Annotated in this window: 45 protein-coding genes, 1 tRNA gene and 1 pseudogene (1 of these 47 cut by a window edge); 23 read left to right on the top strand and 24 right to left on the bottom strand. The window is 63.8% G+C overall.

Annotated features, from left to right (window positions below):
- Positions 1-137: 137 nt before the first annotated feature.
- Positions 138-293: pseudogene (locus NCCP691_RS19405) on the top strand (glycoside hydrolase family protein); the annotation flags it as partial.
- Positions 294-371: 78 nt separating this feature from the next.
- Here the strand turns inward: NCCP691_RS19405 and NCCP691_RS19400 are convergent.
- The 3 genes from NCCP691_RS19400 to NCCP691_RS19390 all read right to left on the bottom strand — a co-directional run bounded on the left by NCCP691_RS19400 (position 372) and on the right by NCCP691_RS19390 (position 2222).
- Positions 372-1499, bottom strand: a complete 1128-nt coding sequence (locus tag NCCP691_RS19400) for an acyltransferase family protein (RefSeq protein ID WP_220810218.1) — start codon at positions 1497-1499, stop codon at positions 372-374.
- Positions 1500-1683: 184 nt separating this feature from the next.
- A complete protein-coding gene (locus NCCP691_RS19395) occupies positions 1684-2016 on the bottom strand; it encodes a hypothetical protein (protein ID WP_220810217.1) in 333 nt (110 codons plus the stop codon).
- 116 nt (positions 2017-2132) lie between these two features.
- A complete protein-coding gene (locus NCCP691_RS19390; protein ID WP_220810216.1) occupies positions 2133-2222 on the bottom strand; it encodes an SOS response-associated peptidase in 90 nt (29 codons plus the stop codon).
- 357 nt (positions 2223-2579) lie between these two features.
- Between NCCP691_RS19390 and NCCP691_RS19385 the strand changes: the two genes are divergently transcribed.
- Positions 2580-4490, top strand: a complete 1911-nt coding sequence (locus tag NCCP691_RS19385; protein ID WP_220810215.1) for an ATP-binding cassette domain-containing protein — start codon at positions 2580-2582, stop codon at positions 4488-4490.
- A 3-nt stretch (positions 4491-4493) separates the two neighbouring features.
- On the opposite strand, the gene NCCP691_RS19380 is transcribed toward NCCP691_RS19385, so the two are convergent.
- Positions 4494-5333: a SirB1 family protein gene (locus NCCP691_RS19380; RefSeq protein ID WP_220810214.1), complete on the bottom strand. Its 840-nt coding sequence runs from the start codon at positions 5331-5333 to the stop codon at positions 4494-4496.
- A gap of 64 nt (positions 5334-5397) precedes the next feature.
- A complete protein-coding gene (gene murJ / locus NCCP691_RS19375) occupies positions 5398-6951 on the bottom strand; it encodes a murein biosynthesis integral membrane protein MurJ (protein ID WP_220810213.1) in 1554 nt (517 codons plus the stop codon).
- Positions 6952-7118: 167 nt separating this feature from the next.
- Here murJ and rpsT point away from each other — a divergent pair, with 167 nt between their 5' ends.
- The gene (gene rpsT, locus NCCP691_RS19370; protein WP_220810212.1) at positions 7119-7382 is read left to right on the top strand and encodes a 30S ribosomal protein S20; all 264 of its coding nucleotides are present in this window, start codon (positions 7119-7121) and stop codon (positions 7380-7382) included.
- 132 nt (positions 7383-7514) lie between these two features.
- On the opposite strand, the gene NCCP691_RS19365 is transcribed toward rpsT, so the two are convergent.
- Both NCCP691_RS19365 and NCCP691_RS19360 read right to left on the bottom strand, forming a co-directional pair.
- On the bottom strand, positions 7515-7958 hold the full coding sequence (locus NCCP691_RS19365; RefSeq protein WP_220810211.1) for a DUF192 domain-containing protein: 444 nt from the start codon (positions 7956-7958) through the stop codon (positions 7515-7517).
- 57 nt (positions 7959-8015) lie between these two features.
- Positions 8016-8594 (bottom strand): pseudouridine synthase, encoded by a 579-nt coding sequence (locus NCCP691_RS19360; RefSeq protein WP_220810210.1) that lies wholly within the window; start codon positions 8592-8594, stop codon positions 8016-8018.
- Between the two features lie 280 nt (positions 8595-8874).
- On the opposite strand from NCCP691_RS19360, the gene icd reads away from it, so the two are divergent.
- Entirely contained in the window at positions 8875-10128 is a 1254-nt protein-coding gene (gene icd / locus NCCP691_RS19355) for an NADP-dependent isocitrate dehydrogenase (RefSeq protein ID WP_220810209.1), read from the top strand.
- A gap of 64 nt (positions 10129-10192) precedes the next feature.
- Here icd and NCCP691_RS19350 read toward each other — a convergent pair whose 3' ends face one another.
- From NCCP691_RS19350 to NCCP691_RS19340, 3 genes are all read right to left on the bottom strand, one after another.
- On the bottom strand, positions 10193-10822 hold the full coding sequence (locus NCCP691_RS19350; RefSeq protein ID WP_220810208.1) for a response regulator: 630 nt from the start codon (positions 10820-10822) through the stop codon (positions 10193-10195).
- A gap of 3 nt (positions 10823-10825) precedes the next feature.
- Positions 10826-12181 carry a cache domain-containing protein gene (locus NCCP691_RS19345; protein ID WP_220810207.1) on the bottom strand — a complete coding sequence of 452 codons (1356 nt, stop codon included), beginning with the start codon at positions 12179-12181 and terminating at the stop codon, positions 10826-10828.
- A gap of 168 nt (positions 12182-12349) precedes the next feature.
- Positions 12350-12553, bottom strand: coding sequence for a cold-shock protein (locus tag NCCP691_RS19340; protein WP_220810224.1), 204 nt, complete (start codon positions 12551-12553; stop codon positions 12350-12352).
- A 330-nt stretch (positions 12554-12883) separates the two neighbouring features.
- On the opposite strand from NCCP691_RS19340, the gene clpS reads away from it, so the two are divergent.
- Positions 12884-13192 (top strand): ATP-dependent Clp protease adapter ClpS, encoded by a 309-nt coding sequence (clpS, locus tag NCCP691_RS19335; RefSeq protein ID WP_220810206.1) that lies wholly within the window; start codon positions 12884-12886, stop codon positions 13190-13192.
- Complete coding sequence (clpA, locus tag NCCP691_RS19330) at positions 13189-15486, top strand: ATP-dependent Clp protease ATP-binding subunit ClpA (RefSeq protein WP_220810205.1); 2298 nt, start codon at positions 13189-13191, stop codon at positions 15484-15486. Before clpS ends, clpA begins: the two co-directional genes overlap by 4 nt.
- A gap of 67 nt (positions 15487-15553) precedes the next feature.
- Here clpA and NCCP691_RS19325 read toward each other — a convergent pair whose 3' ends face one another.
- From NCCP691_RS19325 to aat, 4 genes are all read right to left on the bottom strand, one after another.
- Positions 15554-16597, bottom strand: a complete 1044-nt coding sequence (locus NCCP691_RS19325) for an aldo/keto reductase (protein ID WP_220810204.1) — start codon at positions 16595-16597, stop codon at positions 15554-15556.
- 32 nt (positions 16598-16629) lie between these two features.
- A complete protein-coding gene (locus NCCP691_RS19320; protein WP_220810203.1) occupies positions 16630-17670 on the bottom strand; it encodes a quinone-dependent dihydroorotate dehydrogenase in 1041 nt (346 codons plus the stop codon).
- Between the two features lie 84 nt (positions 17671-17754).
- Positions 17755-18489 (bottom strand): arginyltransferase, encoded by a 735-nt coding sequence (locus tag NCCP691_RS19315; RefSeq protein ID WP_220810202.1) that lies wholly within the window; start codon positions 18487-18489, stop codon positions 17755-17757.
- A 78-nt stretch (positions 18490-18567) separates the two neighbouring features.
- Positions 18568-19290 carry a leucyl/phenylalanyl-tRNA--protein transferase gene (gene aat / locus NCCP691_RS19310; RefSeq protein WP_220810201.1) on the bottom strand — a complete coding sequence of 241 codons (723 nt, stop codon included), beginning with the start codon at positions 19288-19290 and terminating at the stop codon, positions 18568-18570.
- Positions 19291-19474: 184 nt separating this feature from the next.
- Between aat and NCCP691_RS19305 the strand changes: the two genes are divergently transcribed.
- Positions 19475-20677 (top strand): ammonium transporter, encoded by a 1203-nt coding sequence (locus tag NCCP691_RS19305; protein WP_220810200.1) that lies wholly within the window; start codon positions 19475-19477, stop codon positions 20675-20677.
- Positions 20678-20680: 3 nt separating this feature from the next.
- Here NCCP691_RS19305 and NCCP691_RS19300 read toward each other — a convergent pair whose 3' ends face one another.
- Positions 20681-21256, bottom strand: a complete 576-nt coding sequence (locus NCCP691_RS19300) for an NUDIX hydrolase (protein WP_220810199.1) — start codon at positions 21254-21256, stop codon at positions 20681-20683.
- A 116-nt stretch (positions 21257-21372) separates the two neighbouring features.
- On the opposite strand from NCCP691_RS19300, the gene NCCP691_RS19295 reads away from it, so the two are divergent.
- From NCCP691_RS19295 to NCCP691_RS19250, 10 genes are all read left to right on the top strand, one after another.
- Positions 21373-21449 (top strand) — tRNA-Met (locus NCCP691_RS19295).
- Between the two features lie 150 nt (positions 21450-21599).
- Positions 21600-22442 (top strand): SMC-Scp complex subunit ScpB, encoded by an 843-nt coding sequence (gene scpB, locus NCCP691_RS19290; RefSeq protein WP_220810198.1) that lies wholly within the window; start codon positions 21600-21602, stop codon positions 22440-22442.
- Complete coding sequence (rluB, locus tag NCCP691_RS19285; RefSeq protein WP_220810197.1) at positions 22408-23895, top strand: 23S rRNA pseudouridine(2605) synthase RluB; 1488 nt, start codon at positions 22408-22410, stop codon at positions 23893-23895. Before scpB ends, rluB begins: the two co-directional genes overlap by 35 nt.
- A gap of 238 nt (positions 23896-24133) precedes the next feature.
- Positions 24134-24625 (top strand): ribosome maturation factor RimP, encoded by a 492-nt coding sequence (rimP, locus tag NCCP691_RS19280; protein WP_220810196.1) that lies wholly within the window; start codon positions 24134-24136, stop codon positions 24623-24625.
- Complete coding sequence (gene nusA / locus NCCP691_RS19275; RefSeq protein WP_220810195.1) at positions 24622-26181, top strand: transcription termination factor NusA; 1560 nt, start codon at positions 24622-24624, stop codon at positions 26179-26181. The genes rimP and nusA overlap by 4 nt, the downstream gene beginning before the upstream one ends.
- Before the next feature lie 44 nt (positions 26182-26225).
- The gene (gene infB / locus NCCP691_RS19270) at positions 26226-29039 is read left to right on the top strand and encodes a translation initiation factor IF-2 (RefSeq protein ID WP_220810194.1); all 2814 of its coding nucleotides are present in this window, start codon (positions 26226-26228) and stop codon (positions 29037-29039) included.
- Between the two features lie 69 nt (positions 29040-29108).
- Positions 29109-29498 (top strand): 30S ribosome-binding factor RbfA, encoded by a 390-nt coding sequence (rbfA, locus tag NCCP691_RS19265; protein WP_220810193.1) that lies wholly within the window; start codon positions 29109-29111, stop codon positions 29496-29498.
- 37 nt (positions 29499-29535) lie between these two features.
- Positions 29536-30474, top strand: coding sequence for a tRNA pseudouridine(55) synthase TruB (truB, locus tag NCCP691_RS19260; RefSeq protein WP_220810192.1), 939 nt, complete (start codon positions 29536-29538; stop codon positions 30472-30474).
- A gap of 96 nt (positions 30475-30570) precedes the next feature.
- A complete protein-coding gene (typA, locus tag NCCP691_RS19255) occupies positions 30571-32406 on the top strand; it encodes a translational GTPase TypA (protein ID WP_220810191.1) in 1836 nt (611 codons plus the stop codon).
- Positions 32407-32495: 89 nt separating this feature from the next.
- Positions 32496-33401 (top strand): DMT family transporter, encoded by a 906-nt coding sequence (locus tag NCCP691_RS19250; RefSeq protein WP_220810190.1) that lies wholly within the window; start codon positions 32496-32498, stop codon positions 33399-33401.
- Positions 33402-33452: 51 nt separating this feature from the next.
- Here the strand turns inward: NCCP691_RS19250 and aptA are convergent, their stop codons facing one another.
- Positions 33453-34805 carry an omega-aminotransferase AptA gene (aptA, locus tag NCCP691_RS19245; protein WP_220810223.1) on the bottom strand — a complete coding sequence of 451 codons (1353 nt, stop codon included), beginning with the start codon at positions 34803-34805 and terminating at the stop codon, positions 33453-33455.
- A 167-nt stretch (positions 34806-34972) separates the two neighbouring features.
- Between aptA and dusA the strand changes: the two genes are divergently transcribed.
- Together dusA and NCCP691_RS19235 are read left to right on the top strand one after the other, a co-directional pair.
- A complete protein-coding gene (gene dusA, locus NCCP691_RS19240) occupies positions 34973-35929 on the top strand; it encodes a tRNA dihydrouridine(20/20a) synthase DusA (protein ID WP_444980942.1) in 957 nt (318 codons plus the stop codon).
- A 108-nt stretch (positions 35930-36037) separates the two neighbouring features.
- Positions 36038-36904 carry an SDR family oxidoreductase gene (locus NCCP691_RS19235; protein ID WP_220810188.1) on the top strand — a complete coding sequence of 289 codons (867 nt, stop codon included), beginning with the start codon at positions 36038-36040 and terminating at the stop codon, positions 36902-36904.
- 9 nt (positions 36905-36913) lie between these two features.
- On the opposite strand, the gene NCCP691_RS19230 is transcribed toward NCCP691_RS19235, so the two are convergent.
- Entirely contained in the window at positions 36914-37861 is a 948-nt protein-coding gene (locus tag NCCP691_RS19230) for a sigma-54 interaction domain-containing protein (protein WP_238482509.1), read from the bottom strand.
- 292 nt (positions 37862-38153) lie between these two features.
- The gene (locus tag NCCP691_RS19225; protein WP_220810186.1) at positions 38154-38627 is read right to left on the bottom strand and encodes a hypothetical protein; all 474 of its coding nucleotides are present in this window, start codon (positions 38625-38627) and stop codon (positions 38154-38156) included.
- Between the two features lie 376 nt (positions 38628-39003).
- Here NCCP691_RS19225 and NCCP691_RS19220 point away from each other — a divergent pair, with 376 nt between their 5' ends.
- On the top strand, positions 39004-40401 hold the full coding sequence (locus NCCP691_RS19220) for a sigma-54-dependent transcriptional regulator (RefSeq protein ID WP_220810185.1): 1398 nt from the start codon (positions 39004-39006) through the stop codon (positions 40399-40401).
- A gap of 63 nt (positions 40402-40464) precedes the next feature.
- On the opposite strand, the gene NCCP691_RS19215 is transcribed toward NCCP691_RS19220, so the two are convergent.
- On the bottom strand, positions 40465-42474 hold the full coding sequence (locus tag NCCP691_RS19215) for a hybrid sensor histidine kinase/response regulator (protein ID WP_220810184.1): 2010 nt from the start codon (positions 42472-42474) through the stop codon (positions 40465-40467).
- Positions 42475-43181: 707 nt separating this feature from the next.
- Between NCCP691_RS19215 and NCCP691_RS19210 the strand changes: the two genes are divergently transcribed.
- The 3 genes from NCCP691_RS19210 to NCCP691_RS19200 all read left to right on the top strand — a co-directional run bounded on the left by NCCP691_RS19210 (position 43182) and on the right by NCCP691_RS19200 (position 46903).
- Positions 43182-45740, top strand: a complete 2559-nt coding sequence (locus tag NCCP691_RS19210) for an FAD-dependent oxidoreductase (protein WP_220810183.1) — start codon at positions 43182-43184, stop codon at positions 45738-45740.
- A 42-nt stretch (positions 45741-45782) separates the two neighbouring features.
- Positions 45783-46328 carry a PRC-barrel domain-containing protein gene (locus tag NCCP691_RS19205; protein ID WP_220810182.1) on the top strand — a complete coding sequence of 182 codons (546 nt, stop codon included), beginning with the start codon at positions 45783-45785 and terminating at the stop codon, positions 46326-46328.
- Between the two features lie 83 nt (positions 46329-46411).
- Positions 46412-46903, top strand: a complete 492-nt coding sequence (locus NCCP691_RS19200; RefSeq protein WP_220810222.1) for a DUF421 domain-containing protein — start codon at positions 46412-46414, stop codon at positions 46901-46903.
- 6 nt (positions 46904-46909) lie between these two features.
- On the opposite strand, the gene NCCP691_RS19195 is transcribed toward NCCP691_RS19200, so the two are convergent.
- From NCCP691_RS19195 to waaF, 5 genes are all read right to left on the bottom strand, one after another.
- Positions 46910-47371, bottom strand: coding sequence for an ankyrin repeat domain-containing protein (locus NCCP691_RS19195; protein WP_373870373.1), 462 nt, complete (start codon positions 47369-47371; stop codon positions 46910-46912).
- A gap of 111 nt (positions 47372-47482) precedes the next feature.
- Positions 47483-49087 carry a catalase gene (locus NCCP691_RS19190; protein WP_220810180.1) on the bottom strand — a complete coding sequence of 535 codons (1605 nt, stop codon included), beginning with the start codon at positions 49085-49087 and terminating at the stop codon, positions 47483-47485.
- A gap of 178 nt (positions 49088-49265) precedes the next feature.
- Entirely contained in the window at positions 49266-49901 is a 636-nt protein-coding gene (locus NCCP691_RS19185; RefSeq protein ID WP_220810179.1) for a Ku protein, read from the bottom strand.
- A 116-nt stretch (positions 49902-50017) separates the two neighbouring features.
- Entirely contained in the window at positions 50018-50611 is a 594-nt protein-coding gene (locus tag NCCP691_RS19180) for a hemerythrin domain-containing protein (RefSeq protein WP_220810178.1), read from the bottom strand.
- A 214-nt stretch (positions 50612-50825) separates the two neighbouring features.
- Positions 50826-51890, bottom strand: partial view of a lipopolysaccharide heptosyltransferase II gene (waaF, locus tag NCCP691_RS19175; RefSeq protein WP_220810177.1) — the 3' portion only. Its footprint extends 60 nt past the window's final position; only the last 1065 of its 1125 coding nucleotides appear in the window; its start codon lies beyond the right edge, outside the window — the gene reads right to left on this strand; the stop codon is at positions 50826-50828.

The raw sequence follows: 51890 nt of genomic DNA, 5'->3' as shown, positions 1-51890 counted from the left end.
CCTTCGCGCCTGCCTCGGCTTCCTTCAGGATGCCTATGATTTGTTCTTCTGTGAAACGCTTCTTCATGCTACCTCCCACGGAGGCAGACTCTACATCATTGCCGTACTAATCTCGGGGAGCAGGTCACAACCTCGGTACCGGGCGGCTGAAGTCGTCGACGCTGCGCAAGCGGGTGAACGCCGGGGACTGGGGCGCGGCGGCGGTCGAGATCATGAAGTGGGTGAGGGGAGGTGGCCGGGTGCTCAAGGGGCTGGTGCAACGTCGGGAGGCTGAGAGGGCGCTGCTTAAGTGATTCAGTGCTGGCACCCCAACTGCTGTAACTTCGTTCGTGCCAAGCCAAGCTAGAAGTCCGCAAGCTTGACCCTGTTCGTCAGGCTGTTGACTTTGTTTTCGTCCAGATAAGTACGGCGGACGGCTTCACAAAATGGGCTGCTCGAATTAGAGCGCGCCCAATCCGCATAGCCGGCAACTCGATACAGTGATAAAGCGCCCAGCTCAGAATAAGCGTAGTGCCAAGCATTGCTAAGAGCTTTTCTAATCCAACAAGCTCAATCGCAAGATGCTGCTCTCCGGCTCGTGGGGTAAATAGTTCCCATACGAAAGAGTGGCTGAGATAGATTGAGTAGGACAAGTCGCCTAGCTTGATCAGGGGCTGGGGCACGTAGAAGCTCTTTGACGATTTCTCGAACAGCGTTAGGCTCAGCAGTATAAAGAAGCATGGCAGCCCAGCACCAAGGACACCGTGCCCGCCCACACTTTTGTGGATCCATAGGTTCACAAAATAGACTAGTGCCGTAGCGGCGAACAGCCCTAATAGGTAGGATTTGCTCGATCGGAAGCGTAGATAGGCCTCAGCACAAAGCATCCCGAAAACGAACTCCAGGAGCATTGGATTTGCTGTCAGGCTTACCAGTTGTGCAGTCCAGTGATCCCAGGGAGCAAGGGGAGAGCGGTAGGGATTAAGGGTGAAATCCCCAAGAAGTGCCTGGCCCCCAAGAACCATCGTTAGGATTACGCCCGCAGCAATCGCGACTCGGTACTTATGGGAGATCGCCAGGGCGAGGCCAAAGATGCAATAGAAAATTAGCTCGTATGTTAGGGTCCATTCCGGTTGCAATACGCTGTACCCGAAGAATGGCGGATCATTATTTTTAAGCGGGATAAATGCTAGGCTTTTCCACAGGTAGTTGAGGCTATCGGTCCCGGGCAGGAGGAAGAAGGCTGCGACAGTGCCAATGGCCGCTAGGGGGACAACTCTGAACAGGCGCTTAGCCAGGAAAGAGAGGGTGCCATCCCCGGTACGAGCTGCGGTAACGTAGACGATGATGAAGCCACTGATCATGAAAAACAGGTCAACGCCGAAATAGCCGGCGCCGAAGAGCGTGTCACCCAACGCAGGATCTTCGTAATGTTTGTTCAAACTGGATCGGTAGTGGTAAAGCACTACGAAAAGGGCGGCAATGCCTCGCATTGCTTGGATCGACTGGACGACTTTCATCTTGAGCTGACATTACCTGAGAGGCGGTAGTGTAACCCAAGGGAAAGATATAGTGCTTACCGGAAAGTATTGCGAAGCTGATGTGGGATGTCAAACTGCCGCATGCGGTCTTCGTAGGCTGGGAATGGGGAGAGCTCCGGCCCAGGGGCAATTTTACGGCCGTGCTCCTCTCTTAAGCAATCCGTTAGCTTTCCTTCGCGAACGCGGTCAGCTGGTAATCAATCATCCGCCTGATTGCTTCTAATACGTCTTCGTCGGTAGGCGCAGCATGTCCACGCTCTCCTGCTACCTGATCGATGTAGTCCGTCTTGTTCATCGGGTCGAAGAGAAACCCGTCAAGATCAGCGGCTGCTAGCAGAAGTCGGGAAGTATCTTTGCGGGCCTCTTGTAGTTGCATGTGGAGCTCTTCAATCTCCGCGGCTGCCTTATGCAGCAGCATATGCTCAGGGCCTTGCCCGGCCTGGGCCGATAAACGAAGACGGTGAGCAAATTCCAAGGTGGCGTGCAGAGTAGTCATAGATGCGGACCGGTTCAATGGCGACAGATCTAAGTGTACGTCCATTAGGCTTACAAACGTTTACACTCGTCATATCTTGAGCGCAACGTCGAAGCGGCCTGGAGGCCGCGAACAGGTCAGAGCGGGCGGATGAAATAGTCCTCGCTCTTGGCGACCTTGTTCACCTCCGGGGTGACGCGGTACCACTCGAAGTCGTCTGCAGGCATTCTGCCAGCATTCCTTTCGGCATTCGAAATCCCCGGTCCACTCGCCCGGGGCATCCCCTTTGTATATAGAGGCACGACGCCAACAGGCAGCCTGGAAAGCCCACTTCTTCAGTGAAAGGCGAGGCCTTCATTTCGTCGCTTCGGGAAATTGGTGATACGGAAGTGATACGAGGTCGGCGATAAGCCAGCACTGATGCGGCTGTTCTCCCCTTGAACTACGGCGAGACACGGACGGGCGCTCGATGCGCCACGCCCGGCATTATAGCCGAGACCTCGCGGAAATATCGCCTCTCCACCCACAATCGGTACAATGCCTGCTTCATTCCGCGCTACACCCTATTCCACAGGTTCCCTTCAATGGCAGTCATTTCTCTCACCGACGCGCAGCTTGCATTCGGTCACGTCGCATTGCTCGATCACGCCGAGTTCTCTCTCGAAGCCTCGGAACGCGTCGGTCTCATCGGCCGCAACGGTACAGGCAAGTCTTCCCTGCTGAAGATCATCGCGGGACAGTCGAAGCTCGACGACGGGCTGATGGTGATGCAGCAAGGGATCAAGATCGCCTATGTGGAGCAGGAGCCGCAGTTCGCGCCGGAGATGAGCGTGTTCGACGCGGTCGCATCAGGGCTGGCGTCGATGCAGCGCATGCTCGCCGAGTACAACGATCTGGCGGCGCGCCTCGGCGGCAGCGAGGACGAGGCGATCATGGACCGCATGCACCAGTTGCAGACCCTGCTCGACGCCGCCGATGCCTGGAGCCTGGGCAACCGGGTCGAAGCCATCCTGGCCCGCCTGGCGCTCGACAAGCAGGCGGCGATGGGCACGCTGTCGGGCGGCACCCAGAAGCGCGTGGCGCTGGCCCGCGCCCTGGTCTCGGCGCCCGACGTCCTGTTGCTCGACGAGCCGACCAACCACCTCGATTTCAACGCGATTCTCTGGCTGGAGTCGCTGCTGCGCGAGTTCAAGGGAAGCATCCTGTTCATCACGCACGACCGCTCCTTCCTCGACAACGTCGCCACCCGCATCATCGAACTCGACCGCGGCCGCCTGCTGTCCTATCCGGGCAATTTCAGCGCTTACCAGAAGCGCAAGGCGGAACAGCTGGAAGTCGAGGCGATCGAGAACGCGAAGTTCGACAAGTTTCTCGCGCAGGAAGAGGTCTGGATCCGCAAGGGCGTGGAAGCGCGCCGCACGCGAAACGAGGGCAGGGTCAGGCGGCTTGAAGAGCTGCGCCGGGTGCGGGCATCCCGCCGCGACCAGCAGGGGCAGGTCAAGCTCGATGCCTCGGCCAGCGAACGCTCGGGCAAGATCGTCGCCGAACTGGTCGACGTCGAGAAGCGCTACGGCGAGAAAGTCATCGTACGGCGCTTCAACAGCATCATCATGCGCGGGGACAAGATCGGCCTGATCGGCCCGAACGGCGCGGGCAAGACCACGATGCTCAAGCTCATCCTCGGCGAAGAGCAGCCGGACGCCGGCACGGTCAGGCAGGGCGCCCGCCTGCAGGTGGCATACTTCGACCAGATGCGGGCGCAGCTCAATGACGAGGCAAGCCTGGCCGATACCATCTCGCCCGGCAGCGAATGGGTCGAGATCAACGGCCAGCGCAAGCATGTGATGACCTATCTCGGCGACTTCCTGTTCGCGCCGGAGCGCGCGCGATCGCCGGTCAAGTCCCTGTCCGGCGGCGAGCGCAACCGCCTGCTGCTCGCACGCCTGTTCGCCAAGCCCTCCAACGTGCTCGTCCTCGATGAGCCGACCAACGACCTCGATATCGATACCCTGGAACTGCTCGAGGAGTTGCTGCAGGAGTACAGCGGCACGGTGTTCCTGGTCAGCCACGACCGCAGGTTCCTCGACAATGTCGTCACCCAGGTCATCGTGGCCGAGGGCGATGGCGTCTGGCGCGAGTATGTCGGCGGTTATTCCGACTGGGAGCGCGTCAGGGCCGAAACGGCCCCGCAGAAGCCGGCGGCCCGGCCCGAACAGAAAACCGAACCCAAGCCGGCTCCAAGGGAAACCGCGCCGGCCAAGGCCAGGAAGCTCAGCTACAAGGAGCAGCGCGAACTCGACGCGCTGCCCGCCCTGATCGCGGCGCTGGAGTCGGAACAGAAGACCATCTCGGAAAAGCTCGCCGATCCCGAACTCTACCGCCAGCGCCCGGATGAAGTGCAGAAGCTCAATGAGCGTTTTGCGGAGATCGACGCGCAGCTCCTCGAAAGCCTCGAAAAATGGGAGGCGATCGAGGCGCGCGCCAGGGGCGAGTAAGCCCTAGTTGAGGCGACGGCTCGCATCGCGCAGGCCGGGGAGCTTGGACCGCAGCATCTCCGCGTCGGGCGCTTCCGGCCGTTCCTCGAGGTAGGCTTCCAGGTCGTCCAGCGCCGCCTGCGGGCATTCGAGATTCGCGTACGCCAGGCCGCGGTCGCGTCGCTCCGCGATGTCGTCCGGCAGCAGGATGAGCAGGCGCTGCTGCACGCCTAGCAGGCGCTCCCAGTGCATGCGCTCGACGAACAGCGCTTTCAGATTGCGCAGCATGCGCACCAGTATCTCCCGGGGATGCGCGGCATGCAGGTAGTAGGCGAGCGGAATGGCTCCCGGGTAACTCTGTTGCTCGAAGTAGGGCTCCAGGCGCTCCTCGAGTTCTTCACGCGACAGACTGGCCCCGTTGAACGGATCGAGCACGATTTCGCCGGACTGCACCGACAGTTTCATCAGGAAGTGGCCGGGGAAGGACACGCCCTTGACGTTCAGCCCGATCTGCTGCGCCAGTTCCATGTACAGCACGGCAAGCGAGATGGGGATGCCGCGGCGGGTGGCGAGGACCCGATGCAGATAGCTGTTGTCCGGGTCGTAATAGTCGTTCACGTTGCCCGCGAAACCCAGCTCCCGGTAGAAATAATGATTGAGCAGCCTCAGTTTCTGGACGCTGGACGCGTCCGGCGCGAGCCGCTTGAGCAGGCGCGCCGCGATCATGTCGACCTGGGCCTGTATCGCGCCGATGTCCAGTTGCGGTTCCACATCGTGCGCAATCAGCAGGGCGGCTTCGAACAGGGGAATGGAGTCGTCCTGCTGAACCAGGGACGCAAAGTAATCGAGGTTGTTGATGACCATACAACAGTCATCATAAACCATCGCGGCGCAGATGAAAGGTCGGCATGGCAAGCCGACCCCGCGATCAGCGCGAGCTGCGCCTGAAATCCCCGAAGCGGAAGCCCATCACCAGCAGGGCGCCGAAATAGACCGCGCCCGAGGCCGCCAGCACCAGGGCCAGCGCCCCGATGCGCATCAGCGGCGCGCTCTTGAGCGCCAGCCAGTCGAACTGGGCCGCTGTCCACATCGCGACGCCCGCCAGCAGGAAGAGGGCGGCGACCAGGCGCACCATGAAAAGACCCCAGCCCGGCCTTGCCGTGTAGAGCTTCCGGCGGCGCAGGCCGAGAAACAGAAACCCGGCATTGATGCAGGCGCCAAGGCCGATCGACAGGGCCAGCCCGGCGTGGGCGATCAGCGGGACCAGGGCGATGTTGAGCAATTGCGTGACGATCAGCACGCCGACCGCGATCTTTACCGGCGTTCGGATGTCCTGCTTCGCATAGAACGCCGGGGCGAGAATCTTGACCAGGATGAAACCGATCAGGCCGACACCATAGGCCACCAGCGCTCGGGCGGTCATCGCGACGTCCTGAGCGTCGAACTTGTCGCCGTAATGGAACAGTGCGGTGGTGAGCGGCTCCGACAGGACGCCCAGGCCGACGGCGGCCGGCAGCGCCAGCAGGAAGGTCAGCCGCAGGCCCCAGTCGAGCAGGCCGGAATACTCTTCGCTGTCGCCCGCGGAGTGGGCCCTGGACAGGCTCGGCAGCAGGATGGTCCCGAGCGCCACGCCGAGCAGCGCCGTCGGAAACTCCATCAGGCGGTCCGCATAGCCGAGCCAGGAAACGCTGCCGGTCTGCAGGTGCGAGGCGATGTTGGTGTTGATGATCAGGCTGATCTGGGCGACGGAAACGCCGAAAAGCGCCGGGGCCATCTGCTTGAGCACCCTCTGCACGCCGGGGTCGCGCATCGCCTGCCGCGGACGCAGGCCGATCCGGGGCAGCATGCCTATCCGGCGCAATGCCGGCACCTGTATGGCCACCTGCAGGATACCGCCGACCACGACGGCGATCGCCAGCGCGTAGATCGGCTCGTCCATGTGCGGCGCGACGAACAGCGATGCGCCGATAAAGGCCAGGTTCAGCAGCACCGGCGTGAAGGCCGGTACCTTGAATGAGCGCCAGGTATTGAGGATGCCGCCGGCGAGCGCGACAAACGCCATGAAGGCGATATAGGGGAACATGATGCGCGTCATCACACTCGCCATTGCGAAGGTCTCGGGCTGATCCTGGAGTCCGGATGCCATCAGGTAGACCACGACCGGCGCCGCCAGGACGCCGACGAGTGCGGTGAGCAGGACGGCCCAGACCAGGACCGTCGCGACATGGTCGATCAGTTCCTTGGTCGCGGCCTCGCCCTTCTGTGTCTTGTATTCGGCCAGGATCGGCACGAAGGCCTGGGAAAACGCGCCCTCGGCGAACAGGCGCCGCAGCAGGTTGGGGATGCGGAAGGCGATGATGAAGGCGTCGGTGTAGGCGGAGGCCCCGAATGCGCGGGCGATCAGGACTTCCCTGAGCAGTCCCGTCACGCGCGACAGCATCGTCATGCCGGAGACGGTGGCAAGGGTTTTGTGCAGATTCATGGGCGGCAATTATAGCCGCGCCCTCGGACGCCCCTGCCGGCCATTCCCGGCCCGGACACGGACAAGGCCAGGCTCCGATTGATCGTTTCCCAAAAAAACGTTATAATCCTCGGCTTTACTGAATTCGTCTCTTCGCAGACCGTCCGATTTTCGACTAGGAACCACACATGGCAAATACCGCACAGGCACGCAAGCGCGCCCGCCAAGCAGTCCAGCTCAACGCTCACAACTCCAGCCAGCGTTCCACGCTGCGCACCGCGATCAAGGCCGTTCGCAAGGCCATCGAGGCAGGCGACAAGGCGGCTGCCGCCCAGGTGTTCCAGGCTTCGGTCTCGACCATCGACCGCATCGCTGACAAGAAGATCATCCACAAGAACAAGGCAGCTCGTCACAAGAGCCGCCTGGCTGCTGCCCTGAAGGCACTGGCCTAATACCTGCTGCAACCGGTGGCATCGCCATCGGACGTCTGCGATAGCAAAACCCGCATGATTTCGTCATGCGGGTTTTGTCGTTTCTGAATCGCCTGACCAGGCTTGCATTGGCGGCAAGCCCTCGATCCGCCCCTACTGCGGAAGACCGCCGATGGCCATGCCCGGCTTGATGTTCTTCTGCCTGAACCAGCCCTGATTCATCTCCAGCGCATACCGGATCGGCTTGCGCGCGCAATGCGAATCCGTCGTCTGCGGCTGCATGTCCTCGATGTTGACAATCGTGCCACGCTCGTCGATGAACGCGACCGACAGCGGAATCAGTGTGTTCTTCATCCACATGCACACCTGCGCCGGGCCGTCGAACACGAAGACCATCCCTTCATTGGCGCCCATCTTTTCCCGATACATCAGACCCTGCTGACGGTCCGCATCCCGCGCCGCGACTTCCGCGCGGATCAGGTTCATGCCCGCAGTCAGCGTGACAACCGGCAGCCGGGATTGCTGGGCTTGCAGTGAGCCTGCGGCCGCGGCCAGGCAGCAGGCGACAAGGGCTGAATGGACGGAAGAGCGCTTCATGTGGGGAGAAAGGTAAAAAGACGGACGCCAGAGCTTACCGCATGGCCATGGATAAAGTCACGAGCGGGCGCTTTCTTCGGCATCGAAATCGGCCGCATCGACGTACCGCCATTCCCCCGGCAGCAGCGGATGCGAGGCAAGCGAAAACCCGCCGATCGCGATACGCACCAGCCGCAGGGTAGGCAGACCGACCGCCGCGGTCATGCGCCTGACTTGCCGGTTCTTCCCTTCCGATAGCGTCAGCGCAAGCCATGTCACGGGTATCGAAGCACGATGACGGATCGGCGGGTCGCGCGGCCAAAGCCATTCGGGCGCTTCGATCTCGCTCGCCTCGCAGGGGCGGGTGATGAAATCGCCGAGATCGAGCGGTCCGCGCAGCCGGGCCAGCGCGTCCGGCGCCGGCCTGCCGTCCACCTGCGCGATGTAGGTCTTGCGCTTCTTGCTGTCCGGGTGGCTGATACGTTTCTGCAGCGCGCCGTCATCGGTCAGCAGCAGCAGGCCCTCGCTGTCCGCGTCCAGCCTCCCGGCGGGATAGACGCCGGGTGTGCGGATGAACTCGCTGAGCGTCGCGCGCGACGGATGGGGGGAGAACTGGCACATCACGCCAAAAGGTTTATTGAACAGAATTAGCGTCATGTACTCAAAACTGCGCTGGCCGCCTCGGGGTCGTGGCGGCCATGCCGGGTTTTCGGAAAGCCGTATTCTACGCGTTGAATCAAACCTCTCGGGACGTTAAGCTTCCGCCATCGGGATCGGCTGAAAAAGTTGCCCCCGGTAAAAAGAATGGTATCTCGTAAAATACTGGTGCATAATCCGAAATTAGGTCTTGTGTCTTATATAAGACCGGCGTTGCGCTTTAGAACAAAAATTTAGAGCAGAGCGGTCTTTCCTTTTCTCCTTAACCCCGGAGCCTACGATGTATCAACATATCAAAGTCCCCACCGAAGGCAAGAAAATCACCGTCAACAGCGACTTCTCGCTGAACGTCCCGGACAACCCCATCATTCCCTATCTCGAAGGCGACGGTACCGGCGTGGATATCACCCCGGTGATGGTCAAGGTGGTTGATGCGGCGGTTGCCAAGGCCTACGGCGGCAAGCGCAAGATCAGCTGGATGGAGATTTTCGCGGGCGAGAAATCGACCAAGGTCTATGGCCCCGACGTCTGGCTGCCGGAAGAAACCCTGCAGGTGCTGAAGGAATACGTGGTGTCGATCAAGGGCCCGTTGACGACGCCGGTCGGCGGCGGCATCCGTTCGCTCAACGTCGCGCTGCGCCAGGAGCTCGATCTCTACGTCTGCCTGCGTCCGGTGCGCTACTTCAAGGGCGTGCCGTCTCCCGTGCGCGAGCCGGAGAAGACCGACATGGTGATCTTCCGCGAGAATTCGGAAGACATCTACGCGGGCATCGAATGGGCGGAAGGCTCGGAGGGCGCGAAGAAGGTCATCGATTTCCTGGTCAAGGAAATGGGTGTCAAGAAGATCCGTTTCCCCCAGACCTCGGGCATCGGCGTCAAGCCGGTCTCGCGCGAGGGCACGGAGCGGCTCGTGCGCAAGGCCATCCAGTACGCGATCGACAACGACAAGCCCTCCGTGACCCTGGTCCACAAGGGCAACATCATGAAATACACCGAAGGCGGTTTCCGCGACTGGGGCTATGCGCTCGCGCAGAAGGAGTTCGGCGCCGAGCTGATCGACGGCGGCCCGTGGTGCAAGTTCAAGAATCCGAAGACCGGCAAGGAAATCACGGTCAAGGATTCGATCGCCGATGCCTTCCTGCAGCAGATCCTGCTGCGTCCGGCCGAGTACAGCGTCATCGCCACGCTGAACCTGAACGGCGACTACATCTCCGACGCGCTCGCCGCCCAGGTCGGCGGCATCGGCATCGCGCCGGGTGCCAACCTGTCCGATTCCGTCGCCATGTTCGAAGCCACCCACGGCACCGCGCCCAAGTACGCGGGCAAGGACTACGTGAATCCCGGCTCGCTGATCCTGTCGGCCGAGATGATGCTGCGCCACATGGGCTGGACCGAAGCGGCCGACCTGATCATCACCTCGATGGAAAAGTCGATCACGTCGAAGAAGGTGACCTATGACTTCGCGCGCCTGATGGAAGGCGCTACCCAGGTCTCCTGCTCGGGCTTCGGCGACGTGATGATCTCGAACATGTAATCGCGGGATCGAACGAAAGCAAGGCCGGATCGCATCCGGCCTTTTTTGTTGCCCGCGCCGGACGTCACCGGATCTGCGTCTGCTCGAGCGCGAACCGGATCAGGTCCGCCTGGCCCTCTATGCCCAGCTTGCGCTTGATGTTGAGGCGATGCGTTTCGACCGTGCGCACGCTGAGGTTCAGGTCGCGCGCAATGTGCTTGTTGGACCTTCCGGTCGCGATGCACTGCAACACCTCGCGCTCCCGCGGAGTGAGCAGCAGGGCGGGCGAAACCGGCCGCGCAAGCTGCTTGGCCAGGCCGGCACTGTAATAGATCCCGCCCGATATCACCGTTTCGATCGCAGTAATGATGTCCTGCGCCGGCGCATCCTTGAGCACATAGCCACGGGCGCCGGCCTGGATCGCCTGCATCACGTATTCGGCCTTGTCATGCATGCTCAGCATCAGGATTGCGATCTCGGGGTGCAGGCTGTTCAGTCGACCGGTCAGCTCGATCCCGTTCATGCCGCCGAGATTGATGTCCATGAGGACCAGGTCGATTTTCAGGGTGGCGGCATGCTTGAGTGCCTCCGCCGCATTGCCCGCTTCGCCCACCACGTTGAAGTGGGGGATGGTTTCGAGGCGTGCGCGCAGGCCGTCGCGGACCAGCGGGTGGTCGTCGACGAGCAGAATGTGGACAGTGGATGGGGACGACATGAGTCAGACTCTTGGCAGTGTTGCGGTAACGGTTGTGCCCTGGGGCGAGGAGATGAGTTCGAGCTTGCCGCCGACGGCGCCGGCGCGTTCATGCATGTTTCGCAACCCGATGCCGCGGGTAGGATGCTGAGCGATCCCTGCGACATCGAACCCGATTCCATCGTCGCTGACGGCGAGGGAAACCGCGTGGCGTCCCCCATGAAGCGACAGGATGACGGACGAAGCGTTGGCGTGGCGCTTGATATTCGTAAGCGACTCCTGTGCGATGCGGAACAGCACTGTGTTGCCGACATCGGTCAGTCCATCGCAGTCGCCGGTCACCTTGAAGCTGGTCTGGATGCCCGTGCTGTCCCCGAACTCCCTGGCAAGATGGTCCAGCGCAGCGGCCAGCCCGAGGTCGTCCAGCAGCGCCGGGCGCAGATCGTGAGAGATGCGGCGCACTTCCCCGAGAACGTCGTTGAGCTGGCCGGTGGCCCGGTCGAAGGAAACGCGGGCAAGATCGGGTCCGCCGCTGCTCGCCGTCATCTTCGCGATGCCGGATTCCACCTGCAGCTTGATCGATACCAGCCACTGGCTGATGCCGTCATGCAGGTCGCGCGAGAGGCGGGCGCGTTCGTCTTCCTGGGACCTCACCACGCGCTGTGCGAGTTCGCGCAATTTTGCGTCGGCTACCCTGGATTCGCTGATATTGAGCGCCAGCCCGGACAGTGCAACCGCCAGTGCGCTGGCGATCGCGATTACTGTAATCCACAGCATCGTGCTTTGAATGTTTCCGGAGATTTGCGCGTCGATGGCGGCCAGGGCGCTGTCCACATCGTCCAGATACAGGCCTGTGCCCAGCATCCAGCCCCAGCGCTCGAGCGCGACGACATAGCCGAGCTTCGGTGCCACCTTGCCGGAGGAAGGCTTTTCCCACAGATAGCGGACCAGGCCGCCGCCTTCTTTCGCCTTGGAGATCAGGCGCTGTATGGTCGGGCTGCCCTGCTTGTCCCGCAACTCCCACAGGTCCCGGCCGACGAGGTTAGGCTGGCGCGGGTGGACCAGGTTCTTGCCGTTCAGGTCGTACAGGAAAAAGTAGCCATCGTCGCCGTAATCCAGTGTTGCCAGTATCGCTTTCGCTTCTTCGAGGGCGGCGGGATCGTTTCGCCCCGCCTCATAAAGATGGGCGATCGACTTGCTGGCCAGCGCGACGTAATGGCGCAGCTCCGCCTCCTTGCTCGCAAGGTAAGCGGTTTCCACCGTCACGCGCTGTTGCTGCGCCAGCAGGCCGGCTTGATAGCGGACCGCGAAGGCGATGGCAAGCAGGGCGACGATCAGGGGAGTGATGGCCAGCAGGAGGATCTTTTGTCGCAGCTTCATGGGGCGCTACTTTACCGCTATTTGCCGTACGGTACCCGTTCGATACCAGGATGGACGAGAGATCGCGGTAATGCTGCAACGCAAGCTTGTTGATTCTTTAAGCTGCGGGATGAAAAAAACCCCGCATTTGCGGGGTTTCTTGCAGCGCTTGCTTGTTCGACGTGATGATTAGGGCGCCTGGATGTTCGAAGCTTGCTTACCCTTCGGGCCCTGGGTCACTTCGAACGAAACTTTTTGACCTTCTTTCAGGGTCTTAAAGCCTTGCATCTGGATTGCAGAGAAGTGTGCGAACAAATCTTCGCCGCCATCATCCGGAGTGATGAATCCAAAGCCCTTGGAGTCGTTGAACCACTTGACGGTACCTGTTGCCATAAAAGCGTCTTTCATTTAATAACTAATCACACGAGCCGGAAAGCAAGAAGCCTCGCGACACGCTGCCCCCTCTTATAACCTGCTCACTTCTATTGACAATACCATAACGCCAAGCATGTCAATGAGTACCATTGTTCCTGCAAAAATTATAAAAGTCAAGGAAGGCCGATCAGACTTTTTGAGTTTTAGCAAGCGAAATGCAGAATAGAATGCTTGAAAAAGGGGCGGGGGGCATCATCTGCGCAACAGGCAAAATCGGCGTAATATCAACCCGGCATGTGGTTGGCGCCCGGTACCAGGGCGGCTTAATGAATTGTCCCAGAGATACGAATGGCAACTCAGCACGAAAACGGTACGGTAATTGCTAGGCAAGAGCAGAAGCTCAAGCCACCGCCGATGTACCAGGTCTTGCTTCTCAACGATGACTACACGCCGATGGAGTTCGTCGTTGCAATCATTCAGGAGTACTTCAACAAGGATCGTGAAACTGCGACGCAGATCATGCTCAAGGTGCATCGAGACGGCAAAGGTATGTGCGGCGTCTATCCAAAGGATATCGCGTCCACTAAAGTAGAATTGGTATTAACCCACGCGAGAAAGGCAGGACATCCCCTGCAATGCGTGATGGAGGAAGCATGATTGCGCAGGAACTTGAAGTTAGTTTGCACATGGCTTTTGTCGAGGCCCGTCAGGCTCGCCATGAGTTCATCACCGTAGAACATCTGCTGCTTGCGCTGCTCGACAATCCGTCGGCGGCCGAAGTGCTGCGCGCCTGCGCAGTCAATATCGAGGACCTGCGCAAGACGCTGTCCAACTTCATCAGCGATAACACGCCGACGGTACCGGGTACCAGCGAGGTGGATACGCAGCCGACGCTCGGCTTCCAGCGTGTCATCCAGCGAGCGATCATGCACGTGCAGTCGGCATCCAACGGCAAGAAGGAAGTCACCGGCGCCAATGTGCTGGTCGCGATCTTCGGCGAAAAAGATTCCCACGCCGTGTATTACTTGCACCAGCAGGGCGTGACCCGCCTCGATGTCGTGAACTTCATCTCTCACGGCGTGCGCAAGGATCAGCAGGCGGATTCCCAGAAGGCGCCGGAAGGCAGCGACGAAGCGCAGGCCGAGGGCCAGCAGAAGGAAAGCCCGCTCGATCAGTACACGCAGAATCTGAACAAGATGGCTGCCGAGGGCAAGATCGACCCGCTGATCGGGCGCGAGGCCGAAGTCGAGCGCGTGATCCAGACGCTCTGCCGCCGCCGGAAGAACAACCCGCTGCTGGTCGGCGAGGCCGGCGTCGGCAAGACGGCGATCGCGGAAGGCCTGGCCTGGCGGGTGACCCAGGGCGATGTGCCGGAAGTGCTGCAGAATGCGGTTGTCTACTCGCTTGACATGGGCGCGCTGCTGGCGGGCACCAAGTACCGCGGCGACTTCGAGCAGCGCCTGAAGGCAGTGCTCAAGCAGCTCAAGGAAAACCCGAACGGTATTCTGTTCATCGACGAGATCCACACGATCATCGGCGCGGGCTCCGCATCGGGGGGCACGCTGGACGCGTCCAACCTGCTCAAGCCGGCCCTGTCGAGCGGCCAGCTCAAGTGCATCGGCGCGACGACCTATACCGAGTTCCGCGGTGTGTTCGAGAAGGATCACGCGCTGTCGCGGCGATTCCAGAAGATCGATGTGAACGAACCTACCGTCGAGCAGACCGTGCAGATTCTGCGCGGGCTGAAGTCCCGCTTCGAGGAGCATCATGGCGTGAAGTATTCCGCTTCCGCCCTGACCTCGGCGGCCGAACTCGCCGCGCGCTTCATCAATGATCGCCACTTGCCGGACAAGGCGATCGACGTGATCGACGAAGCGGGTGCGGCGCAGCGGATTCTGCCGAAGTCGAAGCAGAAGAAGACGATCGGCAAGTCCGAGATCGAAGACATCATTTCGAAGATCGCACGGATTCCCCCGCAGTCCGTCAACCAGGATGACCGCACCAAGCTGCAGACCATCGACCGCGACCTGAAGAATGTGGTGTTCGGCCAGGATCCGGCAATCGAGGCGCTCGCATCCGCGATCAAGATGGCGCGTGCGGGCCTCGGCAAGACCGACAAGCCGATCGGCTCCTTCCTGTTCTCCGGTCCGACCGGCGTGGGCAAGACCGAAGTGGCGAAGCAGCTTGCCTTCATCCTCGGCATCGAGCTGATCCGCTTCGACATGTCGGAGTACATGGAACGGCACGCGGTGAGCCGCCTGATCGGCGCGCCTCCGGGCTACGTCGGCTTCGACCAGGGCGGTCTGCTCACCGAGGCGATCACCAAGAAACCGCACGCGGTGCTGCTCCTCGACGAGATCGAGAAGGCGCATCCGGATATCTTCAATATCCTGCTGCAGGTGATGGATCATGGCACGCTGACCGACAACAACGGGCGCAAGGCCGATTTCCGCAACGTGATCATCATCATGACCACGAATGCGGGCGCGGAAAGCCTGCAGAAGCGTTCGATCGGCTTCACCGACAAGAAGGAAGCGGGCGACGAGATGGCGGACATCAAGCGCATGTTCACGCCGGAATTCCGTAACCGCCTGGATTCCATCATCAGCTTCAGGCCGCTGGACGAGGAGATCATCCTGCGTGTGGTGGACAAGTTCCTGATGCAGCTGGAAGAGCAGTTGCACGAGAAGAAGGTCGAGGCGATCTTCAGCGAGAACCTGCGTCGCTTCCTGGCGCGCAAGGGTTTCGATCCGCTGATGGGCGCGCGTCCCATGTCTCGTCTGATTCAGGACATGATCCGCAAGGCGCTGGCCGACGAGCTGTTGTTCGGCAGGCTGGTCAATGGCGGTCGCGTGACGGTCGACCTCGACGACAAGGAGCAGATCAAGCTCGACTTCGCCGAGGGCGATGCCCCGCCGTCCACTCCGGAAGAGACGCTCGAGGTCGAATAACTCCGGCTGCGAAGGTCAAGGGCCCGGAACCGCGCAGGCGGTTCCGGGCTTTTTTTATTGCCGGAGTCTATTGAGCGGGGTTGGTGACGTCGCGGTGGATCTTGTTGATCTGCTCGACCAGGTCGGGGGAAATCTGCACTGCGTATGCATCGAGGTTTTCCGCGAGCTGGGTCAGGTTCGTGGCGCCTATGATGGTGGAGGCGACAAACCAGCGCGAATAGCACCATGCGAGGGCGAGTGTTGCGGGGCTCATCCCGTGTTCCCGTGCGAGGGCCGCGTAACGCCGGCTCGCCTCGACGACCGCGGAGCGCAGGTAGCGCGGGCTCCAGGTCGGCGGGAAGATGCTCAGGCGGCCCACCGCCGTGGCCGCGTCCAGGTATTTGCCGCTCAGCTGGCCAAAAGCCAGCGGACTGTAGGCCAGCAGGCCGACGTTCTCGCGGTAGCAGGTCTCGTCCAATCCCGATTCGAAGCTGCGATTGACGAGGTTGTAGGCATTCTGAATGCTTGCAATGCGCGGCAGCCCCCGATTCTCCGACTGCTTGATGAATTCGGCGACACCCCACGGCGTCTCGTTCGATACCCCGATGTGGCGGATCTTGCCTTCCTTGACGAGGGTGGCGAGTGCTTCGAGTGTTTCCTCGATCGCGACGCTCGCGCGCTCCTTGTCCGGATCGAACGCGATCTGGCCGAAGATGGGCGCGTTGCGGCTCGGCCAGTGCAGCTGGTAGAGGTCGATGCAGTCGGTTTGCAGACGGCGCAGGCTGCCGTCCACGGCGGCGCGCAGATTGTTCAGGTCGAAGTCGGTCTGGCCGTCGCGTATCCAGCTTATGCCCCGGGAGGGGCCGGCCGCTTTCGTCGCCAGCACGATTTCGCTCCGCTTGCCGGACTTCTTCAGCCACGAGCCGATGTACTGCTCCGTGCGCCCCTGGGTTTCCGCTCGCGGCATCACAGGGTACATCTCCGCCGCATCGATGAAGTTGATGCCGCGCTCGAGCGCATAGTCGAGCTGGCTATGGGCGTCGGCTTCGGTGTTCTGCTCGCCGAATGTCATGGTGCCCAGGCAGATGCGTGAAACCTGGAGGTCGCTGTTGCCGAGAGTGATCTTGTCCATCGCGTCGTCGTCGGGTGAAAGTTGACGAAACTTTACCGCGATTTGCGCAACGCTGCCGCGCACTCCTTCACAAGCGCCGGGCCGCGGTAGATCAGACCCGTGTAGAGCTGCACGAGGGAAGCGCCGGCATCGATCTTGGCCTGGGCATGCTCGCCCGACAATATGCCCCCCACGCCGATGATAGGGAGGGCATCGCCGATTTCCGCCCGCAGCCCGCGTATCACCGCGTTCGACAAGGCGAAGACGGGCGCGCCGGACAGGCCGCCCGTCTCCTCGGCATGCGGCAAGCCTTGTACGGCGTCCCGGGTGATCGTGGTGTTGGTCGCAATGACGCCGTCGATCTGGTGCCTGAGCAGGGCGGAGGCGATCTCTTTGGTCTGTTCGGCATCGACGTCCGGCGCAATCTTCAGGGCAAGCGGGACGTAGCGCCGATGGGCGTCGGCGAGACGGCGCTGCGCCTGCTTCAGGCTGCCAAGCAGGGCGTCGAGCTCGGACGCGCCTTGCAGCTGGCGCAGATTCTTGGTGTTCGGCGAAGAGATGTTGACCGTGACGTAGCTGGCATACGGATAGACTTTCTCGAGGCAATGCAGATAGTCATCCACCGCCTTGTCGATCGGCGTGTCGGCGTTCTTGCCGATATTGAGGCCGAGAATGCCTTCCTTGTTTTCGTAGAAGCGCGAGCGCTGCACGTTGGCCACGAAGGCGTCGACGCCGCCGTTATTGAAGCCCATCCGGTTGATCAGCGCGTTGGCCTGCGGCAGGCGGAAGATGCGGGGGCGGGGATTGCCCGGCTGCGCGCGAGGCGTAACCGTGCCGACCTCGATGAAGCCGAAACCGAGTGCGGCCAGCCCGTCGATATACGCGCCATCCTTGTCGAGCCCCGCCGCCAGGCCGACCGGATTGGCGAAGCGCAGGCCCATGCATTCCCGGGGATCCGCGGCCGGCTTGCCGAAGGCGCCGGTCAGCCCCAGCGACGCGGCGGTGCGCAGTGCGGGCAGTGTGAAGTTGTGAGCGTTTTCCGGGTCGAGTGAAAACAGCAGCGGACGTGCAAGCGAATACAGGGAGTCGGACATGTGAAGGGGGAATGGACTTGATGCATGGCGCCCATGCGCCGGGAAAGCCGCTATTCTACCCTTGCAATACGCCAAGAGGCCTGCTCAGAGATCGGCGTTCCAGGGTATCCACTTGCCCTGCACAAGCGCTTCCAGGGGGCGGAAGTTGACCTTGTAGGCCATTTTGGGGCTGTTGCGTATCCAATAGCCGAGGTAGACGTAGGGCATGTTCAGGCGCCGCGCCTGTTCGATCTGCCACTGGATGTTGAAGGTGCCGTACGAGGCGCCGGCGACGTCCGGGTCGTAGAACGTGTACACCGACGACAGTCCGTCGCTCAGGACATCGATGATGCTGACCATGCGCAGCGCGCCGTCGTCGTCGCGGAATTCCACGAGGCGGGTGTTGACCTTGCTCTGCAGGAGAAATTGCGCGTACTGATCGCGGCTGTCCTGATCCATGCCGCCGCCGGCATGCCTGGCCGACTGATATCGCAGGTAGAGGTCGTAGTGTTCGGGGACGTAGGCGAGGGTAGTGACCCAGGTCGCAAGATCCTGATGCCGGCTCCAGGCGCGCCGCTGGCTGCGGTTCGGCGCGAAGTCGGCAGTCCGCACGCGGACCGGGATGCATGCGCGGCAGCCATCGCAATACGGGCGATAGGTGAAGATGCCGCTGCGGCGGAAGCCGTTGCGCACCAGCTCGGAATAGACGTCCGCGTTGATCAGATGCGAAGGCGTCGCGACTTGCGACCGCGCCTGGCGGCCCTCGAGGTAACTGCAAGGATAGGGCGCCGTCGCATAGAACTGCAGGGTCTCGAACGGCAGGTCTTTCAGATGCGTCATCTTCGTCATCCGGCTCAGATACGTTTCACGGTAATTTACACTGCTTGCAGCCGCTCGAAGTGGCTTTTCGTACGCGCTTCAAAATATGGCAAGCGGCTTCCAGTCCGTAATCGGCGGTTCGGCGATCGCACGCCGCAGGCGAACCAGAAATTCTTCCCGCGGTATCGGGATTGCCCCCAGCGATGCGAGGTGGCTGGTCTCCTGCTGGCAGTCGATCATCTGAACGCCGTTGGTCCGCAGGAAGTGCACGAGCCAGGCCAGCGCGATTTTCGACGCATCCGACACGCGCGCGAACATGGACTCGCCGAAGAACATGCGGCCGATGCAGACGCCGTATGCGCCCCCCACCAGTTCGCCGTCGAGCCACAGCTCCGACGAATGCGCATGCCCCATCCGGTGCAGGCTGCAATAGCCCTCGATGATCTCTTCCGAAATCCAGGTGCCCGTTGCGCCGCGCCGGGGTTCGGCGCACGCACGCATGACCTGCTCGAATGCGGAATCGAAGCGGATCTCCCACCGGCGGTCGCCGGTCATGCTGCGCTGTGTCCTTTTCAGGGCTTTTCTCAGACTATGCGAGACGGAAAACTGTTCCGTGAACAGGACCATGCGAGGATCGGTGCTCCACCAGAGCACGGGTTGTCCTTCCGAGAACCAGGGGAAGATCCCGTGGCGGTAGGCCTGCAGCAGTCTTCCCGGGGACAGGTCGCCGCCCGCGGCGAGCAGTCCGGGTGCGCCGTCGGCCTCGGTCAATGCCGACGAGACCGGCGGGAAGGGCGTGTCCGGTCCGAGCCAGGGAATCACCGCAATTCCCCATGTTGGCGCGCGCCGGCGCACGGCTTGAGTGCATCGCCGCGCGACGCGTCCGCGAGATTAAAAAATACTGTTTGCATTCAATAACTTGCCTTATCGCACCAAAATGGAATGGATATTGCTTCAGTGAACGCCGCCAAAACCATTGCTGCACTCAAACAGGGAGAACATTCACATGGACGTGCTTAAAAACGGTGCCGATGCCCTTTTCATTCTGCTTGGCGCGATCATGATTCTCGCCATGCACGCCGGCTTCGCATTCCTCGAGCTGGGGACCGTTCGCAAGAAGAACCAGGTCAATGCGCTGGTCAAAATCTTAGTCGATTTTTCCGTCTCGACGATTGCCTACTTCTTCGTCGGCTATGGCATTGCCTATGGCGTCGATTTTTTCGCCGATGCCGCCACGCTGTCGCAGAAGAACGGATTCGAGCTTGTGAAGTTCTTCTTTCTGCTGACCTTTGCCGCGGCGATCCCCGCGATCATCTCCGGCGGCATCGCCGAACGCGCGAAATTCCACCCGCAGCTGGTGGCGACGGCATTGCTTGTCGGCCTGGTCTATCCGTTCTTCGAGGGTATGGCATGGAACCAGGCCTTCGGCGTGCAAGCTTGGCTGAAGGACACGTTCGGCGCGGAGTTTCACGACTTTGCGGGATCGGTCGTGGTTCACGCGGTCGGCGGCTGGGCGGCATTGCCGGCGGTCCTGTTTCTGGGTGCGCGCCGCGGCCGGTATTCGAAGGATGGCGCCATCGCGGCGCACCCGCCCTCCAGCATTCCCTTTCTCGCCCTTGGCGCATGGATCCTCGCGGTCGGCTGGTTCGGCTTCAATGTCATGAGCGCCCAGACACTGGAGAAGATGAACGGCCTGGTCGCTCTCAACTCCCTCATGGCGATGGTGGGCGGCACCCTGGTCGCGGTGCTCCTCGGCCGCAATGACCCCGGCTTCGCCTATAACGGTCCGCTCGCCGGGCTGGTCGCCGTCTGCGCCGGTTCGGATCTCATGCATCCGCTGGGCGCACTGGTGACCGGCGGCGTTGCGGGGGCCGTATTCGTCTGGATGTTCACGCTGACGCAAAACAAGTGGAGGATCGACGACGTGCTCGGCGTCTGGCCCCTGCACGGGCTGTGCGGAGTCTGGGGCGGGATCGCGGCCGGCATCTTCGGGCAGCAGGCCCTGGGCGGCCTGGGCGGCGTCTCCCTCATGTCGCAGCTTGCGGGGACCCTGCTCGGAGTCCTCATCGCCGGTATCGGCGGCACGCTCATCTATGGCGGGCTGAAGGCGGCGGTGGGAATCCGACTCGATCCGGAGCAGGAATTCGACGGCGCCGACCTCGCCATACACAAGATCAGCGCAACGGCCGAACGCGAGACGAGCTGGTAGGGGTTACGTGTCCTGACGCATCGGCTTGCGCAGATCGCGGGTGTGAAGCCGGTAGCACCCGCCCTCGCTCTTGATGCGGTTGAGGTCGGCGAAGAATTGCTTCAGAGTGTGGCTGACGGTCGGAAATGCGATCTCGTTCCACGGGATCTCGGACTCCGAGAACAGCCGCACCTCCAGGCTTTCGACACCCGCGCTGTAGTCGAGATCGAGCAGCGTGGCCCGGTAGAACATGTGTACCTGGTGGACATGCGGAACGTTCAGGAGCGAGAACAGCTCATGCAGTTCGACGCGTGCTCCGGCCTCTTCCATGGTCTCCCGCATGGCGGCTTCGTCGGTGGTCTCGTCGTTTTCCATGAAGCCGGCGGGCAGCGTCCAGTATCCGTATCGGGGTTCGATCGCGCGCCGGCAGAGCAGGACCCGGCTCTCGCCGTCCGCATCCCAGAGTGGAATCGAGCCGATCACCATCTTCGGATTCTGATAATGAATCGTTCCGCAATGTTCGCAGACAAACCGGGGCCGGTTGTCGTCGGGCGGTATGAGCAGGGAGACCGGTTGCGCGCATTCGGAGCAGAATTTCATGGCGATATCGTGGGCTTGTGGGGCCGTGCAGGGACAGCGCAAGTGTATCACTCTGCCAATCGCCGCAATTGCATTTGCTTTGCCTGACGATAAAGGATATACTTTCGTTCTTCAGACGCGGGGTGGAGCAGTCTGGCAGCTCGTCGGGCTCATAACCCGAAGGTCGCAGGTTCAAATCCTGCCCCCGCAACCAAGTCTTAGAGTCTTATCAATTCCCGCCCTCATCACTCCTCCAATAAACCGGGCGCCGGAATAGCTTCAACGGGTTTCTCTAGCCGGGCAGCATCGCAGCGGGATGCTGCCGTTGACGTTAACTTCAGTCAGTGAAGAACAAGAAGCAAAAATGAATACGATTGAGGCGAAAAAAGTCCTCGAAACCGCCTTGCTGTGTGCCCACGAGCCGCTGTCCATCAACGACATGAAGAAGCTGTTCGTCGAGGATGGTGCCGAAGAAGTCGGCGCCGACACGATCAAGGCCATGCTGGAAGATCTGCGCAACGACTGGTCTGACAAGGGGATCGAGATCGTCGGTCTTTCCACGGGATGGCGCTTCCAGAGCCGGCCGGAGATGAAGCGATACCTGGAGCGCCTCAACCCTGAAAAGCCGCCGAAGTACTCGCGCGCCACGCTTGAAACGCTCGCCATCATTGCCTATCGACAGCCCGTCACCCGCGGCGATATCGAAGAAATCCGCGGCGTCACCGTGAACTCGCAGACGATCAAGATGCTCGAAGACCGGGGTTGGATTGAAACCATCGGCCATCGCGACGTGCCCGGCCGTCCTGCGCTGTTTGCCACGACGAAGCAGTTCCTGGACGACCTCGGCATGAAGTCGCTCGATCAGCTGCCGCCGCTGCAGTCGGTCAGCAAGGATGATGTGCCCGGCGGCTTGCTTCCCGAGATGCAGGCGCTCGAAGGCGAGATGCAGACGCGGCTTGATGCGCAGGATGCTGCGGTCGCCGTTCCGGCTGCAGCCGCCCAACCCGAAACGGCTCAGGATGAGCCTGAAGCTTCGACCAGTGCGACCGGCGAGTCCGACTCGTTTGCCGGACCCGCCACCGATCCCGAATCGTCTGCCGCCGCCGAACCCGGCCCGGATCATGCCGCCGATGCGCAGCAGCAGGATGATGTGACGCGCAACCAGCAAAACAATGACTCGAACAATGAATCTTCCTCCCAACAGTGACGCGTCGGCGGCAGCGGCAGTCGAATCCACTTCCCGAAATGACCAGCAGGGCGCAGAACCGGTAACGGCGGAGGACGGCAAGAAGAAGCCGGCCAAGCGCGGTCTGCGCGGCCCCCGCGGCCTGCGCCGGACCCGCGGCGCCAAGCCGGGCGAGGGCGACGGCGCGGCGCCGGAGGGCGGCAAGGCGCGAGAAGCATCGGCGAATCGCGGCGAAACGTCCGCCGACAAGAAAGAGCGCCCTGCGCGAGATGCGCGCAAGCGTAACGACCGCGGCGATCGCAACGATCGTGGCGAGCGCGCCAAGGGCAAGCCGGACCAGAAAGCGTCGGGCGGGCAGCAGCGCAGTGGCAAGGGGCAGCGTGCACAAGGCAAGGGCGCCGACGATGTCTTCGCGTTCGTGACTTCGGATGCCTATGACAGCGCCGTCCAGGACGACGGCAAGGGTCGCCAGGCGCCGAAGCAGGTGCGACGCGACCTGACCGCGGAAGACGATGCGCCGAAGCTGCATAAAGTGCTCGCGGAGGCTGGCCTCGGGTCGCGCCGCGACATGGAAGAACTGATCATCGCCGGCCGCGTGTCGGTGAACGGCGAACCGGCGCACATCGGCCAGCGCATTCTTCCCACCGACCAGGTCAGGATCAACGGCAAGCCGATCCATCGCAAGGTGAGCAAGCGGCCGCCGCGCGTGCTGATGTATCACAAGCCGGCCGGCGAAATCGTCAGCCACGACGACCCGGAAGGCCGTCCGTCCGTTTTCGAGCGCCTGCCGACCATGAAGGCCGGCAAATGGCTGGCGGTCGGTCGCCTCGACTTCAACACCGAGGGCCTGTTGCTGTTCACGACCTCGGGCGACCTGGCGAACCGCCTGATGCATCCGCGCTATAACATCGAGCGCGAATATGCGGTGCGTACCCTTGGCGAGCTCGAGGAAGGGATGCGGCAGAAGCTGCTCAGCGGCGTCGAGCTCGAAGACGGCACGGCGCAGTTTTCGAAGATCGCCGACGGCGGAGGCGAGGGCGTCAACCGCTGGTACCGGGTGGTGATCGGCGAGGGACGCAACCGCGAGGTCCGGCGCATGTTCGAGGCGGTTGGCCTTACTGTGTCCCGCCTCATCCGCACGCGTTATGGCGCGATGACGCTGCCCAGCAGTCTCAAGCGCGGTCGCTGGGAAGAGCTGGACGAGCATGCAGTGCGGGAATTGATGAGCGCGAGCGGCCTTGAAAAGCCCGCAGCCCAGGCCGGCAAAGGCCGGGGAGAGCGCAACGGGCAGCCGGAGCGCGGCGAGACCGGTCGGCGAGGCGGCAAGCCTCAGCAGGCGCCCCGCAGCCGGCAGCCGGATCCGCTCCAGACCGCGCTCGGCTTCCCCGACACCGGAAAGGCTCGGCGCGGTGCAGCGATGTTCCGGAATGCCGGCGCGCCGCAGGGCTTGCCGCGGCGACGCGCCCGCGGCTGACGAAGGGCGCGGCAAGCGCGCAATTGCGGGGGCAACTCGTCTCCCGCGATTGCGATGCGCCAAATAATTGTTTATAATTAGAGAGTTATTAGGGTTTGCGCACGGCAGTGCGGACCCTGCCGGGAAAAATCCCGGGTTCGCAGGGAACATAAAAAGAGATGGGCAATTGCCCATTTTTTTTTTGTTCGGCAGTTTATGGCATGAATGGGGCGTCGGCGACGCCCGACGGAGGACGGTTTTGCGCTTGGCTGAACTGATTGAAAAGACCTTGCACGGCATGGGCTACGAGCTTGTCGATGTCGAGCAGGCCGCGCGCGGCCTGCTGCGCGTGTATATCGACATGCCGTATGACGCGGCGGCGGGCGAGCCGCGCGCAATCACCGTCGAGGACTGCGAGGCGGTCAGCCACCAGCTGTCGCACATGTTTACCGTCGAGAACGTGGACTACGACCGTCTCGAGGTGTCCTCGCCCGGACTTGACCGGCCGCTGAAGAAAGTCGCGGATTACGCGCGCTTCGCCGGCCAGGAGGCGGTGGTCAAGCTGCGCATGCCGATGGCTGCCGCCGGCAACCGCAAGTCCTTCCAGGGCGTGCTGCACGCGCCCGAGGGCGATCAACTTAAGCTGGAATTCGAATCAAAAGATGGGCCGGCGATGCTGGAATTCACGCTCGCCGACGTGGACAAGGCACGCCTGGTGCCGAAAGTGGACTTTAGGAGTCGCAAAGCATGAGTCGCGAAGTATTGTTGTTGGTCGATGCGCTGGCACGAGAAAAAAACGTCGATAAGGAAATCGTATTCGGAGCACTCGAACACGCGCTCGGTCAGGCGACCAAGAAGCGCTACGAGGGCGACGTGGATGTGCGCGTGTCGATCGATCGCGAGACCGGCGAGTTCGAATCCTTCCGCCGCTGGCACGTGGTGCCGGACGAGGCAGGGCTGCAGCAGCCCGACCAGGAGATCCTGCTGTTCGAGGCGCGGGAACAGATCCCGGATATCGAAGTCGATGACTATATTGAAGAGCCGATCGAGTCGGTCGACTTCGGCCGACGCTTTGCGCAGGACACCAAGCAGGTGGTACTCCAGCGCATCCGCGACGCCGAGCGCGAGCAGATCCTCGCCGACTTCCTCGCCCGCGGCGACGCTCTCGTCACAGGCACCATCAAGCGCATGGAGCGCGGCGACGCCATCGTCGAATCGGGCAAGATCGAAGCTCGCCTGCCGCGCGACCAGATGATTCCGAAGGAAAACCTCCGTATTGGCGACCGTGTGCGCGCATTCATTCTGCGCATCGACCGCAATGCGCGCGGACCCCAGGTGATTCTGTCGCGTACCGCGCCCGATTTCATCATGAAGCTGTTCGAGCTCGAGGTTCCCGAGATCGAACAGGGCCTGCTGCAGATCAAGTCGGCGGCCCGCGACCCGGGTGTGCGCGCCAAGATCGCCGTCTACACCAGCGACAAGCGCATCGACCCGATCGGCACCTGCGTCGGCATGCGCGGCTCGCGTGTGCAGGCGGTGACGGCCGAGCTGGGCGGCGAGCGGGTGGATATCGTTCTGTGGTCGGACGATCCGGCGCAGTTCGTGATCGGCGCGCTGGCGCCGGCCAACGTGTCCTCCATCGTGGTCGATGAAGAGAAGCATGCGATGGACGTGGTGGTGGATGAGGAAAACCTGGCGATTGCGATCGGCCGCGGCGGCCAGAACGTGCGCCTCGCTTCCGAGCTGACCGGCTGGCAGATCAACATCATGACGGCCGAGGAGTCGGCCGACAAGGCGGCCGCCGAGACCGCGGCGATCCGCACGCTGTTCATGGAGAAGCTCGACGTCGACGAAGAAGTCGCCAATATCCTGGTGGAGGAAGGTTTCTCCAGCCTCGAGGAAATCGCCTACGTGCCGATCAACGAAATGCTGGATATCGAGGCATTCGACGAAGAGACGGTCAACGAACTGCGCAGCCGTGCCCGCGATGCGCTGGTGACCGAGGCGATTGCGTCGGAGGAAGGGCTGGAAGGCATGGAGGAAGCGCTGTCCGGTCTGGACGGTATCGACCGCACCACCGCCGGCAAACTGGGGCTCTCCGGCATCAAGACGCTGCAGGGATTTGCAGACCTTGCGTATGACGAATTCGGCGCCATTCTGGCACTGCCGGTCGAGCGTGCGCGAGCACTGATTGAAAATGAATTTGAGGATGTGACCGACGACGAAATGCGTCTGATCGATGCCAAGTACGACGACCGTGCGCGGGCATTGCAGGCCAAGGCGCGCGAACTGGTCGAAGCCAAGTAAGCGGCGCAACAACATCCGTCGTGTCACATAGAAAAGAGGACTGAATGGCGAGTAACAACGTAGCTCAATTTGCCACCGAACTGAAGATGCCAGCAGATCTGCTGCTGACGCAATTGCGCGCTGCCGGCGTCGAAAAAAGTTCGGCGTCCGACCCCTTGTCCAAGGAAGATAAGGACAAACTGCTGAATCATCTTCGCCGCTCCCACGGCGCTGCGCCGGACGGCGAAAAGCGGAAGATCACGCTGACACGCAAGGAAACGACGGAGATCAAGCAGGCCGACGCCACTGGCAAGTCGCGCACCATCCAGGTGGAAGTGCGCAAGAAGCGCACCTTCATCAAGCGGGACGAGCCGACGGCCGAGGAAACGACGCCGGCGCCGGTAGTCGATGAAGCCGAGCTCGAGCGTCGCGCGGAGGAAGCCCGCCGCCAGGCAGAACTGCTGGCGCGCCAGGAGGCGGAACTGCGCGAGAAGCAGGAACGGCTTGCCCGCCTCGAAGCCGAGAAGGAAGCCCAGGCCAAGGCCATGCGCGAAGCCGAGGAAGCCGAACGTGCCGCCGCCGCCAGGGCCGCGGCCGAGCAGGCTGCCCGCATCGAAAAGGAACAGGTGAGCGCCGCCGAGGAGGAGCGTCGCCGCGCCGCCGACGAAGCCAAGAAGAAGGCCTCGGAGGAAGAGGCGCGCGCCGCCGCCGAACGCGCGGCTGCGACCGAGCGCGCACGCCGTGCGGTCGCCGAGGAAGTGGCGCAGATCAAGGCGATGATGAGCCAGCCGCGCAAGGTGATGAAGGCGCCGGAACCGGCTCCCGCGCCTGCGCCGGCGGCCAAGGCCGCCGAAGGCACGCTGCACAAGCCGGCCGACAAGAAGCCGGGCGACAAGCCCGGCGACAAGAAGCCCGTCACCGGCGACAAGAAATCGATCAAGTCGGCCAATGTGTCGTCGACCTGGCAGGACGACGCCAAGAAGCGCGGCGCCGGCCTCAAGACGCGTGGCGCGACGCCCGCGCCGGGCGGCCGCGACGGCTGGCGCGGCGGTCCGAAGGGCCGTCGCTCGCACGGCCATGACGATCAGCGCGAATCCAACTTCCAGGTGCCGACGGAAGCCATCGTGCGCGATGTGCATGTTCCGGAAACCATCACGGTGGCCGAACTGGCGCACAAGATGGCGGTGAAGGCTTCGGAAGTGATCAAGCAGCTGATGAAGCTGGGCCAGATGGTCACGATCAACCAGGTCCTGGATCAGGAAACCGCGATGATCGTGGTCGAGGAAATGGGCCACAAGGCGCTGGCCGCCAAGCTCGACGATCCGGAGGCCATGCTGGAGGAAACCGGCGAGCACGCCGACGCGGAACTGCTGCCGCGCGCCCCGGTGGTCACTGTCATGGGTCACGTCGACCACGGCAAGACCTCGCTGCTGGATTCGATCCGACGCGCCAAGGTGGCGGCGGGCGAGGCCGGCGGCATCACGCAGCACATCGGCGCCTATCACGTCGAAACGCCGCGCGGCATCATCACCTTCCTCGACACCCCGGGCCACGAAGCGTTTACCGCGATGCGTGCCCGCGGCGCCAAGGCGACCGACATCGTCATCCTGGTGGTGGCGGCCGACGACGGCGTGATGCCCCAGACGAAGGAAGCGATCGCCCACGCGAAGGCGGCCGGCGTGCCCATCGTCGTGGCGATCAACAAGATCGACAAGCAGGGCGCCAACCCGGACCGCGTCAAGCAGGAACTGGTGGCCGAACAGGTCGTGCCGGAAGAGTACGGCGGCGACTCGCCTTTCATCGAAGTCTCGGCCAAGACCGGCCAGGGCATCGACGATCTGCTCGAGAACGTGCTGCTGCAGGCTGAAGTGCTGGAGCTGCGCGCGCCGGTGGATACGCTGGCCAAAGGCCTGGTCATCGAAGCCAAGCTCGACAAGGGCCGCGGTCCTGTCGCGACGGTGCTGGTGCAGTCGGGTACGCTCAAGCGCGGCGACGTGGTGCTCGCAGGCTCGTCCTACGGCCGCGTGCGCGCCATGCTGGACGAGAACGGCAAGACCATCGCCACCGCGGGCCCGTCGATTCCGGTGGAAATCCAGGGTCTGACCGAGGTGCCGGCCGCCGGCGAGGAAGTCATGGTCATGGCCGACGAGCGCAAGGCACGCGAGATTGCGCTGTTCAGGCAGGGCAAGTTCCGCGACGTCAAGCTGGCCAAGCAGCAGGCGGCGAAGCTGGAAAACATGTTCGAACAGATGGGCGAGGGCGAGGTGAAGAACCTGCCGCTGATCATCAAGGCCGACGTCCAGGGTTCGCAGGAAGCGATCGTGCATGCGATGCAGAAGCTCTCCACCAACGAAGTGCGGGTGCAGGTCGTGCACGCGGCGGTGGGCGGCATCAGCGAGTCGGACGTCAACCTCGCGGTGGCGTCGAAGGCCGTCATCATCGGCTTCAACGTCCGCGCCGATGCGTCCGCACGCAAGCTCGCCGAAACCAGCGGCATCGACATCCGCTACTACAACATCATTTACGATGCGGTGGACGAGATCAAGGCGGCCATGTCGGGCATGCTGGCGCCGGAGAAGCGCGAAGCCGCGCTCGGCCTGGTCGAAATCCGCCAGGTCTTCCACGTCAGCAAGGTGGGCTCGATCGCCGGCTGCTACGTGCTCGACGGCCTGGTCCGCCGCGGCGCCTCGGTACGCCTGCTGCGCGACAACGTCGTGCTCTGGACCGGCGAACTCGATTCGCTCAAGCGCTTCAAGGATGACGTGAAGGAAGTGAAGGCAGGCTTCGAGTGCGGCCTGTCGCTCAAGAACTTCAACGACATCAAGGAAGGCGACCAGCTCGAAGTCTTCGAGGTGCAGGAAGTCGCCCGCACGCTGTAATCCGGGGACGTCCGCGGCCGGCGAAACCGCCGGCCGCGGGCGGACTCCAACCCATGCAGCGAACCCATCATGGCTAAACACAGCAAATCCATTCCCGGCCGCGGCGTACGCGTCGCCGACCAGATTCAGCGCGACCTCGCCGAAATCATCGCGTACGAACTCAAGGATCCGCGGGTCGGCATGATCACCATCACGGAAGTGCAGGTGACGCCGGACTACGCGCATGCCAAGGTATTCTTCACCACGTTCGTCGACAATGACGAGGCGGTGCAGAACACGCTCACCGGTCTGCGCAAGGCGGCAGGATTCATACGCGGCCAGCTCGGCCGTCGCCTGACCATTCATACCATTCCCGAACTGCATTTCATTCACGACACTTCGACCGCGCGCGGCATGCAGCTGTCGAAGCTGATCGACGAGGCGAATGCGACCCGGGCCAAGGATTCCGAGCAGGAATGACGCCGCCGCGTATGCGCGGCATTCCGCTGACCCTCCCATGGCGCAAGCTCCCCTCAAGAAAACCCGCGTGCCCGTGCACGGCGTGCTGCTGGTCGACAAGCATGCCGGCCAGTCCAGCAATGACGTGCTGATCCGGGCCAAGCGCCTGCTCAATGCGCAAAAGGCCGGTCACACCGGCACGCTCGATCCGTTCGCCACCGGCCTGTTGCCGCTCTGCTTCGGCGAAGCGACCAAGTTTTCGCAGGATCTGCTCGAAGCCGACAAGACCTACGAGGCGACCGTGCATCTCGGCGTGACGACGGCCACCGGCGATACCGAAGGTGAAGTGCTGCAACGGTGCCCGGTCGATGTGGATATCGCACGGATCGAGCAGGCGCTGGCGGTGTTTCGCGGCGAGATCGACCAGGTGCCGCCGATGTATTCGGCGCTCAAGCGCGACGGCAAGCCGCTGTACGAGTACGCGCGCGCCGGCGTGACGCTGGAGCGCGAGGCGAGACGCGTCACGATTCACCTGCTTGAATTGCTGTCCTATGAGGCACCGTTCCTGCGCATACGCGTCAGGTGCAGCAAGGGCACCTACGTGCGCGTGCTCGGCGAAGACATCGGCGCCCGGCTGGGGTGCGGTGCGCATCTGAATGCCTTGCGCCGCACCGGCGTCGGCGCCCTGACGCTCGATGGCGCGCTGAGCATCGAGGCGCTGGAAGCGGTGGACGCCGACAGGCGCACGCAGTGCCTGGCCCCGGTCGATGCATTGCTGTCCACCTTCGCGCCGGTCGAGCTCGGCGATGCGCTGGCCGCCCGCTTCCTGCAGGGGCAGCGCCTGCCTTTGCGCAAGGACGGCGTTGCCTGCCCGGCGCTCCCGGGGCGGGTGCGTGTCTATCGAGCAAGCGACAGCAGTCTGCTCGGCACCGCGCAGCTGAGCGAATTCGGCGTGCTGGCGCCGGAGCGGCTGGTGGCCACCGCGCCGCCGGTTTAACGACGCGCAACTCTTTGAAATTTCAGCGCTTTCACCCGGTTCTTGCGACGCAGCATGCTATACTCCCGGGTTTCCCGAATCACGCACCAGGGCACCATGTCAAACACCAAACGCGCATTGCGCAACATCGCCATCATTGCTCACGTCGACCACGGCAAGACCACCCTGGTTGACCAGCTGCTGCGCCAGTCCGGCACCTTCCGCGAGAATCAGCAGGTCGACAATCGCGTGATGGACTCCAACGACCTCGAAAAGGAACGCGGCATCACGATCCTGGCGAAGAACTGCGCGGTCGAGTACGAAGGCACCCACATCAACATCGTCGATACCCCCGGCCACGCCGACTTCGGCGGCGAGGTGGAGCGCGTGCTGTCGATGGTGGACTCGGTGCTGCTGCTGGTGGACGCGGTGGAAGGCCCGATGCCGCAGACCCGCTTCGTGACCCGCAAGGCGCTCGGCCTGGGTCTCAAGCCCATCGTCGTGGTCAACAAGATCGACCGTCCCGGCGCGCGTCCGGACTGGGTGATCAACGCCACCTTCGAACTGTTCGACAAGCTCGGCGCGACCGAAGAGCAGCTCGACTTCCCGGTCGTCTACGCATCCGCGCTCAACGGCTACGCCAGCCTCGACCCGAACATGCGCGAAGGCACGATGAAGCCGCTGTTCGACGCCGTGCTCGAGCACGTGCCGGTGCGCGACGACGATCCGGACGGTCCGCTGCAGCTGCAGATCTCCTCGCTCGATTATTCCTCCTACGTCGGCAAGATCGGCATCGGCCGTATCAAGCGCGGCCGCGTGAAGGCCCTGCAGGACGTGGTCGTGATGAACGGTCCCGACTCCACGCCGCTCAAGGCGCGCATCAACCAGGTGCTGAAGTTCAAGGGACTGGAGCGTGTGCTGGTCGATGAAGCGCAGGCCGGCGACATCGTGCTGATCAACGGTATCGAAGAACTGAACATCGGCAGCACGGTATGCGCGCCCGATGCGGTGGAAGCGCTGCCGATGCTGAAGGTGGACGAGCCGACCCTGACCATGAACTTCCTGGTCAACAGCTCTCCGCTGGCCGGCCGCGAAGGCAAGTTCGTCACCAGCCGCCAGATCCGCGAGCGCCTCGAGCGCGAACTCAAGTCGAACGTCGCGCTGCGCGTCACCGATACCGGCGATGAAACCACCTTCGAAGTCTCCGGCCGCGGCGAACTGCACCTGACCATCCTGCTGGAGAACATGCGTCGCGAAGGCTACGAGCTGGCAGTGTCGCGTCCGCGCGTGGTGTTCAAGGAAATCGACGGCGTCAAGTGCGAGCCCTATGAGCTGCTGACCGTGGACGTCGAGGAACAGCACCAGGGCGGCGTGATGGAAGAACTCGGCCGCCGCCGCGGCGACCTGCAGAACATGGAGCCGGACGGCAAGGGCCGGGTTCGCCTGGAGTACCGTATCCCGGCGCGCGGCCTGATCGGCTTCCAGTCGGAGTTCATGACCCTGACGCGCGGCACCGGCCTCATGAGCCACATCTTCGACGACTATGCGCCGGTCGACATGAACAAGCCGGAACTGGCCGGTCGCCGCAACGGCGTGCTGATTTCGCAGGAAGACGGCGCCGCGGTCGCCTACGCACTGTGGAAGCTGCAGGATCGCGGCCGCATGTTCGTCAGCCACAACGACCCGGTGTACGAGGGCATGATCATCGGCATCCACTCGCGCGACAACGACCTGGTGGTCAACCCCGTCAAGGGCAAGCAGCTGACCAACGTGCGCGCCTCGGGCACCGACGAAGCGGTGCGCCTGGTGCCGCCGATCCAGCTGACGCTCGAGTACGCGGTGGAGTTCATCGAGGACGACGAGCTGGTCGAAATCACGCCCAAGAGCATCCGCCTGCGCAAGCGCTTCCTGAAGGAGCATGAGCGCAAGCGTGCATCGCGCGACGCGGCATAAGTCCGGTCGGCTTTCGATAAGCATCACAATGCCGGGCCCGGTCAGCCGAAGAGGATGACCGGGCCTTTTCAATTTCCGAACGGGTTTCGATGACGGGTCCACTTACCGCGCACCGGCGCGCACTGCTGCTGATGGTGATCGCCCCCACCTTGTGGAGCATGGCCGGCGTCCTCACGCGGCACCTCGACGCCGCGCGCGGCTTTGAAGTGACATTCTGGCGCAGCTTCTTTTCCGCATTGTTCGTGGCCGCCGCGATGTGCTGGCAACAGGGCTGGCGACAGTCGGCGGCGGTGCTCGGCGGCGTCGGATCGGCGGGCATCGTCAGCGGACTGTCCTGGTGCATGATGTTCGTCGCTTTCATGATCGCGCTGACCATGACCACCGTGGCCAATACGCTGATCGTGATGAGCGTGTCGCCCCTCTTTACTGCCTTCCTCGCCTGGCTCGTGCTGCGGCAGGCGATTCCCGCACGGACCTGGATCGCGATACTTGCGGCCTTCATCGGCATCTGCTGGATGTTCGTCAGCAGCATCGGCGGGGTGGAGGGCAGGCACCTGGCCGGCATGCTCATCGCGTGCGCGGTGCCGCTCGCGGCCGCCGTCAACCTGATCGCCATCAAGCGCGCCGGGCACGGCGTCGACCTGATTCCCGCCGTGTTCCTCGGCAGCGTGTTTTCCGCGCTGCTGATGCTGCCGTTCGCCTGGCCCTTGCAAGCCTCGCTGCGTGACGTGGGCATACTCGCGGTGCTCGGCTTCTTTCAGCTCGGCCTGCCGTGCATGCTGATGGTTCGCGCGACCCGCCACCTGACGGCGCCGGAAGTGTCCCTGCTGGCCCTGCTCGAGGTATTGCTCGGCCCGTTGTGGGCATGGCTGGGCGCAGGCGAAGTGCCGGCCCGGGAGACCCTGGTCGGCGGCGCTGTCGTGATCGGTGCGCTGGTGTTCAATGAACTGGCCGCCATGCGGGGCCCGCGCACGCGCGTCCGCGCCGGGCAGTGAGAAGTGAAAAGCCGCTGCGGCGCGTGGCGCGGCAGCGGCGGACGGGGCGGATCAGGCAGCGACGGTGTCGGTCTGCGGAATCGCCTGCTGGGTCTTGAGGACTTCGGCGATCGCGGCGAACAGCTGATCGACCTGGAGCTTGTCGATGATCAGCGGCGGCGACAGCGCGATGATGTCGCCGGTGGTGCGGATCAGCACGCCCTTGTCCCAGAAGCATTTCTGGAAGACGTCGTAGGCGCGCGCGGTCGGCTTGCCCGGCACGCCCTCGAGTTCGATGCCGCAGACGAGGCCGAGGTTGCGGATGTCCTTCACATACGGCAGGCCCTTGAGGCTGTGCGCGGCTTCCTCGAAGTAGGGCGCCATCGCGGCGGCGCGGTCGAACAGGCCCTCCTCGCGGTAGACCTCGAGCGTCGCGACGCAGGCGGCCGACGCCAGCGGATGGCCGGTGTAGGTATAGCCGTGGAAGAACTCGATGGTGTCTTCCGGCGCCGCCTGCATGAAGGCGTCGTGGATGTCCTGGCGGACGATCACCGCGCCCATCGGCACGGCGGCGTTGGTCAGCCCCTTGGCGCAGGTGATCATGTCAGGCACGACGCCGAAGTGGTCGGCGGCGAACGCGGCGCCGAGACGGCCGAAGCCGGTGATGACTTCGTCGAAGATCAGCAGGATGCCGTACTTGTCGCAGATGGCGCGCAGTTTCTGCAGGTAGCCTTTGGGCGGCAGGATCACGCCGGTCGAGCCCTGTATCGGTTCGACGATGAGCGCGGCGACGGTGGCCGGATCATGCAGGGCCAGCAGCCGCTGCTCGAATTCGTCGGCCAGTTCGGCGCCATGCTTGGGCAGTCCCCGGGAATAGGCGTTGCGCGCGATGTCGAGCGGATGGCGCAGATGATCGACGCCGGGCACGGCGGGTCCGAAGTGCTTGCGGTTGCCGGCGATGCCGCCGACCGCGATACCGCCGAAGCCGACGCCGTGGTAGCCGCGCTCGCGCCCGATGAGGCGGGTGCGCAGGCCGTCGCCGCGCACGCGGTGATAGGCGAGCGCGATCTTCAGCGCGGTATCGACCGACTCCGATCCGTCGTTGCAGAAGAAGACGCGGTTCAGGCCTTCGGGTGCCATGCGGGCCAGCGCGGTCGCCGCCTCGAAGACCTTCGGATGGCCCATCTGAAAGGTCGGCGCGAAGTCCATGGTGGCGGCCTGCTGCTGGATGGCCGCGGTGATCTTGGGATGACAGTGCCCGGCATTCACGCACCAGAGGCCGGCGGTGCCGTCGAGTATCCTGCGTCCGTCATCGGTGGTGTAGTACATGCCGGAAGCCGCGGCAAGCAGGCGGGGCCTGCTCTTGTACTGCCGGTTGGCGGTGAAGGGCATCCAGAAGTGCGAGGTGTCGAGCGTATCGGCCATGTCGTGATTTCCCTCGTGGAGAATGTTGTGGGACGGCTGCTGCCATCCCTTCATGCCGTCTTCGGTTCCGGGAAGGAACCGGGGACGAACCGTTAGAATAGCGTCCTATTATGAGCAAGCCTGAAAAAACCGCAAACCTGCCGCCGCGCCGCCTGTCAGTTGCGCCGATGATGGACTGGACCGACCGGCACTGCCGCATGTTCCACCGGCAGATCACGCGCCATACCTGGTTGTACACCGAAATGGTGACCACCGGCGCGCTGATTCACGGCGACGTGCCCCGCCACCTTGACTTCAGTCAAGAAGAACACCCGGTCGCGCTGCAGCTCGGCGGCAGCGAGCCGGCCGACCTGGCGCAAAGCGCGAAGCTCGGCGCCCGGTGGGGCTATGACGAGATCAATCTCAATTGCGGCTGCCCCTCGGAGCGCGTGCAGAAGGGTGCCTTTGGTGCCTGCCTGATGGCAGAGCCGAAGCTGGTGGCCGATGGCGTGAAGGCGATGCGCGACGCGGTGGACATCGATGTCACCGTCAAGCACCGGATCGGCATCGACGACGTGTCCTCCTATGATTTCGTGCGCGACTTCGTCGGCATCATCGCCGACGCCGGCTGCAATACCTTCATCGTGCACGCCCGCAACGCCATCCTCAAGGGACTGAGCCCGAAGGAAAACCGCGAGATACCGCCGCTCAAGCCGGAGTACGCCTACCGCCTGAAGCAGGATTTCCCCCGGCTGGAGATCATCATCAACGGCGGCATCAAGACGCTGGACGAGATCGATCTGCACCTCCGGCATGTGGACGGCGTGATGATCGGACGCGAGGCGTATCACAATCCGTGGCTGATGGCCGATTTCGATAGCCGCTATTACGGCGACGACCGCGCACCGGCCTCCCGCGAAGACGTGCTGCGGGCGATGATTCCCTATCTCGCCGAACAGCTTTCCCGCTACGGCAGCAAGGGCCTCAAGCTCAACGGCATGACGCGCCACATGCTCGGCCTGATGGCGGGACTGCCCGGGGCGCGCGCCTTCCGCCAAACCCTGTCCGACGCGCGGCAGCTCGCCGCCGGCGATCCGGCGCTGCTGCTGCGCGCGCTGGAGCGCATGCGTCCGCTCGCCGCCTGATCCCGTCCACCGTGCCCCAATGGCACGGAACCTGCTGATTCATGCGCTTCCGATCGCGCCCGCGGGCGCGGTCGTCCTTGCCAACCGAACATATGGGAAAGGAAGACCATGACAGACCAGGACAAGAAGATGGATATACCGCCGCAGCACCAGGATCATCAGCCCGGCTCGGAGCAGCAGATGACGCCCAGGCCGATGGCGGAAATGAAGAACTACAAGGGCAGCGGCAAACTCCAGGGCAAGATCGCGCTGGTGACCGGGGGCGACAGCGGCATCGGCCGCGCGGCCTCGATCGGCTTTGCCAAGGAGGGTGCCAATGTCGTCGTCGCCTACCTCGACGAGCATGAGGATGCGAAGGAAGTCCAGCGCCTGATCGAGGCGGAGGGGCGGGAATGCGTGACCATCGCCGGCGACATCGGCAGCGAGGAATTCTGCCGGCGCATGATCGATACCGCGATCTCCAAGTTCGGCCGGCTCGACATCCTCGTGAACAACGCCGCGCAGCAGTATCCGCAGGACAGCATCACCGACATCAGCGAGGAACAGCTGGTCAAGACCTTCCGCACCAACATCTTTTCGATGTTTTTCACCGTGAAGGCCGCGATGCCGCATCTCAAGCCCGGCGCGCGCATCATCAACACCACCTCCGTCACCGCCTATCGCGGCAGTCCGCAACTGCTCGACTACTCCTCCACCAAGGGTGCGATCGTGGCCTTCACACGCTCGCTGGCGAAGGCGCTGGTGTCCAAGGGCATCCTGGTGAACGGCGTCGCGCCCGGCCCGGTCTGGACGCCGCTGATCCCGGCATCCTTCAGCGAGGACAAGGTCGACTCGTTCGGCGAGCAGGCGCCGCTGGGCCGGGCAGGGCAACCGGACGAAATTGCGCCGTGCTACATCTTCCTTGCCTCCGAGGACTCGTCCTACATGAGCGGACAGGTCCTGCATCCCAACGGCGGCGATGTCGTCAACGGCTGAGCGGGAAGATCAGTATTCCTTGAGGCGGTTGTAGAGCGTCTTGAGGCTGATGCCGAGCGCCTCCGCGGTGAGGCGCTTGTTTCCGCTGTAGTGCTTGAGCGTGGCGAGGATGATCTCCTTCTGCGCGTCCGCGAGCGGCGTGCCGACGGAGAAGTTCAGATATCCCTCGTGCACGGTCGGCTTCTTCGCCGACTGGTCGGTGATGCAATCCTCGATGTTGAGCGTGTCGCCGCCGAGTATCCACGCGCGCTGCACCACGTTCTTCAGCTCGCGCACGTTGCCGGGCCAGGAGTAGGTGCGGATGACTTCGAGCGATGCGCGCGAGAAGTTCTTTTGCACGTCGCTCTTTTCATTGAGCTCCTGCAGGAAGTGCTGGGCGAGGAATTCGATGTCGCTTCCGCGCTCACGCAGCGCGGGGATCCGGATCGGGAATACCGCGAGCCGGTACATCAGGTCTTCGCGCAGGCTGCCCTGCTTGACCGCACCCTCCAGGTCGCGGTTGGTGGCGGCGACGAGGCGCACGTCGACCTTGATCTCGTGGTCGCCGCCGACGCGCACGAACGTGCCGGACTCCAGCACGCGCAGCAGCTTGACCTGCATGTCGATCGGCATCTCGGTGATTTCATCGAGGAACAAGGTGCCGCCCGATGCATGCTCGAAGTAACCGATGTGCTGCCGCGAGGCGCCGGTGAAACTCCCTTTCTCGTGACCGAAGAGCGCCGCCTCGATCAGATGCGCGGGAATGGCGCCGCAGTTGACCGCGACGAACGCCTGGTCCTTGCGCTGGCTGCCCTGGTGAATCGCATTGGCGATGACTTCCTTGCCGGTGCCGCTCTCGCCGACGAGCAGCACGGTCGCTTCCGTCGCGGCGACTCGTTCGACTTGTTCATAAAGTCGTTCCATGATCGGCGAATTGCCCGACACGAAGCCGAAACGCTTGAGTTTGTCCTGGGTCATGTGAGTGTCCATCAGGCCTTCACTCGCGCGAGCGCGCGGCGCCTGGCCTTTATTGATGCGGTCATTGTTGCATCAAATTTTGAATCTTCGCTTGCGCTAATTCAGTGTGAGGCAAGCCAGCGGGATGAACCGCGGACGTAGATGATGCGCCGCGCGGCGAGAACGAACAATACACGATATCCGGCATGCGGTGGGAGTGCGGCGGCCCCGGTCTGCTCCCGCGATGAAGCCTGTTCTTCGTCGTCACTTCCGCTCGGCAAGAGTGCCGAAATCATCCATGCGCCTGTAAGTTTTACGAGTGCCGATGCAGGCTGCGCGACGCGCGCTGAGGACGCGCGCGGGAGGCAGCGCCGCAGTCCGGCTGGCATGGAAGCTGCCTCGCAACGAGAGCCGGCGGTACGCCGACAAGAGAGAACTTATCGTAATTGAAACGGTCACTAGTGGACCCCTGAAGCCTAATTTTCATGAAAGGAACAAGAATGAAAGCAATCAAGACGACATCGAAAATCTTGCTGGTTCTTGCCGCACTGAGCATGACGGCGGTCGGTTGTGATCGCGGAGGCGGCGGCGGATCGTCCGGCGCCAGCGGCAGCAGCGGCGCAAGCGGTGCCAGCGGCAGCGGTTCTTCCGGAGCCGGTTCTTCCGGCGGCAGCTCCGGCATGACCGGCGGCAGCTCCGGTGGTGCTTCCGGCGGCAGCTCCGGCGGCAGCGCGGGCGGCTCGAAGTAATCTCCGTCCCCGACGGCATCCGGCAGGGCCGGTCTCATCGGCCTGCGGGTGCCGTGCAACGAGTCCGCGACGCGGACTCGCTCCCACCCCACTCGCACTACCCGGTCGTCCGAAAGCGTCAGCGGCATTCATCCGCTAATGCAATTGTTCACTGCTTTGCCTCAATGAGAATTCAACGTCCGCACTGGACAATTGCAGTGCGGGGCCTATGCTGTTGAACGGACGGCAGGCGTCGTGATCGAACCCCTTACCATTCCCCTCAGAAGCAAGAAGACGTGCCGCCGCAAGGCTGGCGCCGCGGGGCGTGGCCGGACCGCGTCGGCCCGGCACGACCGCACGACATGCACGCGGCGCGCGAGGACGGCGACCGTCTGCATGGATATCTGTAAGTGAAACCGAGCGAGAAACCACGCCATGCCACATGTATTGATCGTTGATGATGATGAGAACACCCGCGAGGCGCTGAAGGAGATCACGCTGGCCGAAGGCTTCACGACCGCCGTCGCCGGAACCATACGCGACGCGCAGGCGCAGATCGCGCGCCAGCGGCCCGACGTCGTGCTGATCGATCTCCGTCTGCCGGACGGGAACGGAATGGACCTGTTCAATGACATCGAAGCGCGCGCGACCACCGAGATCGTGCTGATCACCGGCCACGCGAGCGTCGAAACGGCCGTCGAGGCGCTGCGCCTCGGCGCGGCCGACTACCTGACCAAGCCCATCAACTTCAAGCGCCTCAAGGCGCTGCTGTCGCGCATCCCGCGTACCGTCGACCTCAAGGAAGAGATCGGGGTGCTGCGCAGCGAGCTTCGCCGCCTCGGACATTTCGGCCAGATGCTGGGTGCCGCGCCGGCGATGCAGAAGCTGTACAACCATATCTCGCGCGTGGCGCCGACCGAGGCCACGGTACTGCTGCTCGGCGAGAGCGGCACCGGCAAGGAACTGGCCGCGCAGACCATTCATGACCTGAGCCTGCGGCAGAAGCATCCCTTCCTGCCGGTGAACTGCGGCGCCATCTCGCCGCAGCTGATCGAGAGCGAGATTTTCGGCCATGAAAAGGGCAGCTTCACCGGCGCCGATCGCCAGCACAAGGGTTACTTCGAACGCGCCAACGGCGGCACCCTGTTCCTCGACGAGATCACTGAAATGCCGATCGAACTGCAGGTCAAGCTGCTGCGCGTGCTGGAGACCGGCTCCTTCATGCGCATCGGCAGCAACCAGGAGATCGAAACCGATGTGCGCGTGGTGGCCGCCACCAACCGCGACCCCGAGCAGGCGGTCGCGGACGGCAAGCTGCGTCTCGACCTCTATCATCGTCTGAATGTCTTCCCGCTGAAGATCCCGCCGCTTCGCGAACGCGGCGCGGACATCGAACTGCTGGCGCAGCATTTCCTCGACGAGCTCAACGCCGCCCACGGCACGAGCAAGGTGCTGTCTCCCGACGGCCTTGCCTGCCTGAGCAATTACCATTGGCCCGGCAATGTGCGCGAGCTGCGCAATTACATGCAGCGCGCCTTCATCCTGTCCGATCACACCATCGACGCGGCGGCCCTGGCGCCGGTGATCACCACCCAGTCACCGGTCGGCCTGACGCTGGCCATCCCGGTCGGCACCTCGCTCGCCGATGTGGACCGCAAGCTGATCTATGCGACGCTCGAGCTTTGCGGCGGCGTGAAGAAGCGCGCGGCCGACATCCTCGGCATCAGTCTCAAGACGCTCTACAACCGGCTGGAGGAATATGGCCCCTACGAGCCGGGGATGACGAAAAAGGAAGAGACGCAGGCCTCGGGCGGGGGCGAATCGCTGCACTGAAGCCCGACGGGGCGCCGGCCACGCCTTCCCGGCCGGCGCGCGCCCGTCCGTGCCCGCCGCGCATCAGCGCCGCGCGGCCATCGTATCGATCACCACGATCAGCTCTTCCGGCGCGACCGGTTTCGTCGCATGCATCTGGAAACCCGCCGTCAGCGCGCGGATGCGGTCTTCACGCTGCGCGAACGCGGTCAGCGCGAGGGCCGGCATGCGCATGAGCGGCGTGTCGCCCAGCGATGAACGCCAGGCGCGGATCTTGGGCAGCACTGCATAACCGTCCTCTCCCGGCATGGCGATATCGCACACCAGCACATCGGGCAGCTGGTCCGGCGACCGCGTATCGAGCCAGTCCAGCGCCTCGGGCGCGCAGGAGGCGGCGAAGACATTGGCGCCGGCGCCGCTGAGCACCACGGTCAGCGATTCGCGCGCCTCGGCCTGATCGTCGATCAGCAGCACGTTGTAGCCCGACAGCGAGGGCAGCGGCATCTTGCCGCTCGCATCTTCCGGCGGTCCCACGGTGAGGTACTGGTCCGAGCGGGCGCGCAGCGGGAAATACACGTAGAAGGTCGTGCCCATGCGTTCGCCGGCGCTTTCCGCCTTGACCCATCCGCCGTGCAGTTCGACCAGGTGACGCACCAGGAACAGCCCGAGGCCGAGTCCGCTGTGGCCGCGCGTGCTGGACGTGTCTTCCTGGCTGAAGCGGCTGAACAGGTGCGGAAGGAATTCCGGGGAGATGCCGGCGCCGTCGTCGCGCACGGTGACGCAGATCTCGTTGTCGGCGGTCGCCGCGCTGAGCCAGACGTTGCCGCCCTCGGGCGTGAACTTGATGGCGTTGGACAGCAGGTTCCAGAAAATCTGCTGTACGCGGTCGGCGTCGCCTTCGATCTGCTCGCTGGTGATCCGATAGGCGCAGCTGATGCCGATGCGCTTGGCCGCGGCCAGGCCGCGCACGCTTTCCACCGCCGCCTGCAGCGTCGGCAGCAGGGCCAGCGGCTGCTTCACGAGGCGCAGCTTGCCGCTCATCATGCGCGTGACGTCGAGCAGATCCTCGATCAGCCGCACCTGCTGGCTGACGCCGGTCTTGATCCCCTGCAGCGCGCGCTGCGCAAGCGGCGCGGCGGCGGCATCCTGCACATAGTTTTCCAGCACGTGCGCCCAGCTCTGTATGCCGTTGAGCGGCGCGCGCAGTTCATGCGAGACGATGGCGAGGAATTCGTCGCGCGCGCGGGCGGCGGTCTCGGCCTGGATGCGCGCATTGCGTTCGCGCGCCAGCAGCTCGTCGCGTTCCTTCTCCATGCGCGCGCGCTCGGTCACGTCGTAGGCAATGCCGACGACGGACTCGATGCGTCCGAAGCGGTCGATCTCGGGTATCACCCGTCCCGAGAAATTGCGTACCTGTCCCTCGATGACGCGATCGAAGTCGAGCTTCTGCTCGAGCCCGCTGGCGAACGCGGCGCGCGCGGCTTCTTCCCATGCACGCACCATCGCCGAGGGCAGGCCGAGTTCCGCCTTGGTCTTGCCGAGATAATCCTGCGCCCTGACGTCCCCGAGCTTTTCGATCGCCGGATTGACGTAGATGTGGCGCATGTCGCGGTCCATCCGCGAAATGATGTCCGGCGAGTTTTCGACCAGCGTGCGGAATTCCCGCTCGCGCTGGTGCAACTGTTCCTCCGTCTGGCGCAGGCGGGTGATGTCCTCGAGCACCAGGCACACGCCGTCCTCGCCATCGGGACGGCAGGCGAGATGCACATGGGATTCGTGCGTGTCGCCGGGGAGCGGCAGACGCAGTTCGGCTTCGCAGGCGTTGCCTGCCAGTCCGGCGTCGACATACTGCCGCAGCAGCGCGTAACAGACGTCGCCGAAGGCCTGCGCGAGACCGCGCCCGACGAGCGGTTCCGACCCCGTCGAAAGCCTTTGCTGCGCATGCAGGTTGGCATAGTCGATCACGCCGTCCTGGTCGCAGTGCAGCGCGAGCCCGGGCTGCATGTCGGCGAACTGCTGCGGCGACGGCGCCACGTCTGCATGCTGCCGCTCGGTGCCCTGCAGGAAGAACAGTTTGTCACCGGATACTGCCATGGTTGATGCAACTCCTTCAGTTATCGATGCGTACGCGAACCGCCGCGGGCAGGGTAAGCCTTACACCCGATTTAACATTTTTACATGTAGGTCCGACGAGCAATTGTGCATGCTCATCCCGCGAGGGAAACGTGAACCGTCGACGGGTCTGCAGGAGCAGGAAGCATGCCGAGCTGCATGCCGGGCTCCGGGCGGCTTTGCGGAAGATCATCGTGACCTTCCGGGGAGACTCGTATAGTGACTCACGACGCGCCGTCGGCCTGAGCTGCGGGGTTGCGGCGGCGCGGCGCTCTGAAAATTCTTCGATTCGCAGCGTCTCTCGCCGCATGACGCACGGCACACGGGCGCGCAGGATGCGCGATGTGCGCGACGCGCGCCGCGCCGGCGGCCGGCTCTGCGATGCGCGGGATTCACGCGTGGCGAAAGTCCCATCGTGCATGTTTGTCCCCGATGCTGCGGCAGGGTCTCGGCATATGTCTTGCGAGTGCAGTGCCGGATCTGAAGGGCATGCCCGGGGGCTGCGTTGGCTTGAACAAGGCATTCATGAACAGCGCCGTTATTGACAAGGCATTCTTCAGCATCCGCATGCAGGGTACAGGCTCGCTGCGATCCGCATCGTCCTTCGCGGGCGGCCGATCGCGACGGCGTTTGCCGGATGCGCGCCATCCAACCATCTGATTACCTCGATATTCCGGCAAGGAGATAGCATGGCTTCTGCAATCATCGTTTTTTCCCACCTGCGTTGGGACTTCGTTTATCAGCGTCCGCAGCATCTGCTCTCCCGTCTCGCGAAGCACCACCAGGTGGTGATCGTGGAAGAGCCGGTGCACGACGAGTCGCGGACCTGGATGAAGACCTGGTCGCCGGCGCCGAACGTGCTGGTGTGCCAGCCCCATACGCCCGTCGCCATGCCGGGCTTCCACGACGACCAGCTGCCGCACCTGCAGAAGCTGCTGAGGCTGCTGATGCGGGACTACACGGAGCACATGGCCTGGTTCTATACGCCGATGGCCCTGCCGCTGCTGCAGGAACTGAATCCGCAGCTGGTGGTGTACGACTGCATGGATGAACTGGCCTCTTTCAAGAACGCGCCCAAGCAGCTGCTGCAACGCGAGAGCGCCTTGCTGAAGGTGGCCGACATCGTCTTCACCGGCGGCCCGAGCCTGTACCGCTCCAAGCGCGACCGCCATCCGAACGTGCACTGCTTCCCCAGCAGCGTCGACCGCGCGCATTTCGAGCAGGCGCTGGACCGCACCAATTCGCATCCCGCGCACAAGGACATCCCGGGGCCGCGGCTCGGCTTCTACGGCGTGATCGACGAACGCTTCGATGCGCGCCTCGTCGAGCAGCTGGCCGATGCCCATCCGATGTGGCAGATCGTGCTCGTGGGCCCGGTGGTGAAGATCGACCCGTCGCTGCTGCCGCAGCGGGCCAACATCCATTATCTCGGCCAGCAGCCCTACGAGGCGCTGCCGCAGTTCCTGGCCGGCTGGGATGTCTGCCTGCTGCCGTTCGCGCTCAATGAATCGACACGTTTCATCAGTCCGACCAAGACGCTCGAATACATGGCGGCCGAACTGCCTATCGTGAGCACGCCGGTGCGCGACGTGGCCGACGCCTACAGCGACATCGTGTCGATCGCCGCCGAGCCGGCCGACTTCATTGCCGCGTGCGAGGCGGCACTGCTCGCCACGCCGGAACAGCATGCCGAGAAGGTGGAAAAGATGCGCCGCGTGCTGGCGGCGACTTCGTGGGACGCGACCGCCGACAAGATGCGCACGCTGCTGGAGAGCACGCCGCGCCGCAGGCAGGAAGCGGCGCCGCTGGCCGCGCCGGTCGATCCCGCGATCGCCGACGCCGTACCCAACGTCAATCGGCTGCCGGTGCCTGACAACGCGCGCTTTGCCCGCACCGTCGTCATCGGCGCCGGGCCGACCGGGCTTTCCGCCGCCTATCACCTCGGTCACGATGCCGTGCTGCTGGAGAAGGATGAGATGGTCGGCGGCGGCTGCCGCTCGATCAGAAGCGAGGGCTTTACGTTCGACCGCGGCGGACATGTACTGGGATCGAACGATCCCTATGTGCGCGAGCTGTATGAACTGCTGCTCGGTTCGAATCTGCACTGGCAGGGCATCGAAGCCTGGGCCAGGTGCCAGGGCATGTATCTCCGCCTGCCTTTCCATGCGGGCCTGCACGGACTGCCGCCGGAGGTGATCAAGGATTGCGTGCTCGGCGCGGCGGAGGCGCGGTACGCCGCGCGCCTGCCGGGCACCGCGGATGGTCTGCCGGCCGCCAACGTGGCGCCGCTCGAGAAGCGCGGTCCCGCCAACCTCGAGGAGTCGATCCGCGCCGCCTGGGGCAGCGGCATCGCCCGCTACTATGAGCTGCCTTACCAGCGCAAGCTGTGGGGCATGCCGCTGGAGCAGATGGCGCCGGCACCCGAGGGAGCCTCATCGCCGGACCTGGAGCAGGTCGTCGCCGGAGCGCTGGCGCCGCGCGCGGGCGGCACGACGGCGCGCTTCGGCTATCCGCTGCGCGGCGGCTTCCAGGCGGTGATGTCGGCCTTCGTCCCGCACATCAAGGGCACGGTCGAACTCAATGCGGACGTGGTGGCGGTGTCGCCGAGACAGCGCATGCTCACGCTCTCGGATGGTCGGCGCTACCAGTACGACAACCTGATTTCGACCATGCCGCTGCCGCTGCTGGTGCAGAGCATGGGAGAGGAGGCACCGCCGGAAGTGCGGGCCGCGGCCTCGGCGCTGCAGCATGTGTCGCTGCGCTGCGTGCATCTCGGCGTGGCGCGAGAGAATCTCAGCGACAAGCACTGGATATGCTATCCGGACGAGGGCGTGTTCCACCGCGTATTCATGCAGGGTAATGCGAGCCCCGACTGCAATGCGCCGGGCGGCTTCGGCCTGACCTGCGAGATCAGCTATTCGAGCCAGTGGAAGCCGCTGCCCGCGACGGGGAAGGAACTGATCGACCTGTGCATCCGCGACTGCGTCCGGCTCGGATTGCTGCGTGCCGACGACCGCGTGCTCACCGCCTTCGAATCCGACCTGCCCTACGCCGCCGTGCTGCGCGACCATGCGCATGCGCGGAACGTCGAGACCATCAAGGCCTGGCTGGAAAAGTGCGACATCATCGTCGCCGGCCCCTTCGGGGAATGGGGGCATGGCGATGCGGACCACGCTTTCATGGCGGGCAAGAAGGCAGCCGAAGCGGTACGGTGGCTGGAGCAGAACAGTGCCGTCGCGGTCGAGTAGCCGGATGAAGCGCAATGGCCTGAGCCAACCGACGGAGGCGGCATGAAAAGACTGGTGACGACGGCCCTTGTCGCCATCCTGGCGATGTCGTCGACGGCGTCGATGGCCGCGACCGCGGAAGGCGGGCGCGCCGGCAAGCCTTCGCTCGATCAGCAGGAGCTCTACCGCGGCAGCCGCATCATCGGCGCCGCGGTCCACGACGCCAGGGACCGCAAGATCGGCGAAGTCAAGGATCTGCTCCTCGACAGCGCGCGCGGCGAGGTGGCTTACGCGATTCTCGGCTTCGGCGGGCGCAAGCTGCATCCGGTGCCGTGGCGGGCGCTGATGCCGAGCGAGAGCGGCCGCAATTACGTCCTCGATGCCGACCGCGAGGTGATCGCCCAGGCGCCCGGCTTCGACATGGGCGAGTGGCCGGATACCGGCAACCAGCGCTGGAGCGAAGACATCGACCGCTACTGGAACCGCATGGTCGGACGCGCCACAGATGCGGGACAGGCGTCCGCGGCCGGGACGCCTCCGGCGGCCGCGAGCTCCGGCGGCAGCGGCAAGCCGGGTAGCGGCAACGCCGGCCGCGGCGACAGGCGCTGAGCCGCCCCCCGCATCAACCAGCCGGCGCCCTCGGGCGCCGTTTTTCACGCTCATGATCCGCCCTTGGAGACAGGCAGATGGATATGCTTGCGCAGCTCGACTGGAAAGAACTCTTCCAGCTGAGCTTGTCACCGCTCGAAATCATCGTCCGTGGCACGATGATCTACTGGTTTCTGTTCGTGCTCTTCCGCTTCGTGATCCGGCGCGACGTCGGGTCCGTCGGCATCGCCGATGTGCTGCTGCTGGTGATCGTCGCCGACGCCGCGCAGAACGGCATGTCGGGCGAATACAAGTCCATCAGCGACGGCATGCTGCTGGTATCGGTGCTGATCGGATGGAACTACCTGTTCGACTGGCTGAGCTATCACTCGCCGTTCTTCCGGCGCCTGGCGGAGCCCCGTCCGCTGGTGCTGGTCCGCGACGGCCGCATCCTCTACCGCAACATGCGCCGCGAACTGATCACCGAGGATGAACTCTGGCGCAGGCTGCGCCAGAACGGCGTGGAATCCCTGGACCAGGTCCGCTACGCCTGCATGGAAACCGATGGACAGATCAGCGTGATCCGCCGCGAATAGCGTCGCTCATTGCGGCGCCGCGAGTACCGCGGCGAGCCGGCGGGCGGTGTCCGCCGCGCCCATGCTCAGGGCGGCGTCCAGCGCCGACATGCCGCTGGCGTCGCGCGCACGCGGGTCGGCACCCGCGGCGAGCAGCATCTCCATCACCGCCAGCCGGTTGAACATGGCGGCCAGCATCAGCGCCGTTCGCCCGTCCGTGCCGGCGCCGGCGATATCGGCGCCCCGGTCGAGCAGCAGGCGAACCACCGCCGCATCGCCCTTGAAGGCGGCGCCGCCGAGCGGCGCCTGGCCGCGATCGTTTCGCAATTCGGTATCGGCGCCGTGGTCCAGCAGCAGCGCGGCGGTCTCGACATGGCCGTGATAGCAGGCGAGCATCAGCAGGCTGTCGCCCTGTTCATTGCGCAGGTTGGGCGGAAGGCCGTGTTCGAGCAGCGGTCGCAGCCGGTCGGCGTCGCCGGCGCGCACCATGGCGAAGACCTGGCGCACGCGCGCCAGGGTTTCTTCGTCCAGCGGCGGCAGCCTGGCGGTGCTGGCGGGACTGCCGGCGGCATCGCTCCCGCCCTGCAGGTCGCCTTGCATCTACTTGGCGCCGGCGGTCTCGTCGACGCGCGCCGGGGCTTCCTTCTGACCGCTGCTGTAGGTCGGCTGGTCGCGGCGCTGATGCGGCGCCGGCTTGCCGGGCAGCGGGGGAAGTGCCTTGGCCTTTTCCAGGTCGATGCCTGCGATCTGGGCCACGCGGCGGCCATAATCCTCGTCGCAGTGCCACAGGTGCCAGACCATGCGCAGCTGGATGGTCTCCGGGCATTGCTTGAGGTCGCCGCCGATGTTGCTGACGAGTTCGTCGCGCTCCCAGTCCTCGAAGGTGCGGTAGCGCTCGCCTGCCTGCCGGTAGTCGTCGCCGGTGCGCGTGGTCTGGTAGCGGCCGAGATGGCCTTCCACCCACTGGTGATAGTCCTTTGCCGGTCTGGGCGCTTCCTGCAGGCCGCCGAGGATGCTCGGCTCATAGTTGATGTGCTTGTTGCCGCCCGCCGGATCGACATAGTAGGCCATCGCGGCATCGCGCTGGTTGGTGTGAGCGCGCGCCTTTTCCTGCGGTGCGTTGATCGGCAGCTGCAGGTAGTTCGGACCGACGCGATAGCGCTGGGTATCGGAGTAGGACAGGGTGCGGCCCTGCAGCATCTTGTCGTCCGAAAAGTCGATGCCGTCGACGAGCACGCCGGTGCCGAACGCGGACTGCTCGGTCTCGGCGAACACGTTGTCCGGATTGCGGTCGAGCACCAGCCGGCCCACCGGCAGCAGCGGAAACTTGTCCTCCGGCCAGCGCTTGGTATCGTCGAGCGGATCGAAGTCCAGTTCGGGATGTTCGTCGTCGCTCATGATCTGCACGCAGAATTCCCATTCCGGATAGTCGCCGCGCTCGATCGCCTCGTAGAGGTCGCGGGTGGCGTGGCCGACGTCCTGGGCCTGGATCTCCGCCGCCTGCGCGGCGGTGAGATTGCGCACGCCCTGCCTGGGCTGGAAGTGGAATTTCACCAGGTGCGCCACGCCCTGGTCATTGACCAGCTTGTAGGTATTGACGCCCGATCCTTCCATCTCCCGGTAGTTGGCGGGAATGCCCCAGGGGCTCTTGACCCAGGTGACCATGTGCAGGGTCTCCGGCGACTGCGAGACGAAGTCGTAGAAGCGCCACGGCTCCTGGCGGTTCGTCACCGGGTCCGGCTTGAACGCGTGGATCATGTCCGGGAATTTGATGGCGTCGCGGATGAAGAAGACCTTGAGGTTGTTGCCGACCAGGTCCCAGTTGCCGTCGACGGTCTTGAACTTGATCGCGAAGCCGCGCGGATCGCGCGCCGTCTCGGGAGATTCGCGTCCGCCGATGACGGTGGAGAAGCGCAGGAACACCGGGGTGCGCACGCCGGTCTGGTTCAGCACCTTGGCGCGCGTGTATTTGGACGCCGGCTCGTTGCCGATGCGGCCGTAGGCTTCGAACCAGCCATGGGCGCCGGTACCGCGGGCATGCACGACGCGCTCGGGGATGCGCTCCCTGTCGAAATGCGTGATCTTCTCGATGAACTGGTAGTTTTCCAGGGTGGCGGGGCCGCGTTCGCCGACGGAGCGCAGCGCCTGGTTGTCGCTGACCGGGTGGCCCTGTCGGGTCGTGAGTATGGGCTTTTGCTCGTTCATGACGGAACCTTTCGATGCGGAAGGGGATGGTCCGACGCAGCGCGCGCGCCGGCGCGGAGGTGGTAGCCGTATAGAGACATTCCGGCAAGCGCGGTTCCGTCGCCGCCAGGCCAAAAAAAAGCAGGGCGGTGTTAGCGCCCTGCAAGCCGAACAGGCATAGCTTCGCCTCAGGAAATCGTCATCGTCTGCGCCCGCGCCAGTGGACGGCCGCGCCGCGGCCGCGCCGTATCGCATGGCCGTCGGGGCGGTGCGGCCGCGCGCGCAGGGTGTAGCTCAGATAGTCGTCATAATCGGGGTCGTCGTCATCGTCATCGAAGGCATCGAGCTCCTCGACCACAATGGCGGGCCGGCTGTCCAGCTTGTCGGTGTGCAGTGCAAGCGTGTCGAAGTCCCGCTCATAGGATTGCCGGTGCCAGCCGAGATCCCAGTCGTTCTCGCGGGCTTCGCACCAGTGCGGTGACATCATCGCCAGCTCGCGCGCCTGCAGCGCTTCTTCCTCCGGCATGCCGAAGTAGTCGTCGTCGCCCGCCTCATTGGTCCAGCGCAGGGTATTGAGCACCAGCGACTGTCCCTGCGGCACCAGCGCGGCGAGATGCCGGCGCGAGCGGATCACCACGTAGGCGATGCCGATGCGGCGGGTGCGGCGCAGCGTCTCGCGCAGCAGCGCGTAGGCTTTTTCGCCTCCTGGCGCCGGCGACAGGGTATAGGGGGTGTCGAAATAATCGGGCGGAATCTCCTGGGCTTCGACAAAGGCCAGGATGTCCACCGCATGCGTCGGCTTGGTTGAGGAGGGATGCAGTTCCGTTTCAGGCAAGATCACAAGCAGCCTTTCTTCACTCTATACATGTGGGCGGCGGACATCGCCGCCCGGGCCAGGCAACGGATCGCGCCGTTGCCCAAGGATTGCCTTTCCGCGGGCAGGCGCCCGTATCAATGCACGCTGCGCTTCTTGCGGGAAGTGCTCGGTGCTTCCTCGGCTTCCATTTCTTCCTCGTCGGAGGAAATGCCGAGTTCTTCGCGCAGCTCCATGCGGCGCTGCAGGATTTCTTCCGCCAGCTCTTCCAGATCGAGTTCGGACTTCTTCACCTTCTTGAAGAGTTCTCCCTCTTCCTCTTCGATGTGATGCTTCACGTATTCGCCGAGCACGGTGAACTTGGCGTCGTACAGGTCGTCGCCCGGCTGCATCGCCGACAGCTCGCTGATCAGCTGCTTGGCGGATGCGTGCTCGACCTCGGCTTCGTCCAGCAGGTCGAGATCGTCGATCGCCTCGCGCGCGGCCGGGTAGAAGATTTCTTCTTCCAGCTGCGCGTGTATGGTCAGCTCGGCGCAGCAGGTTTCCACGATGTATTGCTTGGCTTCCTCGTCGGCGTCGCCCTTCTTCTTCATCTTCTCGAACTCGTCGAACATTTCGGTGACGCGACGGTGGTCTTCGGTCAGGATCTTGATGACATCGGCTTTCTTTTCCGCGCGCGGCGCCGGCTTGGCGGATTTGGCTGCGGTCTTGGAAGTCGCGTTGCGTGGCATGTTGTTCTCCTGTAGTTAGCTGCGTATCGTCCGATTCGCAAGCTCCATGCCATCCTCCGCATCCGGCGACTGCCACCGGTGGCGGCCCGGCACAGCGGAAAAACGAGCACGGCTCATGACCTCGGTCAATCGAATTTTTATGCGCAACCGATGGAAATGAGGCAGCCACGCCACACAGCCCCGCCGTTTTTGCATGCAGATGTAAAAACTGCGCTCAGGCCGCGCGGATGGCGCCCGCGAGGCGAACGATGCCGGTCGCGGCGGCGGCGCTGCCTCCGCCCTGCAGCAGTTCATGCGCCGCCGCGACGACCCGGGCGGGCCTGACGTCGGTCAGGCAGCGGTTGTGGCCATGCGGGCAGGCGCTCTTGTAGCAGAAGGCGCAGTCGACCTCCTGGTACAGCACCTTGCTGCGCACCTGCCAGGGCGTGTGCTGCGGATTGGTCAGCGCGTACAGGTCGACCAGCGGTGTGCCGAGCGCGGCGGCCATGTGCGCCGGCCCGGTGTTGTTGGAGATGAGCAGGGGCGCCTCGGCCAGCAGGGCCGCGAGTTCGCCGAGCTGCAGCATGCCCGCCAGGCTGTGGGTGCGGGGCAGGCCGCTCCGGATCTGCTCGACCAGCGGCGCCTCGTCGCCGCCGCCGGTGAAGACCAGCTGGCAGTCCTGCTGCGCGAGCAGCGCGGCGGCCACCTGCCTGAACAGCTCGGGCGGATAGCGTCGCGACGCGGCGGTGGCGCCGGGATGAATCGCGATCCAGCGGCTGCCCGGCGCAATGCCCATCGCGCCGAGACGCTCGCGCACCGCGCGGCGGTCGGCGTCTTCCACCTGCAGGGAAAGCCTGGTGTCCAGCGGCCGCGCGCCGACCGCCGCGACCAGGTCGAGCTGGCGTTGCACCTCGTGCCGCACGCCCGACTCCGGTTCGGTTTCCCTGACCCAGTCGGTCAGCATCTGGTACGGGTTTTCGCGGCAGTGCGCGAGGCGCAGCGGGATGCCGGCGAGGTAGCACATCATCGCGGCCGGCATCGGGTTCTGGCTGTAGACGGTAAAGATCACGGCCGCGTCGTAGCGTCCCGCGGCAAGCCGCTCGATCATCGCGAAGTCTTCGCCGCGATCATGCGCGGCGCTGCTCTTGAGCCAGGGCGCGGGATACACGATGGTGTCGTCGATCTGGGGTATGTAGCGGGCGACGGCGGCGCCGCTGCCCGAGGTCAGCAGCGTGATGTGGCGGCCGGGCAGGGTGTCGCGCAGCGCCCGGATCGCGGGCGTGGTCATCAGCACGTCGCC

The organism is Noviherbaspirillum aridicola, assembly GCF_019656455.1.
Lineage (GTDB): Bacteria > Pseudomonadota > Gammaproteobacteria > Burkholderiales > Burkholderiaceae_D > Noviherbaspirillum > Noviherbaspirillum aridicola.
This window is presented reverse-complemented; position numbering and strand designations above follow the sequence as displayed.

Excerpts from the sequence above, each read along its gene's own strand:
- NCCP691_RS19400 (WP_220810218.1), bottom strand. The coding sequence starts at position 1,499 with ATGAAAGTCGTCCAGTCGATCCAAGCAATGCGAGGCATTGCCGCCCTT.
- NCCP691_RS19395 (WP_220810217.1), bottom strand. The coding sequence starts at position 2,016 with ATGACTACTCTGCACGCCACCTTGGAATTTGCTCACCGTCTTCGTTTA.
- NCCP691_RS19390 (WP_220810216.1), bottom strand. The coding sequence starts at position 2,222 with ATGCCTGCAGACGACTTCGAGTGGTACCGCGTCACCCCGGAGGTGAAC.
- NCCP691_RS19385 (WP_220810215.1), top strand. The coding sequence starts at position 2,580 with ATGGCAGTCATTTCTCTCACCGACGCGCAGCTTGCATTCGGTCACGTC.
- NCCP691_RS19380 (WP_220810214.1), bottom strand. The coding sequence starts at position 5,333 with ATGGTCATCAACAACCTCGATTACTTTGCGTCCCTGGTTCAGCAGGAC.
- murJ (WP_220810213.1), bottom strand. The coding sequence starts at position 6,951 with ATGAATCTGCACAAAACCCTTGCCACCGTCTCCGGCATGACGATGCTG.
- rpsT (WP_220810212.1), top strand. The coding sequence starts at position 7,119 with ATGGCAAATACCGCACAGGCACGCAAGCGCGCCCGCCAAGCAGTCCAG.
- NCCP691_RS19365 (WP_220810211.1), bottom strand. The coding sequence starts at position 7,958 with ATGAAGCGCTCTTCCGTCCATTCAGCCCTTGTCGCCTGCTGCCTGGCC.
- NCCP691_RS19360 (WP_220810210.1), bottom strand. The coding sequence starts at position 8,594 with ATGACGCTAATTCTGTTCAATAAACCTTTTGGCGTGATGTGCCAGTTC.
- icd (WP_220810209.1), top strand. The coding sequence starts at position 8,875 with ATGTATCAACATATCAAAGTCCCCACCGAAGGCAAGAAAATCACCGTC.
- NCCP691_RS19350 (WP_220810208.1), bottom strand. The coding sequence starts at position 10,822 with ATGTCGTCCCCATCCACTGTCCACATTCTGCTCGTCGACGACCACCCG.
- NCCP691_RS19345 (WP_220810207.1), bottom strand. The coding sequence starts at position 12,181 with ATGAAGCTGCGACAAAAGATCCTCCTGCTGGCCATCACTCCCCTGATC.
- NCCP691_RS19340 (WP_220810224.1), bottom strand. The coding sequence starts at position 12,553 with ATGGCAACAGGTACCGTCAAGTGGTTCAACGACTCCAAGGGCTTTGGA.
- clpS (WP_220810206.1), top strand. The coding sequence starts at position 12,884 with ATGGCAACTCAGCACGAAAACGGTACGGTAATTGCTAGGCAAGAGCAG.
- clpA (WP_220810205.1), top strand. The coding sequence starts at position 13,189 with ATGATTGCGCAGGAACTTGAAGTTAGTTTGCACATGGCTTTTGTCGAG.
- NCCP691_RS19325 (WP_220810204.1), bottom strand. The coding sequence starts at position 16,597 with ATGGACAAGATCACTCTCGGCAACAGCGACCTCCAGGTTTCACGCATC.
- NCCP691_RS19320 (WP_220810203.1), bottom strand. The coding sequence starts at position 17,670 with ATGTCCGACTCCCTGTATTCGCTTGCACGTCCGCTGCTGTTTTCACTC.
- NCCP691_RS19315 (WP_220810202.1), bottom strand. The coding sequence starts at position 18,489 with ATGACGCATCTGAAAGACCTGCCGTTCGAGACCCTGCAGTTCTATGCG.
- NCCP691_RS19305 (WP_220810200.1), top strand. The coding sequence starts at position 19,475 with ATGGACGTGCTTAAAAACGGTGCCGATGCCCTTTTCATTCTGCTTGGC.
- NCCP691_RS19300 (WP_220810199.1), bottom strand. The coding sequence starts at position 21,256 with ATGAAATTCTGCTCCGAATGCGCGCAACCGGTCTCCCTGCTCATACCG.
- scpB (WP_220810198.1), top strand. The coding sequence starts at position 21,600 with ATGAATACGATTGAGGCGAAAAAAGTCCTCGAAACCGCCTTGCTGTGT.
- rluB (WP_220810197.1), top strand. The coding sequence starts at position 22,408 with ATGACTCGAACAATGAATCTTCCTCCCAACAGTGACGCGTCGGCGGCA.
- nusA (WP_220810195.1), top strand. The coding sequence starts at position 24,622 with ATGAGTCGCGAAGTATTGTTGTTGGTCGATGCGCTGGCACGAGAAAAA.
- infB (WP_220810194.1), top strand. The coding sequence starts at position 26,226 with ATGGCGAGTAACAACGTAGCTCAATTTGCCACCGAACTGAAGATGCCA.
- rbfA (WP_220810193.1), top strand. The coding sequence starts at position 29,109 with ATGGCTAAACACAGCAAATCCATTCCCGGCCGCGGCGTACGCGTCGCC.
- truB (WP_220810192.1), top strand. The coding sequence starts at position 29,536 with ATGGCGCAAGCTCCCCTCAAGAAAACCCGCGTGCCCGTGCACGGCGTG.
- typA (WP_220810191.1), top strand. The coding sequence starts at position 30,571 with ATGTCAAACACCAAACGCGCATTGCGCAACATCGCCATCATTGCTCAC.
- NCCP691_RS19250 (WP_220810190.1), top strand. The coding sequence starts at position 32,496 with ATGACGGGTCCACTTACCGCGCACCGGCGCGCACTGCTGCTGATGGTG.
- aptA (WP_220810223.1), bottom strand. The coding sequence starts at position 34,805 with ATGGCCGATACGCTCGACACCTCGCACTTCTGGATGCCCTTCACCGCC.
- dusA (WP_444980942.1), top strand. The coding sequence starts at position 34,973 with ATGATGGACTGGACCGACCGGCACTGCCGCATGTTCCACCGGCAGATC.
- NCCP691_RS19235 (WP_220810188.1), top strand. The coding sequence starts at position 36,038 with ATGACAGACCAGGACAAGAAGATGGATATACCGCCGCAGCACCAGGAT.
- NCCP691_RS19230 (WP_238482509.1), bottom strand. The coding sequence starts at position 37,861 with ATGACCCAGGACAAACTCAAGCGTTTCGGCTTCGTGTCGGGCAATTCG.
- NCCP691_RS19225 (WP_220810186.1), bottom strand. The coding sequence starts at position 38,627 with ATGAGACCGGCCCTGCCGGATGCCGTCGGGGACGGAGATTACTTCGAG.
- NCCP691_RS19220 (WP_220810185.1), top strand. The coding sequence starts at position 39,004 with ATGCCACATGTATTGATCGTTGATGATGATGAGAACACCCGCGAGGCG.
- NCCP691_RS19215 (WP_220810184.1), bottom strand. The coding sequence starts at position 42,474 with ATGGCAGTATCCGGTGACAAACTGTTCTTCCTGCAGGGCACCGAGCGG.
- NCCP691_RS19210 (WP_220810183.1), top strand. The coding sequence starts at position 43,182 with ATGGCTTCTGCAATCATCGTTTTTTCCCACCTGCGTTGGGACTTCGTT.
- NCCP691_RS19205 (WP_220810182.1), top strand. The coding sequence starts at position 45,783 with ATGAAAAGACTGGTGACGACGGCCCTTGTCGCCATCCTGGCGATGTCG.
- NCCP691_RS19200 (WP_220810222.1), top strand. The coding sequence starts at position 46,412 with ATGCTTGCGCAGCTCGACTGGAAAGAACTCTTCCAGCTGAGCTTGTCA.
- NCCP691_RS19195 (WP_373870373.1), bottom strand. The coding sequence starts at position 47,371 with ATGGTGCGCGCCGGCGACGCCGACCGGCTGCGACCGCTGCTCGAACAC.
- NCCP691_RS19190 (WP_220810180.1), bottom strand. The coding sequence starts at position 49,087 with ATGAACGAGCAAAAGCCCATACTCACGACCCGACAGGGCCACCCGGTC.
- NCCP691_RS19180 (WP_220810178.1), bottom strand. The coding sequence starts at position 50,611 with ATGCCACGCAACGCGACTTCCAAGACCGCAGCCAAATCCGCCAAGCCG.